At 68.0% G+C, this 54,513-nt stretch carries 57 protein-coding genes, 1 tRNA gene and 1 pseudogene (2 of these 59 cut by a window edge); 18 read left to right on the top strand and 41 right to left on the bottom strand.

Annotated elements, in window-relative coordinates; genetic code table 11:
* On the top strand, window positions 1-332 hold the end of the coding sequence (locus ACK4K7_RS11515; protein WP_431866143.1) for a hydrolase 1, exosortase A system-associated. 448 nt of this gene lie to the left of the window's left edge; the window shows 332 of its 780 coding nt (coding positions 449-780); its start codon lies off the left edge, out of view; it ends in the stop codon at window positions 330-332.
* Window positions 333-470: 138 nt separating this feature from the next.
* Here the strand turns inward: ACK4K7_RS11515 and trxB are convergent, their stop codons facing one another.
* Window positions 471-1,454, bottom strand: coding sequence for a thioredoxin-disulfide reductase (gene trxB, locus ACK4K7_RS11520; RefSeq protein WP_431866144.1), 984 nt, complete (start codon window positions 1,452-1,454; stop codon window positions 471-473).
* Between the two features lie 138 nt (window positions 1,455-1,592).
* Here trxB and hppD point away from each other — a divergent pair, with 138 nt between their 5' ends.
* Complete coding sequence (gene hppD, locus ACK4K7_RS11525; RefSeq protein WP_431866146.1) at window positions 1,593-2,633, top strand: 4-hydroxyphenylpyruvate dioxygenase; 1,041 nt, start codon at window positions 1,593-1,595, stop codon at window positions 2,631-2,633.
* Between the two features lie 113 nt (window positions 2,634-2,746).
* Complete coding sequence (locus ACK4K7_RS11530) at window positions 2,747-3,886, top strand: alanine racemase (RefSeq protein WP_431866148.1); 1,140 nt, start codon at window positions 2,747-2,749, stop codon at window positions 3,884-3,886.
* A gap of 9 nt (window positions 3,887-3,895) precedes the next feature.
* Here the strand turns inward: ACK4K7_RS11530 and ACK4K7_RS11535 are convergent, their stop codons facing one another.
* Entirely contained in the window at window positions 3,896-4,360 is a 465-nt protein-coding gene (locus ACK4K7_RS11535; protein WP_431866150.1) for a helix-turn-helix domain-containing protein, read from the bottom strand.
* A 539-nt stretch (window positions 4,361-4,899) separates the two neighbouring features.
* Here ACK4K7_RS11535 and ACK4K7_RS11540 point away from each other — a divergent pair.
* Complete coding sequence (locus ACK4K7_RS11540; RefSeq protein WP_431866151.1) at window positions 4,900-5,757, top strand: SDR family oxidoreductase; 858 nt, start codon at window positions 4,900-4,902, stop codon at window positions 5,755-5,757.
* A 48-nt stretch (window positions 5,758-5,805) separates the two neighbouring features.
* Here the strand turns inward: ACK4K7_RS11540 and ACK4K7_RS11545 are convergent, their stop codons facing one another.
* The 7 genes from ACK4K7_RS11545 to ACK4K7_RS11575 all read right to left on the bottom strand — a co-directional run bounded on the left by ACK4K7_RS11545 (window position 5,806) and on the right by ACK4K7_RS11575 (window position 11,952).
* Window positions 5,806-5,994, bottom strand: coding sequence for a hypothetical protein (locus ACK4K7_RS11545; RefSeq protein ID WP_431866152.1), 189 nt, complete (start codon window positions 5,992-5,994; stop codon window positions 5,806-5,808).
* A gap of 9 nt (window positions 5,995-6,003) precedes the next feature.
* Complete coding sequence (locus ACK4K7_RS11550) at window positions 6,004-6,252, bottom strand: DUF6894 family protein (RefSeq protein WP_431866154.1); 249 nt, start codon at window positions 6,250-6,252, stop codon at window positions 6,004-6,006.
* A gap of 97 nt (window positions 6,253-6,349) precedes the next feature.
* Complete coding sequence (metG, locus tag ACK4K7_RS11555; RefSeq protein ID WP_431866155.1) at window positions 6,350-7,909, bottom strand: methionine--tRNA ligase; 1,560 nt, start codon at window positions 7,907-7,909, stop codon at window positions 6,350-6,352.
* A gap of 57 nt (window positions 7,910-7,966) precedes the next feature.
* On the bottom strand, window positions 7,967-8,956 hold the full coding sequence (locus ACK4K7_RS11560) for an AAA family ATPase (protein ID WP_431866156.1): 990 nt from the start codon (window positions 8,954-8,956) through the stop codon (window positions 7,967-7,969).
* Window positions 8,953-9,576 (bottom strand): dTMP kinase, encoded by a 624-nt coding sequence (gene tmk, locus ACK4K7_RS11565; RefSeq protein ID WP_431866255.1) that lies wholly within the window; start codon window positions 9,574-9,576, stop codon window positions 8,953-8,955. The genes ACK4K7_RS11560 and tmk overlap by 4 nt, the downstream gene beginning before the upstream one ends.
* 8 nt (window positions 9,577-9,584) lie before the next feature.
* The gene (locus ACK4K7_RS11570; protein ID WP_431866157.1) at window positions 9,585-10,763 is read right to left on the bottom strand and encodes a D-alanyl-D-alanine carboxypeptidase family protein; all 1,179 of its coding nucleotides are present in this window, start codon (window positions 10,761-10,763) and stop codon (window positions 9,585-9,587) included.
* Window positions 10,764-10,860: 97 nt separating this feature from the next.
* Entirely contained in the window at window positions 10,861-11,952 is a 1,092-nt protein-coding gene (locus tag ACK4K7_RS11575; protein ID WP_431866158.1) for a lytic murein transglycosylase, read from the bottom strand.
* A 109-nt stretch (window positions 11,953-12,061) separates the two neighbouring features.
* Here ACK4K7_RS11575 and ACK4K7_RS11580 point away from each other — a divergent pair.
* The 4 genes from ACK4K7_RS11580 (at window position 12,062) to ACK4K7_RS11595 (ending at window position 16,214) form a co-directional block, all read left to right on the top strand.
* Window positions 12,062-12,151, top strand: a tRNA-Ser gene (locus ACK4K7_RS11580).
* 89 nt (window positions 12,152-12,240) lie between these two features.
* Complete coding sequence (locus ACK4K7_RS11585) at window positions 12,241-13,746, top strand: hypothetical protein (RefSeq protein WP_431866159.1); 1,506 nt, start codon at window positions 12,241-12,243, stop codon at window positions 13,744-13,746.
* 70 nt (window positions 13,747-13,816) lie between these two features.
* Window positions 13,817-15,007, top strand: a complete 1,191-nt coding sequence (locus ACK4K7_RS11590; protein ID WP_431866160.1) for an acyl-CoA dehydrogenase — start codon at window positions 13,817-13,819, stop codon at window positions 15,005-15,007.
* Window positions 15,008-15,116: 109 nt separating this feature from the next.
* The gene (locus ACK4K7_RS11595) at window positions 15,117-16,214 is read left to right on the top strand and encodes a CaiB/BaiF CoA transferase family protein (protein ID WP_431866161.1); all 1,098 of its coding nucleotides are present in this window, start codon (window positions 15,117-15,119) and stop codon (window positions 16,212-16,214) included.
* 9 nt (window positions 16,215-16,223) lie between these two features.
* Here ACK4K7_RS11595 and ACK4K7_RS11600 read toward each other — a convergent pair whose 3' ends face one another.
* The gene (locus ACK4K7_RS11600) at window positions 16,224-16,469 is read right to left on the bottom strand and encodes a glutaredoxin domain-containing protein (RefSeq protein WP_431866162.1); all 246 of its coding nucleotides are present in this window, start codon (window positions 16,467-16,469) and stop codon (window positions 16,224-16,226) included.
* 72 nt (window positions 16,470-16,541) lie between these two features.
* Window positions 16,542-16,865, bottom strand: a complete 324-nt coding sequence (locus tag ACK4K7_RS11605) for a UrcA family protein (RefSeq protein WP_431866163.1) — start codon at window positions 16,863-16,865, stop codon at window positions 16,542-16,544.
* Between the two features lie 139 nt (window positions 16,866-17,004).
* Here ACK4K7_RS11605 and ACK4K7_RS11610 point away from each other — a divergent pair, with 139 nt between their 5' ends.
* The gene (locus ACK4K7_RS11610) at window positions 17,005-17,898 is read left to right on the top strand and encodes a LysR substrate-binding domain-containing protein (protein ID WP_431866164.1); all 894 of its coding nucleotides are present in this window, start codon (window positions 17,005-17,007) and stop codon (window positions 17,896-17,898) included.
* Here the strand turns inward: ACK4K7_RS11610 and ACK4K7_RS11615 are convergent.
* Complete coding sequence (locus tag ACK4K7_RS11615; protein ID WP_431866165.1) at window positions 17,895-18,194, bottom strand: Hpt domain-containing protein; 300 nt, start codon at window positions 18,192-18,194, stop codon at window positions 17,895-17,897. The genes ACK4K7_RS11610 and ACK4K7_RS11615 overlap by 4 nt on opposite strands.
* 103 nt (window positions 18,195-18,297) lie before the next feature.
* On the opposite strand from ACK4K7_RS11615, the gene ACK4K7_RS11620 reads away from it, so the two are divergent.
* Entirely contained in the window at window positions 18,298-20,583 is a 2,286-nt protein-coding gene (locus ACK4K7_RS11620) for a hypothetical protein (RefSeq protein WP_431866167.1), read from the top strand.
* A gap of 22 nt (window positions 20,584-20,605) precedes the next feature.
* On the opposite strand, the gene ACK4K7_RS11625 is transcribed toward ACK4K7_RS11620, so the two are convergent.
* From ACK4K7_RS11625 to ACK4K7_RS11635, 3 genes are all read right to left on the bottom strand, one after another.
* Window positions 20,606-20,878: a DUF1467 family protein gene (locus ACK4K7_RS11625; RefSeq protein ID WP_431866168.1), complete on the bottom strand. Its 273-nt coding sequence runs from the start codon at window positions 20,876-20,878 to the stop codon at window positions 20,606-20,608.
* 7 nt (window positions 20,879-20,885) lie between these two features.
* Complete coding sequence (locus ACK4K7_RS11630) at window positions 20,886-22,523, bottom strand: ribonuclease J (protein WP_431866170.1); 1,638 nt, start codon at window positions 22,521-22,523, stop codon at window positions 20,886-20,888.
* A 101-nt stretch (window positions 22,524-22,624) separates the two neighbouring features.
* Window positions 22,625-23,413: a type III pantothenate kinase gene (locus tag ACK4K7_RS11635; RefSeq protein WP_431866171.1), complete on the bottom strand. Its 789-nt coding sequence runs from the start codon at window positions 23,411-23,413 to the stop codon at window positions 22,625-22,627.
* A 100-nt stretch (window positions 23,414-23,513) separates the two neighbouring features.
* Between ACK4K7_RS11635 and ACK4K7_RS11640 the strand changes: the two genes are divergently transcribed.
* A complete protein-coding gene (locus ACK4K7_RS11640) occupies window positions 23,514-24,596 on the top strand; it encodes an alpha/beta fold hydrolase (protein WP_431866173.1) in 1,083 nt (360 codons plus the stop codon).
* A gap of 1 nt (window position 24,597) precedes the next feature.
* Here ACK4K7_RS11640 and ACK4K7_RS11645 read toward each other — a convergent pair whose 3' ends face one another.
* Window positions 24,598-25,290, bottom strand: a complete 693-nt coding sequence (locus ACK4K7_RS11645) for a biotin--[acetyl-CoA-carboxylase] ligase (protein ID WP_431866174.1) — start codon at window positions 25,288-25,290, stop codon at window positions 24,598-24,600.
* Between the two features lie 125 nt (window positions 25,291-25,415).
* Between ACK4K7_RS11645 and ACK4K7_RS11650 the strand changes: the two genes are divergently transcribed.
* Both ACK4K7_RS11650 and ACK4K7_RS11655 read left to right on the top strand, forming a co-directional pair.
* Window positions 25,416-26,396 (top strand): polysaccharide deacetylase family protein, encoded by a 981-nt coding sequence (locus ACK4K7_RS11650; RefSeq protein WP_431866175.1) that lies wholly within the window; start codon window positions 25,416-25,418, stop codon window positions 26,394-26,396.
* Window positions 26,397-26,435: 39 nt separating this feature from the next.
* Complete coding sequence (locus ACK4K7_RS11655) at window positions 26,436-27,383, top strand: hypothetical protein (protein ID WP_431866176.1); 948 nt, start codon at window positions 26,436-26,438, stop codon at window positions 27,381-27,383.
* Between the two features lie 4 nt (window positions 27,384-27,387).
* Here ACK4K7_RS11655 and nuoN read toward each other — a convergent pair whose 3' ends face one another.
* From nuoN to ndhC, 16 genes and pseudogenes are all read right to left on the bottom strand, one after another.
* Entirely contained in the window at window positions 27,388-28,833 is a 1,446-nt protein-coding gene (gene nuoN / locus ACK4K7_RS11660; protein WP_431866178.1) for an NADH-quinone oxidoreductase subunit NuoN, read from the bottom strand.
* Window positions 28,833-30,347 carry an NADH-quinone oxidoreductase subunit M gene (locus tag ACK4K7_RS11665; RefSeq protein ID WP_431866256.1) on the bottom strand — a complete coding sequence of 505 codons (1,515 nt, stop codon included), beginning with the start codon at window positions 30,345-30,347 and terminating at the stop codon, window positions 28,833-28,835. The genes nuoN and ACK4K7_RS11665 overlap by 1 nt, the downstream gene beginning before the upstream one ends.
* Window positions 30,348-30,441: 94 nt before the next feature.
* Window positions 30,442-32,520 (bottom strand): NADH-quinone oxidoreductase subunit L, encoded by a 2,079-nt coding sequence (gene nuoL / locus ACK4K7_RS11670; protein ID WP_431866179.1) that lies wholly within the window; start codon window positions 32,518-32,520, stop codon window positions 30,442-30,444.
* Window positions 32,521-32,524: 4 nt separating this feature from the next.
* Complete coding sequence (gene nuoK / locus ACK4K7_RS11675; protein ID WP_431866180.1) at window positions 32,525-32,830, bottom strand: NADH-quinone oxidoreductase subunit NuoK; 306 nt, start codon at window positions 32,828-32,830, stop codon at window positions 32,525-32,527.
* Entirely contained in the window at window positions 32,827-33,438 is a 612-nt protein-coding gene (locus ACK4K7_RS11680) for an NADH-quinone oxidoreductase subunit J (protein WP_431866182.1), read from the bottom strand. Before ACK4K7_RS11680 ends, nuoK begins: the two co-directional genes overlap by 4 nt.
* Before the next feature lie 150 nt (window positions 33,439-33,588).
* Window positions 33,589-34,077, bottom strand: coding sequence for an NADH-quinone oxidoreductase subunit NuoI (gene nuoI / locus ACK4K7_RS11685; RefSeq protein ID WP_431866184.1), 489 nt, complete (start codon window positions 34,075-34,077; stop codon window positions 33,589-33,591).
* On the bottom strand, window positions 34,077-35,120 hold the full coding sequence (gene nuoH / locus ACK4K7_RS11690) for an NADH-quinone oxidoreductase subunit NuoH (protein ID WP_431866185.1): 1,044 nt from the start codon (window positions 35,118-35,120) through the stop codon (window positions 34,077-34,079). The genes nuoI and nuoH overlap by 1 nt, the downstream gene beginning before the upstream one ends.
* A gap of 112 nt (window positions 35,121-35,232) precedes the next feature.
* Complete coding sequence (nuoG, locus tag ACK4K7_RS11695; protein WP_431866187.1) at window positions 35,233-37,242, bottom strand: NADH-quinone oxidoreductase subunit NuoG; 2,010 nt, start codon at window positions 37,240-37,242, stop codon at window positions 35,233-35,235.
* Between the two features lie 168 nt (window positions 37,243-37,410).
* Window positions 37,411-38,112 carry a hypothetical protein gene (locus ACK4K7_RS11700; RefSeq protein ID WP_431866189.1) on the bottom strand — a complete coding sequence of 234 codons (702 nt, stop codon included), beginning with the start codon at window positions 38,110-38,112 and terminating at the stop codon, window positions 37,411-37,413.
* Between the two features lie 143 nt (window positions 38,113-38,255).
* Window positions 38,256-38,918: a hypothetical protein gene (locus tag ACK4K7_RS11705; RefSeq protein WP_431866190.1), complete on the bottom strand. Its 663-nt coding sequence runs from the start codon at window positions 38,916-38,918 to the stop codon at window positions 38,256-38,258.
* A 114-nt stretch (window positions 38,919-39,032) separates the two neighbouring features.
* Window positions 39,033-40,334: an NADH-quinone oxidoreductase subunit NuoF gene (gene nuoF, locus ACK4K7_RS11710; RefSeq protein WP_431866191.1), complete on the bottom strand. Its 1,302-nt coding sequence runs from the start codon at window positions 40,332-40,334 to the stop codon at window positions 39,033-39,035.
* On the bottom strand, window positions 40,324-40,998 hold the full coding sequence (nuoE, locus tag ACK4K7_RS11715) for an NADH-quinone oxidoreductase subunit NuoE (RefSeq protein WP_431866193.1): 675 nt from the start codon (window positions 40,996-40,998) through the stop codon (window positions 40,324-40,326). The genes nuoF and nuoE overlap by 11 nt, the downstream gene beginning before the upstream one ends.
* Window positions 40,998-42,212, bottom strand: a complete 1,215-nt coding sequence (locus ACK4K7_RS11720) for an NADH-quinone oxidoreductase subunit D (protein ID WP_431866258.1) — start codon at window positions 42,210-42,212, stop codon at window positions 40,998-41,000. The genes nuoE and ACK4K7_RS11720 overlap by 1 nt, the downstream gene beginning before the upstream one ends.
* A 35-nt stretch (window positions 42,213-42,247) precedes the next feature.
* Window positions 42,248-42,889 (bottom strand): annotated as a pseudogene (locus ACK4K7_RS11725) (NADH-quinone oxidoreductase subunit C); the annotation flags it as partial.
* Between the two features lies 1 nt (window position 42,890).
* Window positions 42,891-43,445 (bottom strand): NuoB/complex I 20 kDa subunit family protein, encoded by a 555-nt coding sequence (locus ACK4K7_RS11730; protein ID WP_431866195.1) that lies wholly within the window; start codon window positions 43,443-43,445, stop codon window positions 42,891-42,893.
* The gene (ndhC, locus tag ACK4K7_RS11735) at window positions 43,436-43,813 is read right to left on the bottom strand and encodes an NADH-quinone oxidoreductase subunit A (protein WP_431866196.1); all 378 of its coding nucleotides are present in this window, start codon (window positions 43,811-43,813) and stop codon (window positions 43,436-43,438) included. Before ndhC ends, ACK4K7_RS11730 begins: the two co-directional genes overlap by 10 nt.
* Window positions 43,814-43,973: 160 nt before the next feature.
* Between ndhC and ACK4K7_RS11740 the strand changes: the two genes are divergently transcribed.
* Window positions 43,974-44,384, top strand: coding sequence for a hypothetical protein (locus ACK4K7_RS11740; RefSeq protein WP_431866198.1), 411 nt, complete (start codon window positions 43,974-43,976; stop codon window positions 44,382-44,384).
* Between the two features lie 4 nt (window positions 44,385-44,388).
* On the opposite strand, the gene ACK4K7_RS11745 is transcribed toward ACK4K7_RS11740, so the two are convergent.
* From ACK4K7_RS11745 to tkt, 8 genes are all read right to left on the bottom strand, one after another.
* Complete coding sequence (locus ACK4K7_RS11745) at window positions 44,389-45,207, bottom strand: inositol monophosphatase family protein (protein ID WP_431866199.1); 819 nt, start codon at window positions 45,205-45,207, stop codon at window positions 44,389-44,391.
* Window positions 45,208-45,326: 119 nt separating this feature from the next.
* Window positions 45,327-45,890, bottom strand: coding sequence for an elongation factor P (efp, locus tag ACK4K7_RS11750; RefSeq protein ID WP_431866201.1), 564 nt, complete (start codon window positions 45,888-45,890; stop codon window positions 45,327-45,329).
* Between the two features lie 37 nt (window positions 45,891-45,927).
* Complete coding sequence (locus tag ACK4K7_RS11755; RefSeq protein WP_431866203.1) at window positions 45,928-46,545, bottom strand: M23 family metallopeptidase; 618 nt, start codon at window positions 46,543-46,545, stop codon at window positions 45,928-45,930.
* Window positions 46,546-46,697: 152 nt separating this feature from the next.
* Entirely contained in the window at window positions 46,698-47,381 is a 684-nt protein-coding gene (gene thiE / locus ACK4K7_RS11760; RefSeq protein WP_431866204.1) for a thiamine phosphate synthase, read from the bottom strand.
* A 10-nt stretch (window positions 47,382-47,391) separates the two neighbouring features.
* Entirely contained in the window at window positions 47,392-48,291 is a 900-nt protein-coding gene (locus ACK4K7_RS11765) for a fructose bisphosphate aldolase (protein WP_431866260.1), read from the bottom strand.
* A gap of 37 nt (window positions 48,292-48,328) precedes the next feature.
* Window positions 48,329-49,519, bottom strand: coding sequence for a phosphoglycerate kinase (locus tag ACK4K7_RS11770; RefSeq protein ID WP_431866206.1), 1,191 nt, complete (start codon window positions 49,517-49,519; stop codon window positions 48,329-48,331).
* A gap of 44 nt (window positions 49,520-49,563) precedes the next feature.
* Complete coding sequence (gene gap / locus ACK4K7_RS11775; RefSeq protein ID WP_431866208.1) at window positions 49,564-50,568, bottom strand: type I glyceraldehyde-3-phosphate dehydrogenase; 1,005 nt, start codon at window positions 50,566-50,568, stop codon at window positions 49,564-49,566.
* Window positions 50,569-50,671: 103 nt separating this feature from the next.
* The gene (tkt, locus tag ACK4K7_RS11780; RefSeq protein ID WP_431866209.1) at window positions 50,672-52,651 is read right to left on the bottom strand and encodes a transketolase; all 1,980 of its coding nucleotides are present in this window, start codon (window positions 52,649-52,651) and stop codon (window positions 50,672-50,674) included.
* A gap of 157 nt (window positions 52,652-52,808) precedes the next feature.
* Between tkt and ACK4K7_RS11785 the strand changes: the two genes are divergently transcribed.
* The 4 genes from ACK4K7_RS11785 (at window position 52,809) to ACK4K7_RS11800 (ending at window position 54,309) form a co-directional block, all read left to right on the top strand.
* Window positions 52,809-53,048: a hypothetical protein gene (locus tag ACK4K7_RS11785; protein ID WP_431866210.1), complete on the top strand. Its 240-nt coding sequence runs from the start codon at window positions 52,809-52,811 to the stop codon at window positions 53,046-53,048.
* Entirely contained in the window at window positions 53,048-53,371 is a 324-nt protein-coding gene (locus tag ACK4K7_RS11790; RefSeq protein WP_431866212.1) for a cell division protein ZapA, read from the top strand. Before ACK4K7_RS11785 ends, ACK4K7_RS11790 begins: the two co-directional genes overlap by 1 nt.
* A 153-nt stretch (window positions 53,372-53,524) precedes the next feature.
* Entirely contained in the window at window positions 53,525-54,100 is a 576-nt protein-coding gene (locus tag ACK4K7_RS11795; protein ID WP_431866213.1) for a 5-formyltetrahydrofolate cyclo-ligase, read from the top strand.
* Window positions 54,091-54,309 (top strand): DUF2842 domain-containing protein, encoded by a 219-nt coding sequence (locus ACK4K7_RS11800; protein WP_431866215.1) that lies wholly within the window; start codon window positions 54,091-54,093, stop codon window positions 54,307-54,309. The genes ACK4K7_RS11795 and ACK4K7_RS11800 overlap by 10 nt, the downstream gene beginning before the upstream one ends.
* Here the strand turns inward: ACK4K7_RS11800 and ACK4K7_RS11805 are convergent.
* Window positions 54,306-54,513 carry the 3' portion of a DUF2062 domain-containing protein gene (locus ACK4K7_RS11805; protein ID WP_431866217.1) on the bottom strand. 293 nt of this gene lie beyond the right edge of the window, so the window shows 208 of its 501 coding nt (coding positions 294-501); its start codon lies off the right edge, out of view; its stop codon occupies window positions 54,306-54,308. The two genes, ACK4K7_RS11800 and ACK4K7_RS11805, sit on opposite strands and share 4 nt — an antisense overlap.

The following is a 54,513-nucleotide window of genomic DNA, read 5'->3' on the forward strand; positions in this document are numbered from 1 at the left end:
GGCTGACGAGCCTCGATGGTTGGAAGAAACTCCTCAGCGGATCAATATCTTACGGAAAACTCCTGAAAGGCGTTGCGAAGGCCGCGAGCAGCGGGAGCTCTCCGCTGGCCGCCGATGCGGCGCGCGCGCTCGCCCTCCCCGCGGTGCCGATCCTGGCGACGGGCGACGCCACCGCCATCGCCGCCGCCCGCGAGCTGCGGGACCCGGCCTTTGAACGCTTCGTGCAGCCTCCGATCGCACTCGCCACCGACTCCCATACGTTCGCCCGCCCCGGTGATCACGCAGGGTTGCGGCAGGCGATTGGGGAAGCGTTGCGACAGCTGGGAGGGTGATCGCCCACTCCCGTTCGGCCTGAGCCTGTCGAAGGCCGCCCCTTCTTTCGTGCCTTGGGGGATAGGAAATGGCGGCCTTCGACAAGTTCAGGCCGAACGGTGTTGGTGAGTTCGGCGGCGCGGGTGCGCCACCGCCCCTCACGCGTGCTGGAGCTTGGGGGCGGCCGCGGCCGCCTCGAAATCCGCCTCGGCCAGGAACTTCTCCGCGTCGAGCGCGGCCATGCAGCCGGTGCCGGCGGCGGTCACCGCCTGGCGGTAGACCTTGTCCATCACGTCGCCGCAGGCGAACACGCCCGGGATCGAGGTGCGTGCCGTGCCGGGCTCGACCGGGATGTAGCCGTCCTGGTCGAGCTCGAGCCGGCCACGGAACAGCTCGGTCGCCGGCGAGTGGCCGATCGCGACGAAACCGCCCTCGACGTCGAGTCGCTCGATCTCGCCGGTGACGGTGTCGCGCAGGTCCAGCGCGACCAGCCCCTCGGGCTCCCCGCCGCCCACGAATTCGGCCACTTCCCGGTTCCACAGCACCTTGATCGAGGGATGGGCGAACAGCCGCTCCTGCAGGATCTTCTCGGCGCGGAGGCTGTCGCGGCGGTGGATCAGGGTGACGTCATGACTGTGGTTGGTCATGTAGAGCGCCTCTTCGACCGCGGTGTTGCCGCCGCCGATCACCGCCACCTTTTTGCCGCGATAGAAGAAGCCGTCGCAGGTCGCGCAGGCCGAGACGCCCTTGCCCTTCAGTCGCTCCTCGGACGGGAGGTTCAGCCAGCGCGCCTGCGCCCCGGTCGCGATCACTACCGTGTCGCCGGTATAGACGGTGCCGCCGTCGCCGATCAGCCGGAAGGGCCGCTGAGAAAAATCGACATCGACGATCGTGTCCCACACCATGCGGGTGCCGACATGCTCGGCCTGCTTCTGCATCTGCTCCATCAGCCAGGGGCCCTGGATCACGTCGGCGAAGCCCGGATAATTTTCCACATCGGTGGTGATGGTGAGCTGGCCGCCCGGCTGGATGCCCTGGATGACGACCGGCGACAGGCCCGCGCGCGCGGCATAGATGGCGGCGGTGAGGCCCGCCGGGCCGGAACCGAGGATCAGCATGCGGGAAGAAATGGTCGCGGCCATGAAGCTCTTTCGATCGTTCTCTTGTGGGGTGATGATGCCGAGGTAAGGCTCCGGCGCCCCCTTCGCAACCATCCATTTGCGGCCCTCCGGCGCCGCTGTTAAAGGGCGGCCGACCCGGAAGAATGAGGAACTGAGACCATGCCCCACGACAATCCGCTCGGCCTCGACGGCTTCGCCTTCGTCGAATTCACCACACCCGATCCGGAGGCGATGGCCGGCCTGTTCTCGAAGCTCGGCTTCGCCCATTGCGGCAACCACAGGTCGAAGAAGGTCCGCCACTACAAGCAGGGCGACGTCCACTTCCTCCTGGACATGGAAGAGAGCGGCCAGCCGGCCGAGTTCCGCGCCGCCCACGGCCCCTCGGCGAGCGCGATGGGCTTCCGCGTCGCCGATGCGAAGAAGGCGCATGCGATGGCCCTGGAGCGCGGCGCGAGCGCGGCCGAAGGCGTCTACGACCTGCCGGCGATCGAGGGGATCGGCGGCTCCCTCCTCTATCTCGTCGACCGGCCGTTCGAGCGCGAGGATTTCGAGCCGGTGCCCGGCGCCGACCAGGCGGCCAGTCCCGCCGGCCTCCACACGCTCGACCATCTCACCCACAATGTGAACCGCGGCCGGATGAACCATTGGGCCGAATTCTACGAGAAAATCTTCAACTTCCGCCAGATCCGCTATTTCGACATCGAGGGCAAGCAGACCGCCCTCCTCTCCCGCGCCATGACCGCGCCGGACGACAAGATCCGCATTCCGCTCAACGAAAGCCAGGACGAGCACAGCCAGATCGAGGAGTTCCTGCGCGAATATAAGGGCGAAGGCATCCAGCATATCGCGCTCGCCACCGACGACATCTTCAAGACCGTCGACACGATGCGCGCCAACGGCGTCCGCTTCCAGGACAGCCCCGACACCTATTACGACATGATCGACGATCGCATTCCCGGCCACGCCCATTCGGTCGAGGAGATGCGCAGGCGCCGCATCCTGATCGATGGCTCCCCCGAGACCGGCGAGGGCCTGCTGCTCCAGATCTTCACCGAGAATATGGTCGGTCCGATCTTCTTCGAGATCATCCAGAGGAAGGGCAACGAAGGCTTCGGCGAAGGCAATTTCAAGGCGTTGTTCGAATCGATCGAGCTCGACCAGATCCGCCGCGGCGTGCTCCCCGCGAAGGAGGAGGCCTGATCCAGCCGGCCCCTCGCCTCGACTGGCGGACCAAGGGGCTGCCGCCGCGGGCGGAGGGGCTGACGACCGAGGAGATCGGGGCGCTCGGCCTCAACCTCCTCGCCGGCGACCTGATGATGCCGGCGGCGGTGCTGCGCGAAGCGGCGCTGCACCACAATATCCGCGAAATGCAGGCCTTCGCCGATCGCCAGGGCGCGCGGCTCTGCCCGCACGGCAAGACGACGATGAGCCCGGAAATCTTCCGGCTGCAGCTCGACGCGGGTGCCTGGGGCCTGACGGCGGCCACCGCCCATCATGTCCGCGTCTACCGGCGGCTCGGCGTCGCACGCATCTTCCTCGCCAACCAGCTGGTGGCGCCCGCCGATATCGCCTTCATTCTGGGTGAGCTCGCCGCCGATCCGGGTTTCGACTTCTTCTGCCTCGCCGACAGCGCCGAGGGGATCGACCTTCTCGCCGGCGCGGCGGCAGGCCTGGAACGGCCGCTGCAGCTGCTGGTGGAGACCGGCTTTCCGGGCGGCCGCTCCGGCGCGCGGAGCGTAGACGACGCGCTGGCGCTCGCCCGCCGCATCGCCGCGGCGCCCGGCCTCGCGCTGCGCGGCTTCGAGACGTTCGAGGGCATTCGCCAGACCCGGTCCGACGCGCGTGACGAAGCCGGCGGCATGCTCGACCTCGCCGTGGCCGCGGCGGAGTTGGCGGCGCGCGAGGGTCTTTTCGGCGACGGACCGGTGCTGCTGTCGGCCGGCGGCTCCGCCTTCCTCGACCTGTGCGCCGCCCGCCTGCCAACGATGCTCGCCGGCCGCCCGGTCGAGCGGGTGCTGCGCCCCGGCTGCTACGTCACCCATGACGACGGGCTCTACGAGCGCGTCACGAAGCCGGACGGCGCGCCTTATCCGGGCCTTCCGGGCCTGCGAAGCGCGATCGAGGTGTGGGCGACGGTGCAATCGCGGCCGGAACCCGGACTCGCCATCGTCGGCGCGGGAAAGCGCGACCTGTCCTTCGATGTCGAGCCGCCCGTCCCGATCTGGCATTTCCGCCCCGGCACCGACGACGTGCCCCGACGGGCCGAAGGACTGGCGACCCTGGGCCTCTGGGACCAGCATGCCGCGATTGCCGACGCGGACGGCGCGCTAGCGATCGGCGATCTGATCGGCTTCGGCATCTCGCACCCCTGCGCCACGTTCGATCGCTGGACCGCCTTGCTCACCGTCGATGAACAGCGCAACGTGAACGGGTGCGTAACGACCTTGTTCTGAAGCTTCGGTTCAGCCGCGCTCGTCAGGGCGATAGTCGAGGCGGCGGGCATGCAGGGTCTGCCCCGATCCGCGCGTGAACTGGTCGCGCAGCCGCAGCGCCAGTTCCTCGACGATCTGCTGCATCTCGCCGGGCAGCGTCAGATAGGCGGAGAGCAATTCGCTGGCGCGGTCTCCGAGCCGCAGGCCCTCGCCGCGGCGACCGGTCAGCACATAGACGACATCGACCTCGGCTTCGGCGACGCGCGCGAGGTAATCGGCGCGCAGCTCGCGCTTGTCGTTCTCGTACAGGCTCTGTTTGGGGACGTCGGTGCCGACCAGCTGCGCGAATTCGGCCTGCTTAAGGCCGAGTCGTTTGCGCTCTTCAGCCAATCTGCCGCCAAAACTCATCGCTTTTGAAGAATCCTTCTTGACTATTCTTCGCAAATCGGTGAGATTGCTGTACGCATCCCCGGAAAGGATGCATTGCATATGCATGGCCGTCCTGTCGCGTCCATTTCTCACCGAAATGGATGTAATTTTGCCGCGCCAAGCGGATTCGGGGCGATGGCCGAGGCGGCGGCGCCCGTGCCCGAGACGGACACGCCGCCGCGCGAGGGGAATGCCGGGGGCTGATGGACCCGGGCCCCCGGCATTTACCTTTCCTGGAGAGCGAGGTTCGCGGCACTGTTGGTTACTGCCGACGCACCTTGAGCCGCCCTGTTTGCGGAGGGAGAGGTGTTCCGCAACCGCTTCGCCTCCCCTGCCCCCTCTCCCCTGGGGAGAGGGCTGGGGTGAGGGGCTACGGCGCCGGAGGTTTTCCCCGTACGCCGCCACCCTCACCAACTCCGCCTAAGCTCGGCTCCGCCTCGCAAGGGCTTCGTATCCCCTCCCATGAGGAGAGGGGGTGGCTTTCGCGACGCGGATTTCATCATCCGTGGCAATGCCTTGGCTGCCCGGTTCCCTCTCCATGCCATGGAACCGTCGCCGGTGGCGGGGGGTTGGCCGGACGATCCCTCTCACCTCCGGAGCAGCCGATGAGCGACGACCCCACCCCGCCCTTTTCCGACCAGCGGCAGCCGCATCCCGGCTTCACCGACCGGATGGATCCGAAGCCCGACCATGGCGAGGACAGCTACAAGGGAACCGGCAAGCTCGCCGGGAAGAAGGCCGTAATCACTGGCGGCGACAGCGGGATCGGGCGCGCGGTCGCGATCGCTTATGCCCGCGAAGGCGCCGACCTGCTCGTCTCCTATCTGTGCGAGGACGAGGATGCGCGGGAGACGAAAAAATGGGTGGAGGAAGCGGGACGCACCTGCATCCTCGTGCGCGGCGACATTTCCGACAAGGCGCATTGCCGCGCCATCGTCGACAAGGCGGTGGAGGCGTTCGGACGGATCGACATCCTCGTGAACAACGCCGCCCATCAGGCGACCTTCAACGACATCGGCGAGATCAGCGAGGAGGAGTGGGACAAGACCTTCGCGGTCAACATCCACGCGATGTTCTATCTCACCAAGGCGGCGGTGCCGCACATGAAGCCCGGCTCCTCGATCATCAACACGAGTTCGGTCCAGGCCGACAGCCCGAGCGAGATGCTGCTTGCCTATGCGGCGACCAAGGGCGCGATCCAAAATTTCTCGGCCGGCCTCGCCCAGTTCCTGGCCGACAAGGGCATCCGCTCCAACGCCGTCGCGCCGGGGCCGATCTGGACGCCGCTCATCCCGGCGACGATGCCGAAGGAAGCGGTGGAAAGCTTCGGCGAGCAGGTGCCGATGGGGCGGCCCGGCCAGCCCAGGGAACTGGCGCCGGCCTATGTGATGCTGGCGAGCGACGAGGCGAGCTACATTTCGGGAGCGACGCTGGCCGTTACGGGCGGCAAGCCGATCATCTAAGCCGTGGCGGGCGGCCGGCTCCCGTTCGGGCCGGCCGCGAGCGCAGAGTCAGAAAGCGCTGTTGTCGTTCACCGGATCGGCGAAGTCGCCCGACGAGGGCTCCTGCCACAGCTCGAGCGCCGCGCTGGCGCGATATTCGTGGGCGAGGAGGATCGCGCCTTCGTCCTGGTCGATGGTGGCTTCGTCGAGGAAGCCGGGACGATCGGGTTGAGCCATCAGCAGGCGGTAACAGGTCATTCGATTTCCCTAATCGCGCGCGCAGGGCAACTGCATCGCTTCGACGAACGGCACGACGAGCACGGTCTCCCCGGCTTCGTCGATCACCTCCACCCGGCCGCTGAGATCGAGACGGCTGAAAGTGGAGAGCTGGTCGCGAAGGACGGCGCGGATGCCGTCGATCGCCTCGTCGTGGACGGCGCCGATATCGGACCGTTCGGTGGCGCGCCAGCGGCGGTCCCGCCCGTCATGATGAAGATGGAGGTAGTGGCGCGCCACGGTTGAGCCTCCCGGCCATATCGTCGTGAACCCAAGCAACGATCAGGCAGGGAGAGGTTTCCAAAAGTTTCGCCGCCGAAGCGGCGAGCCGAGCGGGTCAGCCCTCCGCCGGAGCCTCCAGCTTCGGAAAGACCGGCGACGGCAGCGCCAGCGTGAAGCCGGTCTCGGCAAGGCGCCGCGTGGCTTCGGCATCGCCGAGGGCGGCAAAGGCGCGCTCGCTTTCCGGCACACCCATCGCGTCGAGCAGGCGCGCGGCCGCGCCCGGCACGACCGGCTGGATGGCGATGGCGAGATCGCGGATCGCGGCGACGAGGGTGCCAAGCACCGCCGTCATCCGCTCCGGATCGGTCTTGCGCAGCGTCCAGGGCGCCTGCGCGTCGATATATTGGTTGCAGGCGAACACCGCGCGCAGCCAGGCCTCGATCCCCTGGCTCAGCGCCAGATTGTCGAAATGGCCGGGCATCTCTACCGTCGTCACCTCCCGCACCAGACCGAGCAGCGCCGCGTCCGCCGGTTCCGCCTTGCCCCCGTACGGAAGCTGGCCGCCGCAATTCTTCGCGATGAAGGAGAGAGTGCGCTGGGCGAGATTGCCGAAGCTGTTGGCGAGATCGGCATTGACGCGGTTGACGATCGCTTCCGCGCTGTAGCTTCCGTCCTGGCCGAAGCTCACTTCGCGCATCAGGAAGTAGCGCAGCTGGTCGGCGCCGAAGGCCTGCACCAGATCCTTCGGGTCGACGACGTTGCCGACGGATTTCGACATCTTCTCGCCGCGGTGGAGGATGAAGCCGTGGCCGAACACCTGGCGCGGCAGAGGCAGGCCTGCGGACATCAGAAAGGCCGGCCAGTAGACGGCGTGGAAGCGCACCACGTCCTTGCCGATGAGGTGGAGATCCGCCGGCCAGTAGCGGTCGAACGCCTCGCCGCCGTTCGGATAGCCGACGCCGGTCAGATAATTGGTGAGCGCGTCCAGCCACACATACATGACATGGTCTTCGCTGCCCGGCACCTTGACGCCCCAGTCGAAGCTGGTGCGCGAGATGGAGAGATCGGACAGCCCGCCTTCGACGAAGCGCAGGATTTCGTTCCGACGCCCCTCCGGACGGATGAAGTCGGGATGGTCCGCATAGTGGCGGAGCAGCGGTTCCTGATAGGCCGACAGGCGGAAGAACCAGCTCTCCTCCACCGTCCATTCGACGAGGGTGCCCTGCGGCGACAGGCGCTCGCCGCTGTCGGCGACCACCAATTCCTTTTCGTCATAATAAGCTTCGTCGCGGACCGAGTACCAGCCTTCGTAGCGGCCGAGATAGATGTCGCCCTTCTCCGCCATGTCGCGCCAGATCGTCCGGCTGGCCTCGTGATGGGCGGGCTCCGTCGTGCGGATGAAGCGGTCGTAGGAAATGGACAGCATGTCGTCCATTTCCCGGAAATGGCCCGACATCTCGTCGGCGAAGGCCTGCGGCTCGAGCCCGCGCTCGCGGGCCGCCTGCGCCATCTTCAGGCCGTGCTCGTCGGTTCCCGTCTGGAAGAAGACGTCGCGGCCGCGCAGCCGCTGGTAGCGCGCGATGACGTCGGCGGCGATCGCCTCATAGGCATGGCCGATATGCGGGCGTCCGTTGGGATAGTTGATCGCGGTCGTGATGTAGAAGGGCTTGGACATGGCGGCGGGCATAGAGGCAGATGCGGATGCGGGCAATCGGCGGCGCGGCCCGCCGCGTCAGGCGGCGTCGCGCGCCCGCGGCGCAAGGCCGGCGAGGATACCGGCCAGTTCGTAGACCACGCTCTGGGGCTCCAGGCTGAGGCGGACGGCGCCGGAAGCGAGGTCGGAGGCCCGCTCCCAGGCGCGCAAAGCCTCGGCGAGCTCGGCGCCGCGCCGCGCACGCGCCGTCGCGGCGATGAAGGAAGGCGCGCGGGTCAGAAACGCCTCGTAGCGCGGCTGCGCGGACTTGAGCGAAAGGCTTTGCGCGAGCGCGGCGCGGCGGCCGCCGGTCGGATCGCCGTCCTCCACCAGCGCCCGCATCGCCGCGTCCAGCCCTGCCACGTCGAGTCCGCGAAAGGCGATCGCGCGGCCCGGCGCGCCTTCGCCGACCCGTACCAGCTCGGCGATCTCCTCCTCCTCCGCGTCGGGCAACGCCTGACGAAGCGCCGCCGCCATGGCGTCATCGTCGAGCGGCGAAAGCCTGAGCTGCCGGCAGCGCGACCGGATGGTCGGCAGCAGCCGCGCCGGCGAATGGCTGACGAGCAGAAAGACCGAATGCGCGGGCGGCTCCTCCAGATTCTTCAGCAGGGCGTTGGCGGCGGGACGCTCGAGATCGTCGATGGCGTCGATCACCACCGCCCGCCACGGCGACAGCGACGCCGTGGTCGAAAACAGCCGCTGCAGACCGCGAACCTGTTCGATGCCGATCGATCGGGCAAGCTCGCCGGTGCTGCTCGTCTCCTTGACCAGCCGTTCCAGCCGCATCAGGTCCGGATGGCTGCCGGCCGCCGCGAGGCGCGCGGCCGAATGGCTGTCGGGTACGTCGATGCCCGGCGCGTCCAGCTTGCCCTGCCCTTCGGCCAGCACGCGCAGCGCCGCCTTCATCGCGAACAGCGACTTGCCGACTCCCTCCGGCCCCGACACCAGCCAGGCATGGTGCAAGCGGCCGGAATCGAGCGCGGCGCGGAAGGCGGCGACCGCCTCGCCATGGCCGTGAAGACGATTCACAGCAGATCCTCCAGGGTGGCGAGCAGCCGCTCCGTCACGTCCGCTTCCGCGCCGGAGGCGTCCACCGGCCGGATGCGATCGGGGAAGAGGCGCGCGAGCGTCCGGAAGCCCTCCGCCACCGCCTCATGGTAAGCGCCCGATTTGCGCCCGAACCGGTCGAGCGCGCCGCCGTCGCGCTGAAACTCGCGGGCGGCGGCATCGCCGGACGGCAGTTCGAGCAGCAGGGTCCGGTCGGGCAGGAAGCCGCGCGAGCCGAATTCGTGCAGCCGCATCACCTGCTCCCAGCCCAGCGCGCCGGCAAAGCCCTGATAGGCGAGCGAACTGTCGAGGAAGCGGTCGCACACCACCCAGGCGCCGCGTTCCAGCGCCGGGCGGATGGTGCGGGCGACATGGTCGGCGCGCGCGGCCGCGAACAGCAGCGCCTCCGTCTCGGCGGTCCAGCGCTCCGTCTCGCCTGACAGCAGGAGGCCGCGGATCGCCTCGGCGCCCGGACTGCCGCCGGGTTCGCGAGTCTCGACCACGTCGATCCCGCGCGCGCGCAAAGCGGCGGCCAGGCGGCGGGACTGGGTCGACTTTCCGGCCCCCTCGCCGCCTTCCAGCGTGACGAAGCGGCCGTTCATTCCGTTCGTCACGCCATGCCGAACAGGTGGCGAATCCCCGCCATGATGCGGCCGAAGAAGCCCGCTTCGCCGACCGCGCTCTCGGCGACGAGCGGCATCGTCTGGTCCGGCATGCCCGGGCTGCTGACGACGAGGTTCGCGATATGCTGCCCCTCTTCGATCGGCGCCCTGACCGGCCCATCGTAGACGATGCGCGCGCGGACATCGCGGCCGAGGCCGGCGGGCACGGTGACGGCGAGGTCGCGCGGCGCGACGAGGCCGACCGTCCGGGCGCCGCCGAGCTGGACCTGCGCCTCGCCGATCCTGGTCCCTTGCGCGAACAGCGGCCGCGCCTGCCAGGCGTTGAAGCCCCACTGCATGAAGCGCACCGATTCCTCGATCCGCTGGTTGAAGCTGTTGAGCCCGGCGACCACCATCACGAGCCGGCGGCCATTCTGCTCGGCCGATCCGGTAAAGCCGTAGCCCGCCTCGTTGGTGTGGCCGGTCTTGAGCCCGTCCGCGCCCTGAACCCGCCCCAGCAGCGGATTGCGGTTGCCCTGGGTGATCGGGCGATTGCTGCCCATCGTCTGGCCCCAGGTGAATTCGCGCTGGCCGTAGAAGGTGCGGTAGAGGTCGGGATGCTGGCGGATGTCGGCCGCGGCGAGCACGGCGAGATCGCGCGCGGTGGTGTAAGTGGCGCCCGCATCCGGCCATCCGACCGGATTGCCCCAGCGGGAATTGCGAAGCCCCAGCTCCTCCGACTTGCGGTTCATCAGCGCGACGAAGGCGGCCTCGGTGCCCGAGATGCATTCCGCGAGCACCACCGTCGCGTCGTTGCCGGACAGGGTGACGATGCCGTGCAGCAGATTCTTGATGCTGACCTCTTCGCCCGGCGACAGGAACATGGTCGATCCCGCCTGCGGCCCGTGCCATTGGCGCCACGTCTCCGGCCGGACCGTGCACATCTTGTCGAGGCTGAGCTCGCCGCGGTCGATCAGGTCGAAGGCGACGTGAGTGGTCATGATCTTCGCCATCGAGGCGGGCGGCATCCGCCGGTCGGCGTCCTTGGCGAACAGGACCGCGCCGGAGGCCAGGTCGATCATGAAGGCGACCGGGGCCGCCGTTTCGAAGGGAGGCGCGGACGCCGTGGCCGGCATCGCCGCCGCGGCCGTTGCGAAAAGACCGGCGAACAACGCTTTACGCTTCATATTTCAGACCGTTTCCCATGGAAGATGCGCCGCCGCGGCGGCCCCGCTGCGGCTTGTTCTAGCCCCTCCGCCCTCGCGGCGAAAGGGCGAACCGGCCTCAGCGGGCGACGGAATCGGCGAGCAGGCCGACCGCCAGCGCGTAAAAGTTCGAGCAATTATAGTCGAGGATGGTGCGGTAGTTGTTGGTCAGCAGATAGGCGGTCTGGCCCGGGCCGTCCGGCTCCAGCAGGCTGGCAAGCTCGCTATCGGGCAGCGGCCGCTGCGGGACGATGCCCAGCCGCCGCCATTCGGCCACCGTCAGCCAGCGGCTGTGACGCTCGTGCACCCGCTCGCAGCGCGGCGCGGTCAGCCGGCCGGAGACGGAGCCGCGGTCGAAGCCGGCCGGCACGGTCGCCGGCACGCCCCAGGGAATGTTGGGCTTCCAACCCGCGTTGGAGAGGTAATTGGCGATGGAGGCCCAGGCGTCCGGCGCGCTGCGCCAGATGTCGGCGCGGCCGTCGCCGTCCCCGTCGACCGCGAGCCGGATGTAGACCGTGGGAAGGAATTGCGGATGGCCGGTGGCGCCGGCCCAGCTGCCCCTCAACTGGCTGCGCGGATAGCCGCGGTCGACCATCTTCAAGGTGGCGATGAATTCGTCGGTGAAGAGCTGGCGGCGGCGGCCTTCGTAAGCGAGGCTGGCGAGCGAGTTCAGGAGGTCGAAATCGCCCATCACGGTGCCGTAGCTCGTCTCCTTGCCCCAGATGGCGACGATCACCGACGGGTGGACGCCGAAGCGCCGGCCGATCTCGTTCAGCCGCTCCACATTGTCGGCATAACGCTGCTGCCCCCGGCTGATGAGCGCGGGGGTGAGATGGCGCTGGCGATACGGCGCGAAGGGCGGAATCGCGGAGGAGCCGCTCGCGCCGCCGGGCTGTGCGCGGTCGAGATCGATGGTGCGCTGGGAGAAAGTGAGGCTCGGGAAGATCATGTCCACGGTCCGGCTGCTCACCCCGGCGACGAGCGCCTGCTGGCGAAGCTGCGGCAGGAAGGCCTCGAACCCGGCCTGGCTGAGGCCGCCCGCCTGCGCCCGCGCCGGACTGCCGCCGACGTCGATCTGGATGCCGAGCAGCGAGTCGCTGCCGCGGCCCACCTGGCCGAGAGGTGCCGCGACGGCCACGGCCGCGATTGCCAAATATTTCAGAACACGCATCTTTTACCCCTTCGCTCCCCGTCTATATGGCACAGCCTTGCCCGGAGATGAAAACGGTCCGCCGCGCCGCTTGCACGCAAGGCCGCGCGCGGGCAAAGCATCCGGCGAAGGACAGGTGGCCGAGTGGTTTAAGGCAGCGGTCTTGAAAACCGCCGTGGGTGGAAGCCCACCGTGGGTTCGAATCCCACCCTGTCCGCCACTCCGCCGCTTCCGTGGCGCGCAGGCTTTTCATTTGCTTTTCAGCGGCTAAGCTGCGGTCGGAATGTGATGCCAAGGGGGGCGGAAATCATGTCGATTCGCAAGCTGGCGGCGGTTGCCGCCGCGGTCATGTGGCTGGCCTGGAGCGGGGCGGCTTCGGCGCAGAGCTGGCTTCGGGCGGAAAGCCCTAATTTCGTCGTCTACGGCACCGCATCCGAAGCGAAGCTGCGCGAACAGGCGCTGCTGCTCGAGGATCTGGACGGACTGCTGCGGCTGATGACCGGCTTTTCGGGCAAGGAGCGCGGCAACAAGCTGCGCGTTTACATGGTTCGCGGCAGGGGCCAGCTGCAGATCGCCGGCCCGAGAGATCGGGACGTGGCCGGATTCTACACGTCCTCCCCGGAGATGATCGCCGCCTTCGTGGACGAACAGGCGCAGAATGGCGGCAACGAGGTGCTGTTCCACGAATATGCGCACCATTTCATGTGGCAGAACGCCGCCTCCGCCTATCCGGCCTGGTATATCGAGGGGTTCGCCGAATATTTCTCGACCGCCAAGTTCACCCCGCGCCATATCGAATTCGGCGAAGGCTCCCGCAGCCACGGCTACCTGCTGACGCAGGGCCGCTGGCTGCCGATGGAGCGGGTGCTGTTCGGAAGCCCCTGGGAGTTTCGGGGTGAGGACCGGGCGCGCTTCTACGCGCAAAGCTGGCTCCTCACCCATTATCTGCTGCGCGATAACGAGCGGCGGGAGGCGCTGCGGCGCTATCTGACGGCGCTCGCCCGCGGTGGCGACGTGCGCGGCGCCCTGGCCGCGGAATTGGGCATGAGCCCCGCCGATCTCGACAAGGACCTGCGCGACTATATCGCCCGGCGCCGATTGACCATGACCCGCATCACCCGGCGCAGCGCCGAGCAACCGCCTGAGATCAGCGTCAACAGGCTTCCCACCGCGGCCAACGACCTGCTGCTGCTCGACGCGGCGCTGCAGATCAAGTCGGCGGAGAGCGAGGAATCCGGCGGCCTGCTGCAAAGCGTCCGCGCCGCCGCCGCGCGGCATTCCGGAAGTTCCTTCGCCAAGCGCGTGCTCGCGCGGGCGGAGCTGCTGCACGGCGACCGCAACCGCGCCGACACGCTGCTGGAGGAACTGATCGCCGAGACGCCGGGGGACGCCGAGCTCCTTTACATGCGCGGCATGCGCTATCTGATGGACGCGCGCGACGCCGACGATCCCGATCCGGTCTCGAAGAAGGCGCAGCAATGGTTCGCGCGCGCGCACCGCGCCGACCCGAACCATTTCCAGACCTTGTTCCGCTATTCGGAAGCGCTTCGCGGCGAGGAGAATTACGTGTCGGAGAACACGTCCAACATCCTCCTCCTCGCCCATCAACTCGCGCCGCAGGTGTACATCATCCGCATGAACGCGGCGCAGATGCTGATCATGCGCGGAGAGACCGATGCCGGCATCGCGCTCCTCGAGCCGCTCACGTCCGATACCCACAATCCCGGGCTGGCCGAGACCGCGCGATCGCTGATCGCCCGGGCGAGAAGCGGCGGCGAGAAGGACGGGCCGGGGGAGGCGGACGGGGGAAGCTGAGGTCCCGTCCCTTTTCTCCGGCGCGCGGACAGGCTAGGCGGCTGCCGACGCAAAGGAGACGAGGAAGACCATGGCCGAAGCCGAGATCGCCGCATTCGATTGGGCGGACCCGTTCGCGCTCGACGCGCAGCTGTCGGACGAGGAGCGGCTCGTGCGCGACACCGCCGAAGGCTATGCACAGGAAAGCCTGCTTCCCCGCGTCACCAAGGCCTATCTCGACGAGACGTTCGACCGCGAGATCATGTCGGAAATGGGCGCGCTCGGCCTGCTCGGCGCGACCATTCCCACCGAATATGGCGGGGCCGGCCTCAATTATGTGAGCTACGGTCTGGTCGCGCGGGCGGTGGAGCGCGTCGACAGCGGCTACCGCTCGGCCATGTCGGTCCAGTCGAGCCTCGTCATGCATCCGATCAACGCCTACGGCACCGAGGAGCAGAAGAAGAAATATCTCCCCAAGCTCGCCAGCGGCGAGTGGGTCGGCTGCTTCGGCCTCACCGAACCCGACGCGGGCTCCGACCCGGGATCGATGCGCACCCGCGCCGAAAAGGTGGACGGCGGCTACCGCCTGTCCGGCGCCAAGATGTGGATCACCAATTCGCCGATCGCCGACGTGTTCGTGGTTTGGGCCAAGTCCGACGCGCATGACGGCAAGATCAAAGGCTTCGTGCTCGAAAAGGGGATGAAGGGCCTCTCGGCGCCCAAGATCCGTGAGAAACTGAGCTTGCGCGCCTCGATCACCGGCGAGATCGTAATGGACGGGGTCGAGGTGCCGGAAGACGCGCTTCTCCCCAACGTGTCGGGCCTCAAGGGCCCGTTCGGCTGCCTCAACCGCGCCCGTTACGGCATCGGCTGGGGCGCGATGGGCGCGGCCGAGGCCTGCTTCGATGCGGCGCGGCGCTACACGCTGGAAAGGAAACAGTTCGGCCGACCGCTCGCCGCCACCCAGCTCGTCCAGCTGAAGCTCGCCAATATGGCGACCGAGATCGCGCTCGGTCTGCAGGCGGCGCTGCGCGTCGGGCGCCGCATCGATGCCGGCGAGCTCATCCCGGAGACGATCAGCCTCATCAAGCGCAACAATGTCGGCAAGGCGCTCGACATCGCCCGCATCGCCCGCGACATGCACGGCGGCAACGGAATCTCCGCCGAATTCCACGTCATGCGCCACGCCGCCAATCTCGAGACGGTCAACACCTATGAGGGCACGCACGACGTCCACGCGCTGATCCTCGGCCGCGCCATCACCGGGATCGCGGCATTTTGATGGAGGCGAGCGCCCCGCCCCCCCTCGTCACCCCGGCGAAGGCCGGGGTCTCCCCTCCTCTCGGTTCCAGTCGCCAGGAGGTCCCGGCCTTCGCCGGGACGACGTGATCGTGGACAAGCCCCTCGCCGGCATCCGCGTCGTCGAGCTCGCCCGCATCCTCGCCGGGCCGTGGGCGGGGCAGCTGCTCGCCGATCTCGGCGCCGAAGTGATCAAGGTCGAGCGGCCGGAGGCGGGGGACGACACCCGGCATTGGGGCCCGCCCTTCGCGCCGGACGGCGCCGCCGCCTATTTCCACAGCTGCAACCGCGGCAAGACGTCGGTTGCGATCGACATCGCCGACCCCGCTGGCCAGGCGCAGGTGCGCGAGCTGGTCCGCGACGCCGACGTCCTCATCGAGAATTTCAAGGTCGGCGGCCTTGCCCGCTACGGCCTCGATTACGCCTCGTTGTCGGCGCTCAACCCGAAGCTCGTCTATTGCTCGATCACCGGCTTCGGCCAGGACGGGCCCTATGCGGCGCGCGCCGGCTACGACTTCATGATCCAGGGCATGGGCGGGATCATGGACCTGACCGGCGACCCCGGCGGCGAGCCGCAGAAGATCGGAGTTGCCTTCGCCGACATCTTCACCGGCACCTATGCGGCGAACGCCATTCAGGCGGCTTTGATCGGGCAGCAGAAGAGCGGGCGCGGCTGCCATATCGACATGGCCCTGCTCGACACCCAGGTGGCGGTGCTCGCCAACCAGGCGATGAACTTCCTCGTATCGGGCGAGACGCCGCGGCGGATGGGCAATGCCCATCCCAACATCGCCCCCTACCAGACCTTCGCCGCGAAAGACGGGCATTTGATCGTCGCGGTCGGCAACGACAATCAGTTCCGGCGGCTGTGCGGGATCCTGGGGATCGAGGCGGAGGCGCGCTTCGCCACGAATGCGGACCGGGTGCGGCGCCGCGACGAGCTCGCCGCCCGCCTCGGCCCCGCCATCGCCGGCTGGGGCAAGGCGGAGCTGCTCGCGGCGCTCGACGAGGCGGGCGTGCCAGCGGGACCGATCAACACCGTCGCCGAAGTGTTCGCCGATCCGCAGGTGATCGCGCGCGGCATGAAGACGGAGCTGGACGGGATGCCCACCGTCCCCTCCCCGATCGTCATCGACGGACGCCGCCAGGTCGCGGACCGCCCCAGCCCCAAGCTTGGAGACGCGGACTGAGCCTCGCGGTCAGCCGCGCCGCAGCCAGCGCTCGAGATCGTCGCTGCCGCCGATCCGTTCGCCGTCGATGAAGATTTGCGGCGTGGTGGCGACGCCATGCTCGGCCTTGAAGGCGTCGACCTCCTCCCGGCTGCCCAGGATGCGGTCGTCAACCTCGAAGCCGTCCCTTTCCAGCATGTCCTTGGCCCTGACGCCGAAGGGGCAGGTGTGATCGGGAAGGATCATCCGGTACAGCGTGGCGCTGCGTTTTTCCATGAACGGGTCCTCTCGTGAAGCCGGGCCGGCGGGTGCTGAACCGCCGGCCCGCTTCCCCGTTCCCTCACATCCTCAGCGCTGGGACGCGAGCCGGGTGGCCGTGCGGTGCCCGGTGGCGGCGATCAGCCGGTCGCGCTGCGGCAGCACCGCGGCGACAGTTTCGGTCCGGCAGCGTCGCACCGCGGCCTGCGATTGCATGTCCGCCGGCGAGGCCGTTCCGCAAAGAGCGTCGGCGGCCGCGCGGATGCGGTGGTCGAGCGCCGCCCGACCGCGCGCCGTGGCAAGATCGAGATCGGCATGCCGCACCGCCAAGGAGTCGGTACCGAGGGGAGCCGCGGCCAGAGCCGGGGCGCTGAACAGGGTGGCGGCGATCGCCGCCGCGATGAGCGTCTTCATGGATCATCTCCGTGTCTGCCGCTGGTCGGCATGGGGCCTGGAACCGTCCGCGGCCGCCACGAGACTCATCTACGCCTTGCCGGCATTCTCCACTATCCGGTACGATACGAACTCACTGTTCGATTGATTGGACGATGTCATGATCGATCTCAACCAGACCCGCATGTTCGTCGAAGTGGTGCGGGCCGGCGGCTTCGCGGCGGCGGCCCGGCGACTGGGATTGCCGAAATCGACCGTCAGCGCCCGCATCCAGGCGCTGGAAGCGCGGCTCGGCGCACAGCTGCTGAAGCGCTCCACCCGCCAATTGTCGCTGACCGGCGAAGGCGCGGCTTATTTCGAAACCGTGGCGGGGGCGGTCGACACGCTGGTCGATGCCGAAGCCGCCTCCACCGCGGAGGCGGGTGTCCTGTCCGGCCGCATCCGCTTCACCGCGCCGCTCGAATTCCCGCGCGACGCCATCACCGCCGCGCTCGCGACCTTCTGCCGAAAGCATCCCAACGTCCGGTTCGAGGTGCTGCTGACCAACCAGCCGCTCGATCTCGTCGCCCAGGGGATCGACCTAGCCTTGCGCGGAGGAGAGCCCGGGGGCGCCGGCCACGTCATCCGCAAGGTCGGCGCGGTCGCGTTCGGCCTCTATGCCAGCCCCGATTATCTCGAGCGCCGCGGCCGGCCGCCGGACCTTTCGGCGCTCGGCGACCACGACCTTCTCCTGTTCGCCTCACCCTCCGAAAGCCGGATCCTGAAAGCCGCCGATCCGCTGGCCGGCCACGAGCCTCGCCTGGCGTCCGACAATTTCGCCTTTCTCCGCCGCCTCGCCATCGCCGGGCTCGGCATCACCGCCCTGCCCGACCTGCTGGTCACGCGCGAGCTCGCCTCGGGGCGGCTGGAGCGGGTGCTGGACGGCTGGACCGGACAGCCAGCCACGCTCTACCTCGTTTTCCCCTCGCGCCGCGACATGACACCGCGCGTCAAGGCGTTCGCCGACCATCTGGCCGCCGCCCTGTCGGGAAGCTTCGATAGTCCGGAGAGTTAAGCGGCGAAGTCGAGGATCGCGTGGTCGATCTTGCGCAGCACGACCGGATCGCCCGGCGCGCCGTCGAGCGCCTCGTCGGCGAGCGCCATCAGACCCACGGCGCCGAAGCTGGCCGCCAGACCCTTCAGCCGAGAGGCGGCGAAGTGCCAATTGGCGTCGCACCGCGCCCGGCCCATCAGGTCGAGCTGCCGGGCGGCGCTTTCGATGAAGGCGGCGCGAAGCTCGCCGAGCAGGGCAGGGTCGTTGCCCACCGCCGCGGCGAGCGAGGCGTTCAACGCTCCCGGATCATAGGCCATGGCCCTCTTCTAGGCGCCGCCGGTTAACGCACGGTTGCGGTTTATCCCCAGTTCGTTTCGCCCGCACCTTCCGCGCGGGGCGAAAGGTGGTAGAGTGTCGGCCATGAGCATCGGGGCAGAACGCGCGGACGCGCAGCCGTTTGACGGCACCGGCTTTTCGGACGAACCGGTTGGATCGGAATGGTCGGCCGACGCCGCTTTCGAGGAGACGCCGCAGGACGAGGTCGCGCCCTTCCGGGGTCGCCGCGCCCTCGCGGCCATTCTCATCCTCCTCGCCCTCGGCTGGGTCGGCTTGTCCGTCTGGGCGATCGTCGGCATGGGGCCGGCGATGAGCCTCCCCGCCGCGCTGAGCTGGGTCGCGACCGCGAGCGTGCCGCTGGTGCTGCTCGGCATCCTGTGGCTGCTGTTCGGGCGCAGCTCGCGCCGCGAGACGGAGCGGTTCACCGCCGCCGTCCAGGCGATGCGCAGCGAAGCGAACGCGCTGGAGAGCGTGCTCGCCATCGTCTCCGACCGGCTGAGCGCCAACCAGGCCAAGCTCAGCGAGGAAGCGGCGCGGCTGATGGCGCTCGGCGACGAGGCTTCGGACCGGCTCGGCCGCGTCACCCATTATCTCGCCCGCGAGACCGCCGAACTCGACCGCAAGTCGCAGGCACTGGAAGGCGCGGCGGCCAATGCCCGGGTCGATATCGGCGTCCTCCTCCACGACCTTCCGCGTGCGGAGGAACAGGCGCGCGGCCTGTCCGGGGCACTTCGCGAGACGGGCCTGGCCGCCCATGAACAGGCCGGCGCGCTCGAAAGCCAGGTCGCGGCGCTGATCGCCCGCGCCCGCGAGGCGGACGAGTCGGTCGGCGGCGGCGCGCAGCGGCTGGCCGCGCAGATCGCCCGCATCGAAAGCAGCGCCGGCGCGGCAGCGGAGCGGATCGACCGGGTCGCGTCCGGCATGAACGTGGCGGTGGACGGGGCGCTCGGCCGCGCGTCGGACGGTCTCGCCGACATTCGCGGCGCGCTCGACGAACAGGGCCGCACGATGATGGCGGTGATCGAGCAGAGCCGCGCCGGGTTCGAGCAGGCCGGGCAGGACGCCGCAGCGGGTCTCGCCCGGCGGCTCGACGAAGTCGCGTCCCGGCTGGACGGCTTCGGACGGCAGCTCGCCGACCAGAACGACGCGAGCCGCACCCTGCTCGACAGCCTCTCGACCGAACTCCACGCGCTGGAGTCGCGGCTCGCCGCCCTCCCCGCCGCCGGCGAGGAGAGCCGCGAGAGCGTCGCCGCCTCGCTTTCGCAGGCGCGCGAAACCGTCGCACGGCTCGGCGAGGAGCTGGACGGCGGCCGCGTGCGCGCCGACGCCCTGATCGGCCGCGCCCGCGACATGGGAACGGCGCTCGGCGAGGTGACCGCCCGGCTGCGCGAGGAACTGCCGGAGGCGCTGTCGGACGTGGAGGCGCGCGCAGGCCAGGCGGCCGAAGCTGCGCGGGCGGCGGTCCCGCCGGTCGAGGCCATGCAGGCGGCGACGGCGCTCAGCCTCCAGAATCTGGAGGACAGCGAAGCCGGCATCGCCCGTCAGCGCGAGGCCGCGGAGGCGCTGGTCGCGCGGCTGGACGAGGGTCTTCGCGGAGCGGAAGCCCGGCTCGGCGAACTGGCGACCGCGATCGCCGCCGCCGACGGCGCGGGCGCCCGCCTGATCGCCGAGACCGCTCCCGGCCTCATCGACTCGCTGCTGCGGGTACGGGACGCGGCGCAGCAGGCGGCGAACCATGCCCGCGAGGCGATCCTCGGCGTCGTACCGGAAAGCGCCGAAAGGCTGGCCGAGGCGAGCCGCGATGCGTTGAGCGAGGCCGTGACCGAGCCCGTCGCCGAACAGCTCGCCCGTCTGGAACTGGTCGGCGAAGGGGCGGTGGCGGCGGCGCGCAAGGCCGCCGAACGGCTCACGCGCCAGCTGCTGACGCTCGGCGAAAGCGCCGTCGCCATCGAGGCGCGGTTCGACGAGGAGCGCAGGGAGCGGGAGGAGAAGGACGCCGAGACGCTGTCGCGTCGCGTGTCGCTGCTGATCGAGTCGCTCAATTCGACCGCGATCGACGTCACCAAGATCCTGTCCAACGAAGTCACCGACAGCGCCTGGGCCGCCTATCTGAAGGGCGACCGCGGCGTCTTCACGCGCCGCGCCGTCCGACTGCTCGACCATAACGACGCGCGCGAGCTGCTGCGCCACTATGAGGAAGAGCCGGAATTCCGCGAGCAGGTGAACCGCTACATCCACGATTTCGAGGCGCTGCTGCGCCGCGTCCTCGCCGGGCGCGACAGCACCCCGCTCGGAATCACTCTCCTCTCCTCCGACATGGGCAAGCTCTACGTCGCCCTCGCCCAGGCGATCGAACGCATCCGCAAATGATCCTCCCCGGTCCGGGGAAGGTTCAGTTGCCCGGCGGCGCGGCCCAGTCCAGCCGGTCGACGGTCACCCAGCCGTAGAGCCAGTTGAGGTAGAACAAGGCGAACAGGACGGTGGCGAGGATGGTCGTCCTCAGCGCCACCCGCCAGAAGACGAAGCCGTGGGGCGAGCTCTCCGCATGGCCGGGCTGGCAGTCCACGCCCGCCTCCTCGTCGGTGCGGACGCCCCAGGGCAGCACCAGGAACAAAGAGAGCACCCAGAAGAGCAGGTAGACGGCGGCGATCGAGACGGGTTGCATGCGCCCCTCATAGCCTGACGATCAGGACGTCCACCACCGGCTTCTTGCCGGTCCAGTCGGTCGCGCAGCGGCGGACGGCGAGTCGGATCGCCTCGCGCAGCTTGTCCTCGTTGCCGGCGCCCTTCCGGGCCGCCTCGGCGGCGGCGTCGCACGCTTCCTCCAGAAAGGCGGCGCGATCCTCCTCGACCGGCACGCCCTGGAGGGAGATCTGGACGTCGCCGACCACCCGGTCCCGATCGTCCAGCGCGATCGCGACGGAGACGATCCCCTGGAAGGAAAGCTTGCGCCGCTCGTTCATCGTCGGACCGTCCGCTCCGAGGATCACGTCCCCGTCGAGGATCAGGCGGCCGACCCGCTCCCGGCCGATGATCTGCGGACCCTCCGGCGCCAGCCGGACGAGATCGCCGTCCTGCTGCACGATCGCGCGCGCAACGCCCTGCGACATCGCGAAGCGGGCATGTTCATGAAGGTGGCGTGCCTCGCCATGGACCGGCACGATGATCTCCGGGCGGATCCAGCGGTACATGGCCGCGAGCTCCGGCCGGCCGGGATGGCCGGACACGTGGACGTTGGCCTGGCGATCGGTGATCATCCGCACGCGGCGATTGGCGAGTTCGTTCTGGATGCGGCCGATCGCGATCTCGTTGCCCGGGATCTGCTTCGACGAGAACACGACGAGGTCGCCCTCGCTGAGCTTCAGCTTGTGCTGATCGAAGGCGATGCGCGCCAGCGCTGCCCGCGACTCGCCCTGCCCGCCGGTCGCGATGATCATCACGTCGCGGCGGGGAAGCTGCATCGCCGTCTCGAAGTCCACCGTCTCGGGGAAATCGGTCAGATAGCCGACGCTTTGCGCGACCCTGAGGATGCGGTCGAGCGAACGGCCGGCGACGCAGACCCGCCGGCCGGTGTCGCGCGCCACCTGGCCGAGCGTCGCCACCCGCGCGGCGTTGGAGGCGAAGGTGGTGACGAGCACGCGCCCCTCGGCCTCCGCGACCACCCTATCGAGACCCTCCCGCACCTCCGCTTCGGAGCCGGAGGCTTCCTCCTGGAAGACGTTGGTCGAATCGCAGACGAGCGCGAGAATGCCTTCGTCGCCCACCTTCGTCAGCGCCTCGGCATCGGCCGGGTCGCCGATCTGCGGGAATTCGTCGAGCTTCCAGTCGCCGGTGTGGAACACCTTGCCGTAGGGGGTATCGATCAGAAGCGCGTTGCCTTCCGGGATCGAGTGGGCGAGCGGCACGAAGCGGAAGCCGAACGGGCCGATCTGCATCGTCCCGCCGATGTCGATCAGCTTCAGCTCGACCTCGCCGGTCAGCCCCTCCTCCTCCAGCTTGCCGGCGATGAGACCCGCGGTGAAGGGCGTCGCGTAGAGCGGAACGCCGAGGTCGGCGGCGAGATAGGGAATGGCGCCGATATGATCCTCATGGCCGTGGGTGAGCACCACGCCCAGCAGGTCCTTGCGCCGCTCCTCGATGAATTCGAGGTCGGGGAGGATGATGTCGATCCCCGGATAGGCCGGATCGGCGAACGTCATGCCGAGATCGACCATGATCCATTTGCCGTCGCAGCCGTAGAGATTGACGTTCATGCCGATCTCGCCCGATCCGCCGAGCGCGAGGAACAGAAGCTCTTTGCCTGGTTTCATGTCTTATCCTTGCTGTCCTCCCGAGGTCGGGAGGGGAACCGGCCGGGGCCGGTGGAGAGATGCCGCGGCCGCGCCGGGCCGGCGGATCGCATCCTCCTCATCTACGACGGGGCGAGGCTTTTGCTCCGCTCCCAGAGGAGGCCGAGGCCCTGAATGGTGAGGTCCGGCTCGATCGCGTCGAAAATCTCGGTCTGCTTGTCGAACAGAACGGCCAGGCCGCCGGTCGCCACGACGGTGACGGGACGCCCGACCTCGGCCTTCATCCGCTGCGTCAGGCCCTCCATCATCGCCACATAGCCCCAATAGATGCCGATATGCATCTGATCCTCGGTGGTGCGGCCGATGACGGAGGCATGATCGGGCGCCTCGATGGCGATGCGCGGCAGCTTCGCGGCCGCCGCGACCAGAGCGTCGAGCGACAGGTTGATGCCGGGCGCGATGATGCCGCCTTTATAGGCGCCGGAATAATCAACCATGTCGAAAGTCGTCGCGGTCCCGAAATCGATGACGATGAGATCGCCGTCGTGCAGCGCGTGGGCGGCGATGGCGTTCAGCACCCGGTCGGCGCCCACCGTCTGCGGCTCGGCAACGTCCAGCTCGATCCCCCAGGCCGCGGCACCGCGCCCGGCGACGAGCGGCTCGACGCCGAAATATTTCACCGACAGGACCGACAGGTTGTGCAGCGCGCGGGGCACCACCGTGCCGATCATCACCGCCTCCACCGCCGATCGGTCGAGCCCTTCGAGCTGGAGCAGCTGATGCAGCCAGACCGCATATTCGTCGGCCGTGCGGCGCGGATCGGTGGCGATGCGCCAGCGGGCGCGGATCACGCCCTCTTCGACGAGGGCGAAGACGATGTTGGTGTTGCCGGCGTCGATCGCGAGAAGCATGGCGCCTGTTAGCGACCCGCACGCCGCTTGGCGAGGCCCTCGCCTGTTCCGCGGGGCGCCGCTATGATCGGACGCTCCGCATATCAGGACCAGCACGACGATGCGCCTTGCCCGCCTGCTTCTTGCCGCCTTTGCCCTCCACGCCACGCCGGTGGCGGCGCAGGAGGTGGATTATGCCGCCCAGCTGACGGAGGGCGAGGCGCGGTTCGCGAATTTCGCCTTCAAGTCCGGCGCCACCCTGCCGGAGCTGCGCATCCATTATGCGACGCTCGGCACGCCGCGGCGCGATGCGTCCGGGCGAATCGTCAATGCGGTGCTGGCGCTGCACGGCACGGGCGGTAGCGGGCGCCAGTTCCTCCAGCCCCAGTTCGCGCAGGAACTGTTCGGACCCGGCCAGCCGCTCGACATCAGCCGCCATTACGTCATCCTGCCCGACAATATCGGCCATGGCCGGTCGTCAAAGCCCAGCGACGGGCTGCGCATGCGCTTTCCCGCCTACGGCTATGGCGACATGGTGGAAGCGCAGCGCCGGCTCGTCGCCGATCATCTGGGGATCGCGCGGCTGCGGCTGCTGATCGGCACCTCGATGGGCTGCATGCACGGCTTCGTCTGGGGCCAGCGCCACCCCAACGCCGTGCAGGCAATGCTGCCGATGGCCTGCCTCCCGACCGAGATCGTGGGCCACAACCGTATGTGGCGCAAGGCGGCGGTGCACGGGATCATGCAGGATCCCGCCTGGCGCGGCGGCGACTATGAGGCCCAGCCGGTGCTCGGCCTGCGCACCGCCGTCAGCCTTCTCCAGGTCGCCGGCTTCGCGCCGCTCCATCTCCAGCGCGCCTATCCGACCCGCGAGGCGGCGGAGCAGTTCATCGTCCAGCGGATCGAGGGCGACATCCCGAACCGCGACGCCAACGATCTCATCTACCAGCTCGAATCCTCGCGCGGCTACAATCCATGGCCGGATCTCGAGCGGATCGCGATCCCGATGACCTGGATCAATTCCAGCGACGACTTCATCAATCCCTGGGACTATGGCATCGCCGAGCGTGCGGCGGAGCGGCTTCCCGACGCGCGCTACGTTCTCATCCGCGCGACCGACGAGACGCGCGGCCATTCTACCCACACCTGGGCGCGCTTCTGGAAGCAGGAACTGATCGACCTGCTCGCCCGCACCGCGCGCTGACTCAGATCAGGAACACGTCGCCGGCGTGGATCGTGCGCAGGGTGCCGTCGGCAAGCCGCAGGCGCAACGAGCCGGCTTCGTCCAGGCCGTCGAACAGCCCCTCCTCGCCGGCGGCCGAAAGGGCGGTGCCGATCGGATGGGCGCCGGCCAGCCAGCGCGCACGCACCGGGCCGAGCCCCTCGCTGCGCCAGCGGCCCAGCCAGCGAGCGAAGCTCTCCGCCAGCGCCTCCACGAAGACCTCGGCGGCCGGCGCGGAACCCGCCAGCGCGGCGATGCTGGTGACGGGCCGATCCAGTCCTTCGGGATGATGGGCAAGGTTGACGCCGAAGCCGATCACCACCGCCTCGCCCTCGCGCTCCAGCAGGATACCGGCGAGCTTCGCCTGGCCCGCGGTCAGGTCGTTCGGCCATTTGATCCGCACCTCGGCCAAGCTGAGCGCCGCCACCTCATGCACCGCGACCGCCGCGACGAGGGCGAGCGACGGCGCCGGCGGATCGCCCGGGCGGAGCCGCACGAGGGTGCTCGCATAGAGGTTGCCGGGCGGCGATTCCCACGCCCTCCCCTGCCGGCCCTTGCCCCCCGTCTGCCGTTCGGCACGGACCCACAGCCCCTCCGCCGCGCCCTGTCTCGCCAGCGCGGCGACATCGTCGTTGGTGGAACCGGTTCGGGGAAGCGTTCGGATCGGCGGTGACATCGTCCCCGCTTAGCCGGATCACGGCGCCCCTTCCAAGCGCTCCTTCGGCCGTAACGAAGCTTCAACATCTTCCGCCTATGCTGCCGCCGGGACGCCTTTTCGGGGGGAGGCGAACAGCGATTCCAATGCTGGCCAAGCGAATCCTGCTGGAACTTGCCGGGCGCGCGGGGCTCGCGCCGCTCGCGCGGCGGGCCACCGCCCGGCATCTCCGCATCCTCGGTTACCACGGTGCGTGGCTCCTGCCGGGGCCTCCGCTCGGCGAATGCACCTTCATTACGCCCGCTTTGTTCGAACGGCGCATGACGCGCCTCAAACGGTCGGGACATCCTGTCCTGTCGCTCACGGACGCGGTGTCGCGGCTCGCGGACGGCAGCCTTCCGAACGGCGCCGTCGTGATCACGATCGACGACGGATGGGTGTCGACGCTCACCCACATGGTGCCCATCCTGGAGGCGCTGGAGCTGCCCGCGTCGCTTTACGCGACCACGTGGTATTCGGAGCGGGACCTTCCCGTCGTGACGCAGGCGGTGCGTTTCCTGGCCCGGTCCGGCGGCCGGCCCGAAGAGGAGGCCAAGGCGGCGATCGCCCGCATCGAGGCGCTGCCGGTGGAGGAGCGGCTGGCCGCCCTGCGCGCCTATGGCACCGAGCTCGGCGTCGCCGAGGAGTGGCTGGAGCGGCGGCAGTTCCACATCATGTCGGCGTCCGAGCTCGCCGAAGCGCAGCGCCGCGGCATCGACATCCAGCTCCACACCCACCGCCACATCGAGGTGGCGGCCCATCACGGCCGGCTCGGCGCGGAGATCGAGGAGAACCGGGCTTGCCTCGCCGCCGCGCTCGGCATCCAGGGCTTCGATCATTTCTGCTATCCAAGCGGCAGCTTCCACGAGACGGCGCCCGCCATCCTGGCGGCGGCAGGGGTCAGATCGGCGACCCTGTGCGACCCGGGGCTGAACCGGCCGGGGGCCGACCCGCTGACGCTGAAGCGCCTGCTCGACGGCTGGCGGGTGAGCGACGCCGAGTTCGACGCCTATCTTTCGGGCGTCATGCACGCTTTGTCTCCGCTCTCCAGCGCGGCGGCCGCGCTGACGCGGGTAAGGGCGAGGTAATCAGGATCGGTTAGGATCGAGGCGAACGGAGAAGCCATCATGCTGATGAAGCGCGAGGTCCACGACTTCCCATCGCGGGACCTGTTCCCCGGCTGGCGCGGGCACGAGCCGCTGGCCGAGCGCCTGCCGCAAGCTTCGGTGAAGTTGCACGACGAATGCCCCGGCCTCGCCCGGGCCGTCGCCGCCCTGCCCTTCGCCCGTTTCGAGGAGGCGGACCGGGTGATCGGGCCGGTGCGCAAATATAACGCGCCCGCCCGGCGTGCCGCCGCCCTGGCCGATGGTCTCGATCCGGAGGTGCGGCCCTACTGGCTCTGCGCCTTGCTGCTGTCGCATGTCTCGCGCTTCGAGGCGCGCTTCGCCGAGACCGGCCTGGATGGCGAGTTCGCTCTCCATTATCGCGACCATTTCCACCGCATCCTCGACCAGATCGACGCCGATCCCGCGTTTGCGGATCTCGCGCAGGACAGTTTCCTCAAGGATCTGTGGCTGGCGCGCATGGTGATGATCCCGGCTTTCGCCCAGGTCTGGTGGCCGCATTCGGGAATTTCCGCCAAGGCCGTGCTGCGCGCCGGCTCCAAAGCGGCGGCCTATGTCTTCCTGGGCTGCGGCGGGCGCAAGCCGTTCCTGGAAGGGCACACCCACGATCCGGTCGCGCGCGCTTACTGGAACGAGGCGGGCTGGCGCGAGGCGCTTCGCCTGGCGGCGCTCGCCTTGCCGGCGCTCCCCGCCGCCCGCGGCGTGTTCGGGACCGCCTGGTTCTACGATCCGCAGGTCAGGGAGATCAGCCCCCGCATCGCCTTCGCCCAAGACCTTCAGGTCGGCAAAGGCGCGCTTCATATCGAGATCGGCAGCAACGAGGACGCGGTTCGCAACGCCACCGCCACCTCGGCCGAGCGGCGCAACCGCTATCGCGAGGGAAGCTATCTTCCCACCGATTTCGCCGTCATCTGGTCCCGCCGGGCGATCGCCGCCGCCTACGGCGCCTGAAGGATCAAAACAGCGCCAGCGCCGCGTTCTGGGCGGCCGCGTCGATCAGCGGGATGGTGAGATAGCCGAGCGGCGAGACGAACAGGGCCGACGCGAGGATGAGACCGGCACCGACCTTGTCGTGATCGGGACCGAAGGCCGGCGCGGGTTCGTCGAAATACATGATCTTGACGATCTTGATGTAATAATAAGCGCCGATCACCGAAGTGGCGATGCCGATCGCCGCGAGCCAGGTGAGGTCCGCCTGGACGGCGGCGTTGAACACCAGGAATTTCGGCCAGAAACCGAACAGCGGCGGGATGCCGGCTAGGCTGAACATGAACACCGCCATCGCCGCCGCGAGCGCCGGACGGCTGCGCGACAGGCCCGCCAGACTGTCGATGCTCTCGACCGGACGGCCGTCGGCATCCACCATCCGCATCACGACGAGAAACGCGCCGAGCGTCATCGCGACATAGACGGCCATGTAGAACAGCACGGACGCGACGCCTTCCTGCGTCGCCGCGGCAAGCCCGATCAGCGCGAAGCCGACATTGTTGATCGAGCTGTAGGCGAGCAGCCGCTTGATGTTGGGCTGGCCGATCGCCGCGACGCCGCCGAGCACGGTCGACGCCAGCGCCATGAAGATGACGATCTGCTGCCAGCTCGAAGCGGCCGGGCCCATGCCCTCCATCGCGACGCGGACCAGCAGCGCCATCGCGGCGACCTTGGGCGCGGAGGCGAAGAAGGCGGTGACCGGCGTCGGCGCGCCTTCATAAACGTCGGGCGTCCACATGTGGAACGGCACGGCCGAAACCTTGAAGGCGATGCCGGCGAGCACGAAGACGATGCCGAACAGCTCGCCCGTCGACACGCCGTCGGCCAGCGAGGCGGCAATGCCGTCGAACAGGGTGGTGCCGGTGAAGCCGTAGAGCAGCGAAATGCCGTAGAGCAGAATGCCCGAAGCGAGCGCGCCCAGCACGAAATATTTGAGACCAGCTTCGGCCGAGCGGGTGTCCCTGCGCAGGAAGCTCGCCAGCACGTAAGCGGACAGGCTCTGCAGCTCGAGGCCGATATAGAGCATCAGCAGGTCGCCGGCCGACACCATGATTCCCATGCCGATCGCCGAGAAGAGGATCAGCACCGGATATTCGGCGTGGAGCTCCCCTTCCCGCGCGAAGAAGCGGGGCGTCATCAGGATGGCGACGATCGACGCGAGGAAGATCAGCAGCTTGGCGAAGGCGGCGAACTGGTCGGCCCGGTACTGGCCGTCGAACACCGCGCCGGCATGGTGGGCGGGGCCGAGCAGCGAAAGCGAGGCGAGCACCAGCAGGCCGATCGCCATCCAGCTGACGGTGCGGTAGGTGCGCGCCGGATTCTTCGACCAGGCAGCCTGGAGCAGCAGCTCGGTCGCGCCGAAGGCGATGATCAGTTCCGGCGCGATCGCCTGGACGATTTCCCAGAAGGTCATCAGTGCGCCCCTGCCGCGGGCTGCGCGGCCGCTTGAGGTTGGGCGGCGGCCGGATCAGGCGCCGCGAGTCGGGCGTCGCCCGCCGGCGCGGCGCGCTCGATCCGGTCGAGCAGCAGGCCCACGTCGGCGCGCATCGGCGCCATGAAGCTTTCGGGATAGACGCCCATCCACAGCACCACCGCGGCGATCGCGCCCAGCATGCCGAGCTCGCGCCGGTTGAGATCGGGCATAGCCGCGGCGTCGGCATGGCGGTGCGCGCCATAGACCACCCGCCAGTAGAGCCACAGCATATAGGCCGCGCCGAGGATGAGGCCGGTGGTGGCCGCGAACGCCACCCAGCTGTGCGCCTGGTAGGCGCCCATCAGCGCGAGGAATTCGCCCACGAAGCCGGACGTGCCCGGCAGGCCCACGGCCGCCATCGTGAACAGCAGGAACAGCAGCGCATAAGCCGGCATGTTGTCCGCGAGACCGCCGTAACGATCGATGTCGCGGGTGTGGAGCCGGTCGTAGACGACGCCGACGCACAGGAAGAGCGCGCCCGAGACGAGACCGTGCGAGAGCATGACGATGAGCCCGCCCTCGATCCCCTGCCGGTTGAAGGCGAACAGGCCGATCGTGACGAAGGCCATGTGGGCGACCGAGGAATAAGCGATCAGCTTCTTCATGTCCTGCTGCACGAGCGCGACCAGCGAGGTGTAGACCACCGCCACCATCGACAGGCCCATCACCAGCCAGAACAGCTGGGCCGAGGCTTCGGGGAACATCGGCAGCGAGAAGCGGATGAAACCGTAGCCGCCGAGCTTCAGCAGCACGCCCGCCAGGATCACCGAGCCGGCGGTCGGCGCTTGCACGTGGGCGTCCGGAAGCCAGGTGTGGAAGGGCCACATCGGCACCTTCACCGCGAAGCTCGCGAAGAAGGCCAGCCACAGCCAAGTCTGCGCCTCCGGCGGGAAATCGGTGGCCATCAGGTCGGGGATGGAGGTCGTGCCCGCGAAATTCACCATCCACAGCATCGCGATCAGCATCAGCACCGATCCGAGCAGGGTGTAGAGGAAGAATTTGTAGGCTGCGTAGATCCGGTTCGCGCCGCCCCAGATGCCGATGATCAGGTACATCGGGATCAGGCCGGCTTCGAACATGATGTAGAAGAGGAAGATGTCCTGCGCCGCGAAGACGCCGATCATCAGCGTCTCCATCAGCAGGAAAGCGGCCATGAATTCCGGCACCCGCTTCTCGATCGCGGTCCAGCTGGCGAGGATGCAGATCGGCATCAGGAAGACCGACAGCATGATCAGCATCAAAGCGATGCCGTCGATGCCGAGCGCCCAGGCGAAGCGGCCGAAGACGGGCGCATATTCCTGGAACTGCCACTGCGGCCCGCCCACTTCGTAGGTCAGCCAGAGAAGGACGCCGAGCAGGAAGGTGACGATCGTCGCCCCGAGCGCCGTCCAGCGCGCGCCGTTGGCGCCGAGCCAGAGGCAGGCGATGCCGGCGAAGAAGGGGATCGCCAGCATGATCGACAGGATGGGGAAGCCGAGCTGGTTCACCGGCCGGCGCTCCCGATCGTGTCAGGGCCGTTCGTGCCGAACGGATCGTCGTTCCAGAAATTCATCGCGTGATCGCCCAGGTGGCGGCGGCGGCGATGCCGAGCAGCATCACCAGCGCATAGGTGTAGACATAGCCGGACTGAAGCCGCGCGGTGAGGCGATTGCCGCCCGCCACCAGCGCAGCCGCGCCGTTGGGGCCGAACCGGTCGATCGTGCCTTCGTCGCCCCGCTTCCAGAACATGCGGCCGAGCCACAGCGAAGGCCGGACGAAGAGCACGTTGTACGCCTCGTCGAAGAACCATTTGTTGTAGAGGAAGGTGTAGAGGACGCCGAACTGGCCGACGAACGCCTTCGGGAAGCCGGTGTTGCGGATATAGGCGTACCAGGCGACGAACGCGCCGATCAGCATCACCGCCGCCGGCGAGAGCTTCACCCAGAGCGGAACATAATGGATGTCGTGCATCAGCTCGGCATCGAAGACGAGGCTTCCGCCCCAGAATTCAACGCCATGCTCCTCCCCGATGAACGGGTGGTGGAACGCCATGCCCGCGAACAACGCGCCGAGCGACAGCAGCGCCAGCGGCACCAGCATCGACCACGGGCTTTCGTGCGGATGATAGCCGCCGGTGCCGGTCGCGATCTCGGTATGGCCCGCCTCGCTGGGATGGGTGTCATGGCCGGCATGCTCGTCCTCGGGATGCGGATCGGCCGCATGGTCGTCGGTGCGGGCATGATGGTGATCGTGCAGCGCGTGCTGGATGTGGCCGGAGGCCGCCCAGCGCGGGGTTCCCCAGAAGGTGAGGAACATCAGCCGCCAGCTGTAGAAGCTGGTCAGCAGGGCCGCGAAGATGCCGATCGTGAAGGCGACGCCGCCCGGCCCGGTGCCGACCGCATAAGCGCTCTCGATGATCGCGTCCTTCGAATAGAAGCCGGCGAAGCCGAATACGCCCACTACGCCGACGCCGGTGATCGACAAGGTTCCGAGCAGCATCGCCCAGAAGGTGAAGGGGATGTGCTTCCGAAGGCCGCCGTAGAAGCGCATGTCCTGTTCGTGGTGCATGGCATGGATCACCGAGCCGGCACCGAGGAACAGGAGCGCCTTGAAGAAGGCGTGGGTGAAGAGGTGGAACATCGCCGCCGAATAAGCGCCCACCCCGGCCGCGAAGAACATGTAGCCGAGCTGGGAACAGGTCGAATAGGCGATCACCCGCTTGATGTCGTTCTGCACCGTGCCGACCGTGGCCGCGAACAAGGCGGTGGCGGCACCGACGAAGGTCACGACCGCCAGCGCGGTGTCGCTGGTCTCGAACATCGGCGACAGGCGGCAGACCATGAACACGCCCGCCGTCACCATGGTGGCGGCGTGGATCAGCGCGGAGACCGGCGTCGGGCCTTCCATCGCGTCTGGCAGCCAGGTGTGGAGGCCGAGCTGGGCGGACTTGCCCATCGCGCCGATGAACAGCAGCAGGCAGATCGCCGTCATCGTGTCGACGCGCATGCCGAAGATGGTGAAGGTCGCGCCCGCCATGGCCGGCGCGGCCTCGAGGATGGCCGGGATCGACACGGTGCCGAACACCAGGAAGGTCGCGAAAATGCCGAGCGCGAATCCGAAATCGCCGACGCGGTTGACGACGAAGGCCTTCAGGGCGGCGGCGTTGGCGGAGGGCTTCTTGTACCAGAAACCGATCAGCAGGTAGGAGGCCAAGCCCACCCCTTCCCAGCCGAAGAACATCTGGACGAGATTGTCGGCCGTCACCAGCATCAGCATCGCAAAGGTGAACAGCGACAGATAGGCGAAGAAGCGGGGCTGGCTGTCGTCCTCCGCCATATAGCCCCAGCTGTAGAGGTGGACGAGCGCCGAGACGCTGGTGACGACGACCAGCATCACGGCGGTCAGCGCGTCGACCCTCAGCGCCCAATCGACCGCCATGTCGCCGGACACGATCCAGGTAAGGACCGGCGCGACATAGGCCTCCTGGCCACCGAACATGAAGCCGAGGAAGATCGGCCAGGACAGAGCGGCGGCCGCGAACAGCGCGCCGGTGGTGACGAGTTTCGCCGCGGTGTTGCCGATCAGGCGATTGCCGAGCCCCGCGACGATCGCGGCGAGCAGCGGCAGGAAGACGATGGCCTGGATCACTGCCTCAGCCCCGCATCTGATTGATGTCGTCGACCGCGATCGTGCCGCGGTTGCGGAAATAGATGACCAGGATCGCGAGCCCGATCGCGGCTTCGGCCGCGGCGACGGTGATCACGAACATCGCGAACACCTGCCCCACCATGTCCCCCAGATAGGAGGAGAAGGCGATGAGGTTGACGTTGACCGCGAGCAGGATGAGCTCGATCGCCATCAGGATGACGATGACGTTCTTCCGGTTGAGGAAGATGCCGAACACCCCGATCACGAACAGGATCGCGCCGACGGCGAGATAGTGGCCGAGACCGATCACAGCTCCACTCCCTTGCCCACGCCCGGATCGACGACGCGCACCGCGTCCTCGGGACGGCGGCGCACCTGGTCGCCCACCTTCTGCGGCTTGACGTCGCGGCGTTCGCGCTGGGTCAGCACGATCGCGCCCACCATCGCGACCAGCAGGACGATCGAGGAGGCGAGGAAGACGAAGATGTAGCGGCTGTAGAGGACGAGCCCGAGCGCCTCGATATTCGGAACGGCGGGATCGACGGGTGCCGCGCGCTGCTCCATGACCAGCCCCCCGGCCTGCCAGGCGACGATCGCGAAGAATATCTCCGCCAGCAGCACCAGGGCGAGCAGGGTCCCGAAGGGAAGGTAGCGGGCGAAGCCGGCGCGCAGCTCGGCGAAATCCACGTCCAGCATCATCACGACGAACAGGAACAGGACCGCGACTGCGCCGACATAGACGATGATCAGCAGGAAGGCGAGGAACTCGGCGCCGAGCAGCAGGAACAGGCCGGCCGCGTTGAAGAAGGCCAGGATCAGCCAGAGCACGCTGTGCACCGGATTGCGCGACGCGATGGTCATGACTGCGCTCGCGATCACCACCGCGGCGAACATGTAGAAGACGATCGCCTCGATCATGACGCGTCCGCCGCCGCCGCGGCACCGGCGCGCAGCGGCGACCGGCCTTCCAGTGCTGGGATCCCGGCGGGCGCCGGGGCGACGAGGATGTGCATCATTGGCCTTCGTGGGCTCGATTCTGAACGGCTGTTCACGAGTCTGCGGCTGCGCTTAGCGATAGGGTGCATCGGCGGCAAGGTTCGCGGCGATGGTGCGCTCCCACTTGTCGCCATTCTCGAGCAGCTTCGCCTTGTCGTAGAGCAGCTCCTCCCGGGTCTCGGTCGAAAATTCCATGTTCGGCCCTTCGACGATCGCATCGACCGGGCAGGCTTCCTGGCAGAAGCCGCAATAGATGCACTTGGTCATGTCGATGTCGTAGCGGGTGGTGCGGCGGCTGCCGTCCTCGCGCGGTTCGGCCTCGATCGTGATGCACACCGCCGGGCACACCGCCTCGCACAACTTGCAGGCGATGCAGCGTTCCTCACCGTTCGGATAACGGCGCAGCGCATGCTCGCCGCGGAAGCGGGGCGAGATCGGGTTCTTCTCGTACGGATAGTTGATGGTCGCCTTGGGCCTGAAGAAATATTTCAGGGTCAGCCAGTGCGCCTTCACGAATTCCCACAGGAAGAAGGACTTGGCGTAGTGAGCGAGGCTGCCCATCACAAAACTCCAGTGCGCGTCAGCATGAGGAAGCCGGACACGAGGAACACCCAGATGAGGGAGATCGGAAGGAAGATCTTCCAGCCGAGCCGCATCAGCTGATCGTAGCGGAAGCGCGGCACGGTCGCCTTCACCCAGCTGAAGATGAAGAAGAAGGCGAAGATCTTGATGAACAGCCAGATGATGCCCGGGACGGCGTAGAGCGGCGCCCAGTCGATCGGCGGCAGCCACCCGCCCCAGAAGAGCACGGCGGTGAGGGCGCACATCAGCAGCACGTTGCCATATTCGCCCAGCCAGAAGAGGGCGAAGGTCATCGAGCTATATTCCGTCTGGTAGCCAGCGACGAGCTCCGACTCCGCCTCGGTGAGATCGAAGGGCGCGCGCGCCGTCTCTGCCATGGCCGAGATGAAGAACATGACGGCGAGCGGGAACAGCAGCGGGTTGAAGCCGAAGCCGTTCAGGAAGAAGACGTGGCCCTGCTGGGCGGCGATGATGCCCGACAGGTTGAAGGTGCCGGCCCAGAGCAGCACCGGGATGAGGATGAAGCCGATCGAGACTTCGTAGGACACCATCTGCGCCGCGGCGCGAAGCGCGGAGAAGAAGGGATATTTGGAATTGGACGCCCAGCCGGCGATGATCACGCCGTAGACGCCGAGCGACGAGGCGGCGAGGATGTAGAGCAGGCCGACATTGATGTCGGCGAGCACCATTCCGGGGCCGAAGGGAATGACCGCCCAGGCGACCAGCGCCACCGTGAAGGTGATGATCGGCGCGATGATGAACAGCCCGCGGTTGGCGCCCGAGGGGATGATGGTCTCCTTGAGGAAGACCTTGAGCCCGTCGGCGAAGCTCTGCAGCAGGCCGAACGGCCCGACGACGTTGGGACCCCGGCGCAGCGCCATTGCCGCCCAGATCTTGCGGTCGGCGTAGATGATCATCGCCACCGCCAGCATCAGCGGCAGAGCGATCATCAGGATGAGGATGAGCGTCGCGACGAACCAGCCGAAGCCGTAGCCGAGCGTCCCCTGAAACCATTCAGTCATTGTGGCCCTTCCTTCGCCGTCATCCCGGCGAAAGCCGAGTTCTCCCCGCCTTTCCGAACGGCCGAAGAAGTGAGATTCCAGCTTTCGCTGGAATGACGAAGAGACGCCGAGTTCATTCCGCCGCCTCCTGGAAATCCTGTCCGTGGAGGATCTCCGCCGAGCAGCGCTGCAGCGTCGGGGAGGCGCGGGCGATCGGATTGGTGAGGTAGAAATCCTGGATCGGATAGAGGACCGGGCCTGCGACGGACGGGGCGGCACCGGCGAAGGGGGGCAGCGGATCGACCGGCGAAAGGTCGGGAACGCCGAGCCGCGGCACTTCGGCCGCGATCGCGGCGCGCAACTGGCCGAGATCGTCGAACGGAAGCGTCTTGCCGAGCACGTCCGAGAGGGCACGAAGGATCGACCAGTCCTTGCGGGCGTCGCCCGGCGGATCGACCGCGCGTTCCGACAATTGCACCCGGCCCTCAAGGTTCACATAGGTCCCGTGCTTTTCGGAATAAGCGGCGCCGGGCAGGATCACGTCGGCGTGACGCGCGCCATTGTCGCCATGGCTGCCGATATAGACGGTGAAGGTGTCGGCGAAGGACAAGGCGTCCATCTCGTCCGCGCCGAGCAGGAACAGGGCCTTCAGCGATCCCGCGCGGGCGCGGATCGCGTCGATGCCGCCTTCGGTCGTGAAGCCAAGGTCGAGCGCCCCGACCCGCGCGGCGGCGGTGTGGAGGAGATTGAACTCCGCGCCGAGCCCGCCGGCGGCCGCGCGCGCCGCTTCGTAGACGCCCGCTCCGCCGAGCGCGCCCATGCCGACGATGAACGCCGAGCGACCGGCACCGTCGAACGCGGCGCGGACCGCCTCGGGCAGATCGCCGAGCAGCGACAGATCGTTGCCGAGCCAGGTCACAGGATAAGTGAGGTCGACTTCCGGGCCGATCGCGAACACCTTCGCGCCGGCCTTTACGGCCTTGCGGATCCGGGTGTTGACGAGCGGCGCCTCCCAGCGCGGATTGCTGCCGACCAGCAGGATCGCCTTCAGCTCCTCGACGCCGGCAATGGTGGTGTTGAACCGATAGGCGGCCGGGTTCGCCACGTCGAAGCGTGCCCCGTCCTGCCGGCATTCGTGGAGGCTGGAGCCATAGCCGCGGAGCAGCGCCTTCATGGCGAAGATCGACTCAACGTCGTGGAGATCGCCGGCGATCGCCGCCACCTCGTCAGCCCCCGCGCCTTCGAGCTTCTCGGCGATCATGGCCAACGCGTCGGCCCAGCTCGCTTCCTCCAGCTTGCCGTCCCGGCGGATCCAGGGCCGGTCGAGCCGGCGCCGGAGCAGGCCGTCGACGGCATGGCGGGTCTTGTCGTGCGCCCATTCCTCGTTGACGTCCTCGTTGAGGCGGGGAAGCGCACGCATCACCTCCCGCTGACGAGCGTCGAGGCGGATGTTGGTGCCGACCGCGTCCATCACGTCGATCGCCGGGATCTTCCGCAGCTCCCAGGGCCGGGCCTCGAAGCTGTAGGGCTTGGAGACGAGCGCGCCGACCGGGCATAAATCGACCACGTTGCCGGACAGTTCGCTGGTCAGCGCGGCTTCGAGATAGGAGGTCACCTCCATATTCTCGCCGCGGCCGACGGCGCCGATCTGTTCGACGCCCGCCACTTCCTCGATGAAGCGGACGCAGCGCGTGCAATGGATGCAGCGCGTCATCACCGTCTTCACGACGGGCCCCATATATTTCTCGGTCACCGCCCGCTTGTTCTCGTGGAAGCGGTTGTGGCCGCGGCCGTATGCCATCGCCTGGTCCTGAAGGTCGCATTCCCCGCCCTGATCGCAGATTGGGCAATCGAGCGGATGGTTGATGAGCAGGAACTCCATCACCCCCTCACGCGCCTTCTTCACGGTGAGCGAATTGGTGACGATCTCCTGCCCTTCCGACGTCGGCAGCGCGCAGCTCGCCTGCGGCTTGGGCGGTCCCGGCTTCACCTCGACGAGGCACATGCGGCAATTGCCGGCGATGGTCAGCCGCTCGTGGTAGCAGAAGCGCGGGATTTCCTTGCCGGCCAGCTCGCAGGCCTGCAGCACGGTCGCGCCCTGCGGGACCTCGATCTCAACGCCGTCGACTTTGACCTTGGGCATTATCTGGCTTTCCGATCCGGGCGGACGCCCATGGAACCTCCTCGACGCGGAGCCGAGCGCGGCACGGCGCTCGCCCCGCGAAATGTTGCGCCGCGCCTAACCCGATGGGTCCCGGCCTGCAATAGCCTTGCCGTCTTTTCCGGCGCTTGGCGGCGCCTCCGGCCGCCCCTACCCCGCCGCCGCCTGGGACAGCCGGTACAGCGCCTCGGCAATGATGCCGCGCAGGATCGGACGCGAAAAGGCCGCCCGTTCGCCGGGAACCAGGCACACGCTCAGCGTCTCGCCCAGCGCCGCAAAGGCCGCGTTTTCGGAAGGCTGGCCCACCGGACTCAGGACCAGGGCACGCGAGGCGGCGGGATTCTCGCGGGCCACGCAATCGGCGAAGCGGCGCAGCACCACCTGGTCGCGTGTCGCGCCGCGAACATCATAGTTGATGGCTGGCGCCGTAGACACGTTCGGCCCCTCTACGCGGCCGTAATCGCGCTGATAAAGCGCTTCGTACATACCGCCGCGCAGCAGCGGCTCCTGGAAGCGCAGCTCGCCTATCAACAGGCAATCGTTGAACGCCACCCGCTGGGCCAACCGCTGCGCTTCGGGGGAGCCAGGGGCAGTCGCGAGGAAGCGGTCGACCCAGCTGCGGTAACCCTGGACCACGCATTGCGCGAAGTCGCGCATGATGCGCTGCGACTCGGCTTCGTTGGCCAGCGGACGACCGCTGTTGGGGGCCGCGGGAGCCGGTCGCTGGACTCGCGAGGGACCGCCGGTTCCCTGGGCTTCTGCGGCCGTGTGCGGCAAGGTCGCCGCGCCGATGAGCAAGGCCGCACCCGCGGCGGCGGACCGGACGAAACGAAGCAACGAAAACATGTACATAACCCTCAAGGTAACCTGCTCTGGCTATCGCATGAAGTGCGGACGGGCAATGCCACGCGGCGGCCCTGAACCAGAGGCTGCTGCACGAAAAAGGCCTCCGGCGGAGGGCTCCGCGGGAGGCCAGTTTCGGAGACCCCGTCAGGTCAACGACGCGAGTCAGCTTGGCGCAGCTCGCGATTCCAGTAGCGATAGAGCGTGTTGTACGCGCTCTGCGCAAAGACGCTGCGCAGCTCGGACGGCGCGACGGTCAGCCGCGTTCCGGCCGCGATGCAGGCCGACATATAGGGCCGCAGCGTCTCGATCACCGTCGCTTCCTGGCGTGATCCGACGCGGGTGCGCAGCAGGCGCTCGGTATTTTCCGTGTCGTTGCGAACAACGCAATCGGCCCATTTGTAGAGCTCGCCCGTGCCGGCCGGCGCGCCCGCCAGGTCGCCGTCCACGGGCAGGTTGAGGTCGACCAGGATCCTGCGGTTGCGGGGCTCCACGCCGAATTCGCCGAAATCGCCGAGATACAGCTCCTGCGCGATGGCGCCACGAAGCAGCACGGACGAGCTGCGGCCGAGCGCCGGAGAGACGCATCCGGCGGCACCGCCGAGCTGACTTGCGTTGACATCGGCCACGCCGTCGAGCGGCAGGCTGCTCATCAGGCGGACCGCCGCGCGGCGATCGCTGCGCACGATGCAGCGGCCGGCATCGTAGATTTCCCGCGCCTGTTCGTCGCCCGGTGCGCTGACCGCGCCCGCGCTCTGGGGAAGGCCGGCCATGCCGACCGCCGCGAGGGCCAACGCCACAACACCCTTTTTCATCTTCACTCTCCCTGACTGGTCCAGCGGACCATGACGCGCCGAGATTGGCGCGCTTTGCCAGTCGGATGCAACCCCCAGACCATGGGAGGCGGGCGATGCGCCGGTGCGTCGCCCTTATTCGGCGGCTTCCATGACGGGAGCCCCCTCGCCCTTCCTGTCGAGGATGCGGCGCTCCAGCTCCGGACGGAAGTGGCGGATCAGGCCCTGGATCGGCCAGGCGGCGGCGTCGCCCAGCGCGCAGATGGTGTGCCCCTCGACCTGCTTAGTCACGTCCCAAAGCATGTCGATCTCGCCCAGTTCGGCATTGCCTTCGCGCAGCCGCTCCATCACGCGCCACATCCAGCCCGTGCCTTCGCGGCAGGGCGTGCATTGGCCGCAGCTCTCATGCTTGTAGAAATAGGAAATGCGGCTGATCGCCTGAACCACGTCGGTCGACTTGTCCATGACGATGATCGCGGCGGTGCCAAGGCCGGACTGGAGATCGCGAAGCCCATCGAAATCCATCGGCGCGTCGATGATCTCGGAAGCCGGCACCAGCGGCACGGACGAGCCGCCGGGAATGACGGCGAGCAGATTGTCCCAGCCGCCGCGAATACCGCCGGCATGGCGGTCGATCAGTTCGCGGAACGGGATCGACATCGCCTCCTCGACCACGGTCGGCTTGTTCACATGGCCCGAGATCTGGAACAGCTTGGTGCCCGAATTGTTGGGCCGGCCGAAGCTCTTGAACCAGTCCGCGCCGCGGCGGAGGATGGTCGGTACGACGGCGATCGATTCAACATTGTTGACCGTGGTCGGGCAGCCGTAGAGGCCCGCCCCCGCCGGGAAAGGCGGCTTGAGCCGCGGCATGCCCTTCTTGCCCTCGAGGCTTTCGAGCATCGCCGTCTCTTCGCCGCAGATATAGGCGCCGGCGCCGCGGTGGACGAACAGGTCGAAATCATAGCCGGACTTGGCGGCGTTCTTGCCGAGTAGGCCGGCGTCATAGGCCTCCTGCACCGCGGCTTCGAGCACGCGCGCTTCCTGGATGAACTCGCCGCGGATGTAGATGTAACCCGCCCGCGCGCGCATCGCGAAGCCGGCGATCAGCGCGCCCTCGATCAGCTTGTGCGGATCGTGGCGGATGATCTCGCGGTCCTTGCACGATCCCGGCTCGGACTCGTCGGCGTTGATGACGAGGAAGTTGGGGCGGCCCGGCGTCGGCTCCTTGGGCATGAAGCTCCACTTCATGCCGGTCGGGAAGCCCGCCCCGCCGCGCCCGCGCAGGCCCGATTCCTTGATGATGTCGATGATCGGGTCCTGGCCGAGCGCCATCAGCGTCTTGGTATCGTCCCAGTCCCCGCGCACACGCGCCGCCTTCAGGTTCCAGGGCTGAAACCCGTAGACGTTGGTGAAGATGCGGTCCTTGTCAGCGAGCATCCCACTCACCCCGATAATCGTGATTTTCCGTCACCATGTGGGTGAGGCTGGTCGGGCCGCCTTCGGGGCAGCTGGTCTGGCGGCCGTTCTGCGGACCCGGCCGCGGAGTCTCGCCGCGTACCAGCGCTTCGAGGATGGCCGTCATGCTGTCGAAGGTCAGATCCTCGTAATTGTCGTCGTTGATCTGGACCATCGGCGCGTTGGCGCAGGCGCCGAGGCATTCGACCTCGTTCAGGGTGAACAGCCCGTCCTCGGTCGTCGCGCCCTTCTTCATGCCCTTGGCCTTGCAGGCGGCGAACACGTCGTCCGATCCGCGCAGCAGGCAGGGCGTCGTGCCGCAGACCTGGACATGGTAGCGGCCGACCGGGCGCAGGTTGAACATGGTGTAGAAGGTCGCGACCTCGTAGGCGCGCATGTACGGCATCGTGAGATAAGCCGCGACATATTCGATCACCGGGATCGGCAGCCAGCCTTGCGTCTGCGTCTCGGCACCGACCTGCCGCTGGGCGAGGTCGAGCAGCGGGATGATCGCGCTATACTGGCGCCCGGGCGGATAGCGGCCGACGATCGTCTTCGCCTTCGCCTCGTTCTCGGGCGTCCAGGCGAAGCCGTCCCAGCGAGCGCGGATCTCGTCGGTGGCGGGCAGGCGGTTGGGTTCAGCCATTAGCGGTCGATCTCTCCGAACACGATGTCGAGGGCGCCGAGGATGGCGGTCACGTCCGCCAGCATGTGGCCGCGCGACATGAAGTCCATCGCCTGAAGGTGCGAGAAGCCGGTCGGCCGGATCTTGACGCGGTACGGCTTGTTGGTGCCGTCCGACACCAGATAGACGCCGAACTCGCCCTTCGGGCTTTCCGTCGCGACATAGACTTCGCCGGCGGGGACGTGGAAGCCCTCGGTGTAGAGCTTGAAGTGGTGGATCAGCGCTTCCATCGACTGCTTCATCTCGGCGCGCTTGGGCGGCACCACCTTGCGGTCGAGCGAGGAGACCGGCCCCTCGGGCATGTCGTTGAGGCACTGGCGCATGATCCGCGCCGATTGGCGGACCTCCTCCACCCGCACCATGAAGCGATCGTAGCAATCGCCCTTGGTTCCGACCGGCACATCGAATTCCATGCGGTCATAGACGTCGTAGGGCTGCGACTTGCGCAGATCCCACGGGATGCCGGAGGCGCGGATCATCGGGCCGGAGAAGCCCCAGGCCAGCGCATCTTCCTTCGACACGGTGGCGATGTCGACGTTGCGCTGCTTGAAGATGCGGTTGTCGACGACGAGGCTCATCGCGTCCTCGAACAGTTCGGGCAGACGCGTGTCGAGCCAGACCGAAATGTCGTCCAGCAGCTTCTGCGTCACGTCCTGATGGACACCACCGGGCCGGAAATAGGCGGCATGCATGCGCGCGCCCGACGCCCGTTCATAGAAGTTCATCAGGTCTTCGCGCAGCTCGAACAGCCACAGGTTGGGCGTCATCGCGCCCACGTCCATGACGTGCGCGCCGAGGTTCAGCATATGGTTCTTGATGCGCGTCAGCTCGGCGAAGAAGGTGCGCAGATACTGGCCGCGGATCGGGACCTCCAGGTCCAGCAGCTTCTCGATGGCGAGCACATAGCTGTGCTCCATGCACATCGGCGAGCAATAATCGAGCCGGTCGAAATAGGGGACGCACTGCAGATAGGTTTTGTATTCGCAGAACTTTTCGGTGCCGCGATGGAGCAGGCCGACATGGGGGTCGACCCGCTCGATGATTTCGCCGTCCAGCTCGAGGATCAGGCGCAGCACGCCGTGCGCGGCCGGATGCTGGGGGCCGAAATTGATGGTGTAATTGGCGATGTCGGACTGGGTGCCGCCGGAGCGGGCGACCTGGGTCTCGTGCGACATCTGATCGGAAGCGATCGTCATTTCTTCATGTCCTCCGCCTTCAGCGGGGTCGGCGCGCCGGGCGCCTGCGGCGCCTTTTCGTCGCCGGGAAGGATATATTCCGCGCCCTCCCAGGGGCTCAGGAAATCGAAGCTGCGGAAGTCCTGCGTAAGCCGGACCGGCTCGTACACCACTCGCTTCTGCTCCTCCGAGTAGCGCATCTCGACATAGCCCGAGAGCGGGAATTCCTTGCGCATCGGGTGGCCGCGGAAGCCGTAGTCGGTGAGGATGCGGCGAAGGTCGTCATTGCCTTCGAACAGCACCCCGTACATGTCGAACACCTCGCGCTCCAGCCAGCCCGCGACCGGCCAGATGCCGGTCACCGACGGCACCGGCATCTCGTCGTCGGTGGAAAGCTTCACCCGGATGCGGTGATTCCGGGTAACGGAGAGCAGGTGGTAGACGACTTCGAACCGCTCGGGCCGCTGCGGATAATCGACGCCGGCGATTTCCATCAGCTGCTGATAGTCGAAACGGTCTCGCAGCGTCCGGCAGACCTCGACGATGTCGTCGCGGCGAACGGTGACGCTGTCCTCGTCGGCGGCATGCTTCGCCTCGACGAAAGCACCGCCGAGCGCGGCCTTCACCTCGTCCAAAATGCCTTCGCGCGGCGCGACACGGGGGGCGGAATGACTCATGTCAGCGCTCGATCGTGCCGATGCGGCGGATCTTCCGCTGCAGCTGCATCACGCCGTAGAGCAAGGCCTCGGCGGTCGGCGGGCAGCCGGGGACGTAGATGTCCACCGGCACGATGCGGTCGCAGCCGCGCACCACCGAATAGGAGTAATGGTAATAGCCGCCGCCATTGGCGCAGCTGCCCATCGAGATGACGTAGCGCGGCTCCGACATCTGGTCGTAGACCCGGCGCAAGGCCGGCGCCATCTTGTTGCAGAGCGTGCCGGCGACGATCATCACGTCGGACTGGCGCGGGCTGGCGCGCGGGGCGACGCCGAACCGCTCGAGATCGTAGCGCGGCATGTTCACATGGATCATCTCGACCGCGCAGCAGGCGAGGCCGAAGGTCATCCACCAGAGCGAGCCGGTGCGCGCCCATTGGAACAGGTCCTCGGTCGAGGTGACGAGAAAACCCTTGTCCGCCACTTCGGAGTTGATCTGGTTGAAGAATTCCGGGTCCGGCTGCTGAAGGTCGGCCGGGCGCTGATTCTCGTGGCGCGGGTCGAGGATCACTCCCATTCCAGCGCTCCTTTCTTCCAGGCGTAAGCGAAGCCGAGCGCGAGCTCGACAAGGAATATCATCATCGCGCCCCAGGCGACCCAGCCGAGATCGAACACGGTGACCGCCCAGGGGAAGAGGAAGGCGGCCTCGATGTCGAAGATGATGAACAGGATGGCGACCAGATAGAAGCGCACGTCGAACTGCGAACGGCTGTCCTCGAAGGCGGGGAAGCCGCATTCATATTCGGCGAGCTTGTCCGGATAGGGATTGGCGGCGCCGGTGAAGCGCGCCGCCACCATCGGCAGCACGACGAAGGCAAGCGACAGTCCCAGCGCGACGCCGAGAAACAGCAGGATCGGCAGATATTCGGCGAGGTCGATCGCCATCGAAAAGACTCCGGGTACCCAAGGCTTGGCGCGGCTTCTAGGCGAGGGGCGAAGGCACCGCAAGGCTTCTGGACAGCCTTCTGGCGGGGTGAGCGCGAATGGCCTATCTTCCCCTCAGGACGCGAGCGCGCGGCGCGCCATGTCAGGGGGAGACGCAAGGATGAAACGGGCTTTTTCGGGCTTGTGCGGCGTCGCGACGCTGCTCGCGGCGGCGGGGTGCGGCGACGGGAGCGCTACGCCCGACAACGGGGCGAACGGCGCCGAGCCGGCGATCGCGGTGGCGGACTCCGACCGCAGCGGCCCCTCCGAGCGGCGCAGCTGCCAGATCGGGGGCGGCGCGCCGGAACCCTGCGTGGTAACGCCGCTGTTCGGCGACGGCAGCTTCGAGCTGTCGGGAGAACGGGAAACGGTGCGGCTTCTGATCGAGGGCGACGAGGCGCAGGTCTTCGCCGTCTTCTCGCCCGAGCATCGGGTCCCGACCGGCGGCACCTTCCGCCGCGACCCCGCCGATCCCGCCTGCTGGACCGACGAGGATCCGGAGCGGGAGCCGGGACGGATCTGCGTCCGCTAGGCGCTCAGCCCCTCAGGGCGCCGGCGACGAGCTTGTGCAGCTTCGAATGGATCTGGTCGTTGGCGGCGAGCACCTGCCCGCTGGCGAGCGCCCGGTCGGCGCCCTTGAAATCGGTTACGAACCCACCCGCTTCGCGGACCAGCAGGATGCCGGCCGCGATGTCCCAATGTTCGAGATCTTCTTCCCAGAAGCCGTCGTAGCGGCCCGCCGCGACCCAGGCGAGGTCGAGCGCGGCCGAGCCGAAGCGGCGGATGCCGGCGACGTTCGGCGCCACCGCCTGGACGATGCTGGACCAGCGGCCGAGATCGCCATGGCCGAAATAGGGAATGCCGGTCGCGATCAGCGCGTCGGCGAGGTCGCGCCGGGCGGAGACGCGCAGGCGCCGCTCGTTTAACCAGGCGCCCCGCCCCTTTTCCGCCCAGAAACTCTCGTCGGTGAGCGGCTGGTAGACCAGCGCCTGGGTGACCTCGGGCTTGCCGCCCGGGCCGGCCGGGTCCTCGACCGCGATCGAGATCGCGAAGTGCGGGATGCCGTGGAGGAAGTTGCTGGTGCCGTCGAGCGGATCGACGATCCAGCGCGGCTTCGACGGATCGCCTTCGATCGTGCCCCCTTCTTCCAGCACCAGGCCCCAGTCGGGCCGGGCATGGCGCAGCTCCTCGACCAGCGTCTGTTCCGCCCGCCGGTCGGCCATCGAGACAAAGTCGGCCGGGCCCTTGCGGCTGACCTGCAGCAGCTCGACTTCGCCGAAATCGCGGCGAAGACGCGGCGCCGCCTTGCGGGCGGCGCGCTGCATGACGGTGATGAGGCCTGAATGCGAAACCATCTCTTACTCCCCCCTCCCGCGTGCGGAGGGGTTGGGTGGGGCCTTCTCGTTCAAGGGAAGAGCGAGGCCCGGACAGCCCCTCCCCTCGCCCCTCCGCAAGCGGGAGGGGAAGATGCGGGTCAGTCCGCCCGCCTCACATAGGTCTGTTCGTAAACGTCGACGACGATCCGGGTTCCCGAGCTGATGTGCGGCGGCACCATTACGCGCACGCCGTTGTCGAGCACCGCGGGCTTGTAGGAGGAAGAGGCGGTCTGGCCCTTCACGACGGCGTCGGCTTCGACGATCGTCGCCTCGATCTGATCGGGAAGCTGCACGCTGATCGGCCGCTCGTTGTAGAGCTCCATCACCACGTCCATGCCGTCCTGCAGGAACGCGGCCGGATCGCCGATCAGGTCACGCGGCAGCTGCACCTGCTCATAGGTCTCCTTGTCCATGAAGACGAGGTCGTCGCCGTCGGCATAAAGGAACTGGAAGTCCTTGGTGTCGAGGCGAACGCGCTCGACCGTCTCGGCCGAACGGAAGCGGACATTGTTCTTGCGGCCGTCGATGAGGTTCTTCATCTCGACTTGCATATAGGCGCCGCCCTTGCCCGGCTGCGTGTGCTGGATCTTCACCGCGCGCCAGATGCCGCCTTCATATTCGATGATGTTGCCGGGACGGATGTCCACGCCGCTGATCTTCATGTCGATGCTCGCTGGATAGGAGGGATCGCGCGGACCCTTAGCCGCCGCCGCCGCCTCCGGCAAGGAGGGGATAGGGATTGACCGGCGTTCCGCCGTGCCAGTCGTCGTCCGGGTCCATCCGATGGACGGCGAAGTGGAGGTGCGGCCCTTCCGGGCTGGCATTGCCGGTGCTGCCGACCCGGCCGATCATCTGGCCTTGCTCGACCCGCTGCCCCTCCTCCAGCCCGGGCGCATATTCCTGGAGATGGGCGTAATAATAGATCCAGCGCCGGTCGTCGGAGCGCACATAGATGGTGATGCCGCCGCCACCGCGGCTGAAGAACAGCCGTTCCACGGTGCCCGGCGCCGCCGCCACCACCGGCGTCCCGTGCGGCGCCATGATGTCGATGGCGTTGTGGACCCGGCTGCCGCCGCCGCGGCTGTCGGTATAGGTGTCCTGAAGGTCCGCGAACCCGATGCCTTCCACCGGGATGGCGAGCCCGCCGGGTCCGATCACCAGCTCCGGAGCGGTGCCGGGTTCGGCCGTCTCGGTGAGCGCCGGTTCCGTCGCCGGCTGCGGCGCCGAGCTGTAGACCAGGATCCAGAAGGCGCTGGTCGCCACCGCGGTGACGAGCGCGGTGAGGAGTATGATCGCGACGATGCCGGCCCTGCGCATGCGGGAGAAACCTGTTGCGGGGGCGAACCGTTCCCGCTGACGCGGCGTTGTTGGTTTGGCCGCGACGCGGGGTCAGGCTGAAAGGCGACACCTACCCCTCCCTCAACCGTTTGGTGGTTGAGGAATGCCTCAAACACCCCCGTCCCGCCGTCTCAGCGGGCGAGGATGCCTTGGAACGCCCTCACCGCCGCAGCGGGGCCGTCGGGATGGTTCCAGACGCCGCCGCACACCGCCAGGAAATCCGCGCCCGCTTCCACCAGCACCCGCCCGTTGTCCGGCGTGATGCCGCCGATCGCGACGCAGGGCAGCTCGAACAGCCGCGACCACCAGGAGAGGATCGAGGGTTCGGGGCGGTGGCGCACCTCCTTGGTGGAGGTCGGGAAGAAGCTGCCGAAGGCGACATAATCGGCGCCTGCATCGCCCGCTTCCATCGCCAGGTGGCGGCTGTCGTGGCAGGTGACGCCGATCTGGGCCGTGGGCCCGAGCAGCGCGCGCGCCTCGCGCGGGTCGCCGTCCTGCTGGCCGAGATGGACCCCGTCCGCGCCGATCCGCTTGGCGAGGCTCATATCGTCATTGACGACGAAGGCGACGTCGCGCTCGGCGCAGAGGGCGCGCAGCGGCTCGGCGAGACGGGCGGCCTCATGCTGGTCGACGCCCTTCACGCGAAACTGGAAGGCCGCGACCGGGCCGGCGTCCAGCGCCGCCTTCAGCCGTTCCGCGAAGTCGCCGCCGACGTCCGGCGGAGAGATGAGGTAGAGCTGGCACGAACCCCGGTCCACCGGCTCGAAGCGGGTGGCAAAGCCGGGGTCCAGCGTCAGATCGTCCTCATCCTCCACCGGCCGCGCCTCAGGCCGCCTGCTTGACGGTCGAGGCTTGGTGGATCTCGTCGATGGCGGTGCCGAGCGCGCGGTCGAACTCCTCGTCGCTCATGCCGTGACGCAGATCCTCAAGCAGGGCGCGCGAGAAACTGGCGATCATGCCGCGATTCTTCGCCAGCTCCGCACAGGCTTCCGGCCGCGAAAAGCCGCCCGAGAGGGCGACCACGCGAAGCACCCGCGGATGATCGACCAGCGGGTCGAACAGACCGGCCTCGGCCGGAATCGACAGCTTCAGCATCACCCGGTCGTCGCCCGGAAGCACGTCCAGCGCCTGCAGGATCTCATCGAGCAGGATGCGATCCGCCGCGGCCCGCTCCGTGCTCTTGATGTTCACTTCCGGCTCGATGATTGGAACGAGACCGGCGGCGAGCACCTGGCGCGCCACTTCGAACTGCTGGCGCACCACGGCGGCGATGCCCTCGCGGTTGGCGAGATTGATCACCGAGCGCTCCTTGGTGCCGAACACGCCGAGGCCGCGGGCGCGGGTCAGCAGAGCGTCGAGCTCCGGCATCGGCTTCATCAGCTGGACGCCATTCTCCTCCGCCTCGAGGCCCTTGTCGATCTTGATGAAGGGGACGACGCCGCGCGCCTTCAGCACGTCGGGCACGGGCTTGCCGTCGATGTCGCCGTCCATCGTGCGCTCGAACAGGATCGCGCCGATCACCTTGTCGCCGCTGAAGGCGGGCGAGGTGATGATGCGGCTGCGCATCTGGTGAATGAGGCCGAACATCTCCTCCTCGGAGCTCCAGGCGCCTTCCTCGACGCCATAGCCCTTGAGCGCCTTGGGGGTGGAGCCGCCGCTCTGGTCCAGCGCGGCGATGAACCCGTCGCCTTTCTCGATCTTGGCCGTCATCTCTGCGTCGTTCATCATTCTTCCTCTGTCCATGGCTTTGATGCGAAGTGGGTCAGCGCGACAGCGCCGCGACGCCGGGCAGCTCCTTGCCTTCCATCCATTCGAGGAACGCACCGCCGGCGGTGGATACGAAGCTGAAATCGTCGGCCACCCCGGCATGGTTCAGCGCGGCGACCGTGTCCCCGCCACCCGCGACCGACACCAGGCTCCCCTCCTGGGTGAGCGCCGCCGCGGTGCGGGCGAGCGCGACCGTGGCCGCGTCGAAGGGCGGCGTCTCGAACGCGCCGAGCGGCCCGTTCCAGACGAGCGTGCGGCAGGTCTTGAGCGCATCGGCCAGCGCCTCCACCGCGGCAGGCCCGACGTCGAGGATCATCTCGTCCGCCGCCACCTCATGGACGTTGCAGGTCCTGAGGCTCGGCGGATTGGCCGCGAACTCCTTCGCCACCACCACGTCATAGGGCAGATGGACGGTGCAGTTCGCCCGGTCGGCCGCGTCGAGGATCGCGTTGGCCGTGTCGGTAAGGTCATGCTCGCACAGCGACTTGCCGACATCCACTCCGCGCGCGGCGAGGAAGGTGTTGGCCATGCCGCCGCCGATGATCAGATGATCGACCTTGGCGACGAGGTGCCTCAGCACGTCGAGCTTGGTCGAAACCTTGGCGCCGCCGACCACCGCCGCGACCGGCCGCTCGGGTTCGCCGAGCGCCTTTTCCAGCGCCTTCAGCTCCGCCTCCATCGCGCGGCCCGCATAAGCGGGGAGCAGCCGCGCCAGTCCCTCGGTCGAGGAATGGGCGCGGTGCGCGGCGGAGAAGGCGTCGTTGACGTAGATGTCGCCGAGCTTCGCCATCCGCCCGGCGAGGTCCGGATCGTTCTTCTCTTCGCCCTTATGGAAGCGGCTATTCTCGAGGACGGCGACGGTGCCCGGCTCCAGGCCGGCAACCGCCCCGGCATCGGTGCAGTCGCCGATGAAGGCGACCGGCCGGCCGAGCACGGCGGCATAGGCGTCCACCACCTGGCGCAGCGACATGTCCGCTCGCGCCTCGCCCTTCGGCCGGCCGAAATGAGCGAGCAGCAGGACGACCGCGCCCTTGTCCGCCAGCTCCGTCACCGTCGGCAGCGTCGCGCGAAGGCGGGTGTCGTCGCTGACCTTCCCGTCCTGCATCGGAACGTTGAGATCGACCCGCACCAGTACCCGCTTGCCGGCGAGATCAGTGAGATCGTCGAGGGTCTTGAACACTGCCATCCGTCTCCAACTCCTCCCCTCCCATGCCGGGAGGGGAACGCAGCTTATCCGAGCTTCGCCATGGCGGCGGCCGTATCGACCATGCGGTTGGAGAAGCCCCATTCATTGTCGTACCAGCTGAGCACGCGCACCAGCTTGCCTTCGAGGACCGCCGTTTCGAGGCTGTCGACAGTGGAGGACGCCGGGTCGTGGTTGAAGTCGATCGAGACCAGCGGCTCGTCCGTATAGGCCAGAACGCCCTTCAGCGCGCCTTCCGAAGCGGCCTTCAGCGCGCCGTTCACTTCCTCGACCGAGGTCTCGCGGCCCGGCATGAAGGTGAGATCGACGACGCTGACATTGGGGGTCGGCACGCGGATCGCGGAGCCGTCGAGCTTGCCCTTCAACTCCGGCAGCACCTCGCCCACCGCGCGCGCGGCGCCGGTGGTGGTCGGGATCATCGACATGCCGGCCGCGCGGGCGCGGCGCATGTCCTTGTGGATCTGGTCGAGGATCTTCTGGTCGTTGGTATAGGCATGGATGGTGGTCATCAGACCGCGCTCGATACCGACCAGTTCGTGCAGGACCTTGGCGACCGGGGCGAGGCAGTTGGTGGTGCAGGACGCGTTGGACACGATGGTGTGGCCGGCCTCCAGCTTGTCGTGGTTGACGCCGTAGACGACGGTCAGGTCGACGCCCTTGGCCGGCGCCGAGATCAGCACCTTCCTGGCGCCCGCGTCGATATGCTTCTGCGCGCTGTCGCGATCGGTGAAGAAGCCGGTGCATTCGAGCGCGATGTCGACGCCGTTGTCGCCGTGCGGGAGCTTCGCGGGATCGCGCTCGGCGGTCACCTTGATGCGCTTGCCGTCAATGATGAGGTCGTTGCCGTCGGCGGACACTTCGCCGGGGTAGGCGCCGTGGACCGAGTCGCGCTTAAACAGCAGCGCGTTCGACTGGGCGTCGGCGAGATCGTTGATCGCCACCAGTTCCAGACCCTTGTCGGCATTGGCGAGCACTGCCCGCGCCACCAGGCGCCCGATCCGCCCGAACCCGTTGATTGCAACTCTGGTCATCTGTCGCTCCTCAATTTCCACCCTTTTCCCGTTCGGCCTGAGCTTGTCGACGGCCGCCCCTTCCCTTCTCTCGCGGCGAGAGAAGGAGCGGGCTTCGACAGGCTCAGCCCGAACGGCTGCGGGCCAATGACTCCAATATCCGCGGCACGATCGCCTCGGCGGTGAAGCCGAAGCGCTTGAACAGGTCTTCGGCCGGAGCCGACGCGCCGAACCGGTCGAGCCCGATGCTGAGGCCGTGACGGCCGACATAGCGTTCCCAGCCGAGCGTCGTCCCCGCCTCGATCGAGACGAGCAAAGGCCCCTCGGGCAGGATGTCGGCGCGGTAAGCAGCGTCCTGCACGTCGAACAGGCTCCAGCAGGGCATCGAGACCACGTCGGCCCCGATCCCCTGCCCTTCGAGCGCATCGGCGACCTTGATGGCCACCTCGACCTCCGAACCGGTGGCGATCAGCACCACCTTGCGGCCGGCCTGCGCGGCACGGAGGCGATAGCCGCCCCTCGCGCTGAGATTTTCGGTCCGCTCCAGCCGCAGCTGCGGCAGGTTCTGGCGGGTGAGCGCGAGCAGCGATGGCCCGTCCGAGCGCTGCAGCGCCAGCGCCCAGCACTCGGCCGTCTCGACCGCGTCGCACGGCCGGTAGACGTCGAGGCCCGGCATCATCCTCAGGCTCATGACATGCTCGACCGGCTGGTGGGTCGGCCCGTCCTCGCCCAGCCCGATCGAATCGTGGGTCATGACGTAGATCACGCGGGCGTTCTGCAGCGCCGAGAGGCGGATCGCCGGCCGGCAATAATCCGAGAAGACGAGGAAAGTGCCGCCATAAGGTATGACGCCGCCGTGCAGCACCATGCCGTTCATCGCGGCGCCCATGCCGAACTCGCGGATGCCGTAGTAGATGTAGCGGCCCGAATAATCGGCGGCCGTGAGCGGCTTCTGACCCTTGGTCTTGGTGTTGTTGGAGCCGGTGAGGTCGGCCGACCCGCCGATCGTCTCAGGGATCGCGGCGTTGATCGCTTCCAGCGCCATCTCCGAGGCCTTGCGCGTCGCGACCTTCTGGGGATTGGCGGCGAGCCAATCGAAATAGTCGCCCTTGGCCGCGCCTTCCGGCAAGCGGCCCTCCATCCGGCGCAGGAACTCGTCCTTGTGGGGACTCGCATCCAGCCGTTCGCGCCAGGCGCGATGATCGCCCTGCCGGCGGCGGCCCGCCTCGAGCCAGGCGTCGCGGATGTCGTCGGGCAGCTCGAACGGCTCATGCTCCCAGACGAGATGGGCACGGGCAGCCTTCACCTCGTCCTCGCCGAGCGCGGCGCCGTGGGTGGCGGCGGTGCCCATCTTGTTGGGCGCGCCCCAGCCGATGATGGTGCGGCAGGCGATCAGCGACGGCCGCGGATCGGCGAGCGCCGCATCGATCGCGCGCCGGACGTCGTCCATGTCGTGCCCGTCGCAGCGCACGGTGTGCCAGCCATAAGCGGCATAGCGCGCCTCGATATCCTCCGACGTCGACAGGTCGGTCGAACCGTCGATGGTGATGCGATTGTCGTCCCAGAAACAGATCAGCCGGCCGAGCTTCAGATGCCCGGCGAGACCCGCCGCTTCGTGGTTCACCCCTTCCATCAAATCGCCGTCGCCGGCGATCACCCAGGTGCGGTGATCGACCAGATCGTCTCCGAAGACGGCGTTCAGATGCCGCTCGGCGATCGCCATGCCCACCGCCATGCCGAAGCCCTGGCCGAGCGGACCGGTGGTCGTCTCGACCCCGTCCAGCATGAAATTTTCGGGGTGGCCGGCGCAGGGGCTGCCGAGCTGGCGGAAATTGCGGATGTCGTCGATCGTCGGCCGCTCGTAGCCGCTCAGATGGAGGAGGCTGTAGATCAGCATCGATCCATGGCCGGCGGACAGGATGAAGCGGTCGCGGTCCGGCCAGCGCGGATCGGCCGGGTCGTGCTTCAGATATTCGGTCCACAGCACCGTCGCCGCGTCGGCCATGCCCATCGGCATGCCCGGATGGCCGGAATTGGCGGCCTGCACCGCGTCCATCGACAGGGCCCGGATGGCGTTGGCGAGCAGTTTCTGTTCGACGGCCATGTACGATCCCTGTGAAGTCGATGAGGTCCGGGCGGACGCGCGGGAGGACTCGGACGAACAGCCCGCGTGGCCGCTCCTTTAAGCGCGGAGGCGCGCGCGTCAACCGGTGCGGGGACGCCGTTGGAGCGCGGCACCGGCCATGCTATGCTCCACGCCCATGGCAGATGAACGCGCAGCCGCCGCCCTCGCCCGGATCGAACGGGCGCTCGACCGCATCGAGCGCGCCGCAGCCGACGGGACCACCGGGAACACTGAAGGGAACGGTGGCGGAAGCGACGCGGAGCTGCGACGGGTCCGCGCGGCCCATGCCGCGCTTCGCGCCCGGGTGGAGGGGGCGATCGGGGAGATCGACCGCGTGCTCGCCGAGGGCGATGCCGGGCTGGAGGAGGTGCGCTGATGGCCAGCGTCGACGTCGAGATCGCCACCCGGCGCTACACCATCGCCTGCCGCGACGGGGAGGAGGCGCATCTGCGCGAGGTGGCGGCGATCGTCGACCGGCGCGCGCGAGATGCCGCCCAGGCGCTCGGCAATCTCGGCGAGGCGCGGCAGCTCCTGTTCGCCTCGCTTTTGCTGGCCGACGATCTCAAGGAGGCGGGCGGCGGCGCGCCCGCCGCTGCGGCCCCCGCCGCCGATCCGGGCCTCGGCGAGGCGCTGGAACGGCTCGCCGAACGGATGGAAAGCCTGGCCGACAGGCTTGAGCAAGGCGCTCCGGCACCTTAGATAGAGGCTGACGGGTACTGCCCGGTACGAGCTTTTGAGAACATCCCTGAGGCGATAAGACATCCTAGGGGGCTGTCCCTGCCCGGATCCAGGTCCGACGCACATGGTCCCCACCTGACGTTCTGGCGTCAGAGGATATTCCGGCAAACGGCCATGGCGGTCCCGTCACCCACCAAGAGCGAGCTTCGCGCCCGCGCGCTGGAACGGCGCCGCGACTATGCGCGCGCGCTGACCTCCGAGACGCGCGCCGCGCTCGAGGCGGACCTCGGCCGGATCGTCCTGCCGCAGCTGATCGGCGCCCGGATCGTCGCCGGCTATCATCCGATGCGCGACGAGATCAGCCCTTATGCGGTCCTCGACCTTCTGGGCGGAGAACAGGTCGCCGCCTTGCCCTGGTTCGGCGGCCGCGACGTGCGGATGATGTTCCGCAAGGCCCCGGCCGCGGAGGCCGGCCCCTGGGGCGTGCTCCAGCCGCCCGCAACGGCGGAGGCGGTGGCGCCGGACACGGTGCTCGTCCCGCTCGTGCTCGGCGACCGGCAGGGCACCCGCATCGGTCACGGCAAGGGCCATTACGACCGCGCGCTCTCCCACCTGCGCGCCGCCGGGCCCGTGCGGACGATCGGCATCGCGTGGGAAACCCAGATCAGCGACGCGCCGCTGCCCGCCGATCCGTGGGACGTGCCGCTCGACGCCATCGCCACCCCAAGAGAGTGGATCCAATGCAGGTAGACCAGCCCAATTGGCGCAATTCCGCGGGAATCGCCCTCATCCTCCTCCTCATCGCGCTGTGGAGCGTGGCGGTGGTCACCGTCGCGGAGATGCTGGGCGAGCTCCACTGGACGATCTGGGTCGTCTATTACACCGCCGCCGGCTTCCTGTGGGTGCTGCCGCTGAAGCCGCTGCTGCGCTGGATGGCGACGGGACGCTGGCGCGGCTAGCCGCGGCGCGCCTGACGGCTGGCCCAGCGGCGCTGGACCCAAAGCCGCCAGCCGAAATGTACCGCGAGATAGCCGAACACCGCCGACAGCCCGGCGAACAGCAGCAGCCCGAGCGCGGTCGGCGCGGAGACGCTCAGCAGCCACGCCACCGACTGGATCAGATAACCGTCCGCCGCGTCGGGCTGAAAAGCGAGCAGCCCGCTC

This window comes from Allosphingosinicella sp., assembly GCF_046295735.1.
Taxonomy (GTDB): domain Bacteria; phylum Pseudomonadota; class Alphaproteobacteria; order Sphingomonadales; family Sphingomonadaceae; genus Allosphingosinicella.

Bases quoted from the DNA above. Each gene is read 5' to 3' on its own strand.
- trxB (WP_431866144.1), bottom strand. From the start codon at position 1,454: ATGGCCGCGACCATTTCTTCCCGCATGCTGATCCTCGGTTCCGGCCCG.
- ACK4K7_RS11575 (WP_431866158.1), bottom strand. From the start codon at position 11,952: ATGCGTGTTCTGAAATATTTGGCAATCGCGGCCGTGGCCGTCGCGGCA.
- ACK4K7_RS11545 (WP_431866152.1), bottom strand. From the start codon at position 5,994: ATGACCTGTTACCGCCTGCTGATGGCTCAACCCGATCGTCCCGGCTTC.
- nuoG (WP_431866187.1), bottom strand. From the start codon at position 37,242: ATGCCCAAGGTCAAAGTCGACGGCGTTGAGATCGAGGTCCCGCAGGGC.
- ACK4K7_RS11705 (WP_431866190.1), bottom strand. From the start codon at position 38,918: ATGAAAAAGGGTGTTGTGGCGTTGGCCCTCGCGGCGGTCGGCATGGCC.
- ACK4K7_RS11765 (WP_431866260.1), bottom strand. From the start codon at position 48,291: ATGAACGACGCAGAGATGACGGCCAAGATCGAGAAAGGCGACGGGTTC.
- ACK4K7_RS11610 (WP_431866164.1), top strand. From the start codon at position 17,005: ATGATCGATCTCAACCAGACCCGCATGTTCGTCGAAGTGGTGCGGGCC.
- ACK4K7_RS11655 (WP_431866176.1), top strand. From the start codon at position 26,436: ATGCTGATGAAGCGCGAGGTCCACGACTTCCCATCGCGGGACCTGTTC.
- ACK4K7_RS11745 (WP_431866199.1), bottom strand. From the start codon at position 45,207: ATGGTTTCGCATTCAGGCCTCATCACCGTCATGCAGCGCGCCGCCCGC.
- ACK4K7_RS11585 (WP_431866159.1), top strand. From the start codon at position 12,241: ATGTCGATTCGCAAGCTGGCGGCGGTTGCCGCCGCGGTCATGTGGCTG.
- ACK4K7_RS11600 (WP_431866162.1), bottom strand. From the start codon at position 16,469: ATGGAAAAACGCAGCGCCACGCTGTACCGGATGATCCTTCCCGATCAC.
- ACK4K7_RS11630 (WP_431866170.1), bottom strand. From the start codon at position 22,523: ATGAAACCAGGCAAAGAGCTTCTGTTCCTCGCGCTCGGCGGATCGGGC.
- ACK4K7_RS11540 (WP_431866151.1), top strand. From the start codon at position 4,900: ATGAGCGACGACCCCACCCCGCCCTTTTCCGACCAGCGGCAGCCGCAT.
- ACK4K7_RS11800 (WP_431866215.1), top strand. From the start codon at position 54,091: ATGCAGGTAGACCAGCCCAATTGGCGCAATTCCGCGGGAATCGCCCTC.
- ACK4K7_RS11795 (WP_431866213.1), top strand. From the start codon at position 53,525: ATGGCGGTCCCGTCACCCACCAAGAGCGAGCTTCGCGCCCGCGCGCTG.
- ACK4K7_RS11790 (WP_431866212.1), top strand. From the start codon at position 53,048: ATGGCCAGCGTCGACGTCGAGATCGCCACCCGGCGCTACACCATCGCC.
- ACK4K7_RS11590 (WP_431866160.1), top strand. From the start codon at position 13,817: ATGGCCGAAGCCGAGATCGCCGCATTCGATTGGGCGGACCCGTTCGCG.
- ACK4K7_RS11535 (WP_431866150.1), bottom strand. From the start codon at position 4,360: ATGCATATGCAATGCATCCTTTCCGGGGATGCGTACAGCAATCTCACC.
- nuoH (WP_431866185.1), bottom strand. From the start codon at position 35,120: ATGACTGAATGGTTTCAGGGGACGCTCGGCTACGGCTTCGGCTGGTTC.
- ACK4K7_RS11620 (WP_431866167.1), top strand. From the start codon at position 18,298: ATGAGCATCGGGGCAGAACGCGCGGACGCGCAGCCGTTTGACGGCACC.
- efp (WP_431866201.1), bottom strand. From the start codon at position 45,890: ATGAAGATCAGCGGCGTGGACATCCGTCCCGGCAACATCATCGAATAT.
- ACK4K7_RS11700 (WP_431866189.1), bottom strand. From the start codon at position 38,112: ATGTACATGTTTTCGTTGCTTCGTTTCGTCCGGTCCGCCGCCGCGGGT.
- ACK4K7_RS11645 (WP_431866174.1), bottom strand. From the start codon at position 25,290: ATGTCACCGCCGATCCGAACGCTTCCCCGAACCGGTTCCACCAACGAC.
- ACK4K7_RS11650 (WP_431866175.1), top strand. From the start codon at position 25,416: ATGCTGGCCAAGCGAATCCTGCTGGAACTTGCCGGGCGCGCGGGGCTC.
- ACK4K7_RS11755 (WP_431866203.1), bottom strand. From the start codon at position 46,545: ATGCGCAGGGCCGGCATCGTCGCGATCATACTCCTCACCGCGCTCGTC.
- ACK4K7_RS11730 (WP_431866195.1), bottom strand. From the start codon at position 43,445: ATGGGAGTGATCCTCGACCCGCGCCACGAGAATCAGCGCCCGGCCGAC.
- tkt (WP_431866209.1), bottom strand. From the start codon at position 52,651: ATGGCCGTCGAACAGAAACTGCTCGCCAACGCCATCCGGGCCCTGTCG.
- ACK4K7_RS11665 (WP_431866256.1), bottom strand. From the start codon at position 30,347: ATGCTGGCGATCCCCTTCTTCGCCGGCATCGCCTGCCTCTGGCTCGGC.
- hppD (WP_431866146.1), top strand. From the start codon at position 1,593: ATGCCCCACGACAATCCGCTCGGCCTCGACGGCTTCGCCTTCGTCGAA.
- nuoN (WP_431866178.1), bottom strand. From the start codon at position 28,833: ATGACCTTCTGGGAAATCGTCCAGGCGATCGCGCCGGAACTGATCATC.
- tmk (WP_431866255.1), bottom strand. From the start codon at position 9,576: ATGAACGGCCGCTTCGTCACGCTGGAAGGCGGCGAGGGGGCCGGAAAG.
- ACK4K7_RS11720 (WP_431866258.1), bottom strand. From the start codon at position 42,212: ATGTCGCACGAGACCCAGGTCGCCCGCTCCGGCGGCACCCAGTCCGAC.
- ndhC (WP_431866196.1), bottom strand. From the start codon at position 43,813: ATGGCGATCGACCTCGCCGAATATCTGCCGATCCTGCTGTTTCTCGGC.
- nuoF (WP_431866191.1), bottom strand. From the start codon at position 40,334: ATGCTCGCTGACAAGGACCGCATCTTCACCAACGTCTACGGGTTTCAG.
- ACK4K7_RS11640 (WP_431866173.1), top strand. From the start codon at position 23,514: ATGCGCCTTGCCCGCCTGCTTCTTGCCGCCTTTGCCCTCCACGCCACG.
- ACK4K7_RS11625 (WP_431866168.1), bottom strand. From the start codon at position 20,878: ATGCAACCCGTCTCGATCGCCGCCGTCTACCTGCTCTTCTGGGTGCTC.
- ACK4K7_RS11605 (WP_431866163.1), bottom strand. From the start codon at position 16,865: ATGAAGACGCTCATCGCGGCGGCGATCGCCGCCACCCTGTTCAGCGCC.
- ACK4K7_RS11740 (WP_431866198.1), top strand. From the start codon at position 43,974: ATGAAACGGGCTTTTTCGGGCTTGTGCGGCGTCGCGACGCTGCTCGCG.
- nuoI (WP_431866184.1), bottom strand. From the start codon at position 34,077: ATGGGCAGCCTCGCTCACTACGCCAAGTCCTTCTTCCTGTGGGAATTC.
- ACK4K7_RS11615 (WP_431866165.1), bottom strand. From the start codon at position 18,194: ATGGCCTATGATCCGGGAGCGTTGAACGCCTCGCTCGCCGCGGCGGTG.
- gap (WP_431866208.1), bottom strand. From the start codon at position 50,568: ATGACCAGAGTTGCAATCAACGGGTTCGGGCGGATCGGGCGCCTGGTG.
- ACK4K7_RS11570 (WP_431866157.1), bottom strand. From the start codon at position 10,763: ATGAAGCGTAAAGCGTTGTTCGCCGGTCTTTTCGCAACGGCCGCGGCG.
- metG (WP_431866155.1), bottom strand. From the start codon at position 7,909: ATGTCCAAGCCCTTCTACATCACGACCGCGATCAACTATCCCAACGGA.
- nuoE (WP_431866193.1), bottom strand. From the start codon at position 40,998: ATGGCTGAACCCAACCGCCTGCCCGCCACCGACGAGATCCGCGCTCGC.
- ACK4K7_RS11530 (WP_431866148.1), top strand. From the start codon at position 2,747: ATGATGCCGGCGGCGGTGCTGCGCGAAGCGGCGCTGCACCACAATATC.
- ACK4K7_RS11635 (WP_431866171.1), bottom strand. From the start codon at position 23,413: ATGCTTCTCGCGATCGACGCCGGCAACACCAACATCGTCTTCGCCCTC.
- ACK4K7_RS11770 (WP_431866206.1), bottom strand. From the start codon at position 49,519: ATGGCAGTGTTCAAGACCCTCGACGATCTCACTGATCTCGCCGGCAAG.
- ACK4K7_RS11680 (WP_431866182.1), bottom strand. From the start codon at position 33,438: ATGATCGAGGCGATCGTCTTCTACATGTTCGCCGCGGTGGTGATCGCG.
- ACK4K7_RS11785 (WP_431866210.1), top strand. From the start codon at position 52,809: ATGGCAGATGAACGCGCAGCCGCCGCCCTCGCCCGGATCGAACGGGCG.